Annotated in this window: 56 protein-coding genes (1 of these 56 running past the window's edge); 47 read left to right on the top strand and 9 right to left on the bottom strand. The window is 70.0% G+C overall.

Annotated features, from left to right (window positions below; genetic code table 11):
- Positions 1–181 carry the start of an elongation factor G-like protein EF-G2 gene (locus tag AB0I51_RS06305; RefSeq protein ID WP_362971998.1) on the bottom strand. 2,015 nt of this gene lie to the left of the window's left edge, so only the first 181 of its 2,196 coding nucleotides appear in the window; its start codon is at positions 179–181; the stop codon falls past the left edge of the window.
- 218 nt (positions 182–399) lie between these two features.
- Between AB0I51_RS06305 and pgsA the strand changes: the two genes are divergently transcribed.
- From pgsA to AB0I51_RS06225, 16 genes are all read left to right on the top strand, one after another.
- Positions 400–1,137, top strand: a complete 738-nt coding sequence (pgsA, locus tag AB0I51_RS06300; protein WP_362972519.1) for a phosphatidylinositol phosphate synthase — start codon at positions 400–402, stop codon at positions 1,135–1,137.
- Positions 1,134–2,045, top strand: coding sequence for a phosphatidylinositol mannoside acyltransferase (locus tag AB0I51_RS06295; RefSeq protein ID WP_362971996.1), 912 nt, complete (start codon positions 1,134–1,136; stop codon positions 2,043–2,045). Before pgsA ends, AB0I51_RS06295 begins: the two co-directional genes overlap by 4 nt.
- Entirely contained in the window at positions 2,042–3,202 is a 1,161-nt protein-coding gene (locus tag AB0I51_RS06290; RefSeq protein WP_362971994.1) for a glycosyltransferase family 4 protein, read from the top strand. Before AB0I51_RS06295 ends, AB0I51_RS06290 begins: the two co-directional genes overlap by 4 nt.
- 76 nt (positions 3,203–3,278) lie before the next feature.
- Positions 3,279–4,112, top strand: coding sequence for a formylglycine-generating enzyme family protein (locus AB0I51_RS06285; protein ID WP_362971992.1), 834 nt, complete (start codon positions 3,279–3,281; stop codon positions 4,110–4,112).
- A 25-nt stretch (positions 4,113–4,137) separates the two neighbouring features.
- Complete coding sequence (locus AB0I51_RS06280; protein WP_362971990.1) at positions 4,138–4,680, top strand: hypothetical protein; 543 nt, start codon at positions 4,138–4,140, stop codon at positions 4,678–4,680.
- A 127-nt stretch (positions 4,681–4,807) separates the two neighbouring features.
- Positions 4,808–5,719, top strand: a complete 912-nt coding sequence (gene pdxS, locus AB0I51_RS06275; RefSeq protein ID WP_093624535.1) for a pyridoxal 5'-phosphate synthase lyase subunit PdxS — start codon at positions 4,808–4,810, stop codon at positions 5,717–5,719.
- Positions 5,719–6,321: a pyridoxal 5'-phosphate synthase glutaminase subunit PdxT gene (gene pdxT, locus AB0I51_RS06270; RefSeq protein WP_362971987.1), complete on the top strand. Its 603-nt coding sequence runs from the start codon at positions 5,719–5,721 to the stop codon at positions 6,319–6,321. Before pdxS ends, pdxT begins: the two co-directional genes overlap by 1 nt.
- Positions 6,322–6,372: 51 nt before the next feature.
- Positions 6,373–7,125: a YebC/PmpR family DNA-binding transcriptional regulator gene (locus AB0I51_RS06265; RefSeq protein WP_019066362.1), complete on the top strand. Its 753-nt coding sequence runs from the start codon at positions 6,373–6,375 to the stop codon at positions 7,123–7,125.
- Between the two features lie 108 nt (positions 7,126–7,233).
- Positions 7,234–7,809: a crossover junction endodeoxyribonuclease RuvC gene (gene ruvC / locus AB0I51_RS06260; protein WP_362971985.1), complete on the top strand. Its 576-nt coding sequence runs from the start codon at positions 7,234–7,236 to the stop codon at positions 7,807–7,809.
- Entirely contained in the window at positions 7,806–8,414 is a 609-nt protein-coding gene (ruvA, locus tag AB0I51_RS06255) for a Holliday junction branch migration protein RuvA (RefSeq protein WP_362971983.1), read from the top strand. Before ruvC ends, ruvA begins: the two co-directional genes overlap by 4 nt.
- A gap of 9 nt (positions 8,415–8,423) precedes the next feature.
- Entirely contained in the window at positions 8,424–9,494 is a 1,071-nt protein-coding gene (ruvB, locus tag AB0I51_RS06250) for a Holliday junction branch migration DNA helicase RuvB (protein WP_093624529.1), read from the top strand.
- Between the two features lie 165 nt (positions 9,495–9,659).
- Positions 9,660–10,166 (top strand): preprotein translocase subunit YajC, encoded by a 507-nt coding sequence (gene yajC / locus AB0I51_RS06245; protein WP_019066366.1) that lies wholly within the window; start codon positions 9,660–9,662, stop codon positions 10,164–10,166.
- 142 nt (positions 10,167–10,308) lie between these two features.
- Positions 10,309–12,078, top strand: coding sequence for a protein translocase subunit SecD (gene secD / locus AB0I51_RS06240; protein WP_362971980.1), 1,770 nt, complete (start codon positions 10,309–10,311; stop codon positions 12,076–12,078).
- A gap of 1 nt (position 12,079) precedes the next feature.
- Positions 12,080–13,201: a protein translocase subunit SecF gene (gene secF / locus AB0I51_RS06235; protein ID WP_362971978.1), complete on the top strand. Its 1,122-nt coding sequence runs from the start codon at positions 12,080–12,082 to the stop codon at positions 13,199–13,201.
- Positions 13,198–13,737: an adenine phosphoribosyltransferase gene (locus AB0I51_RS06230; protein WP_362971976.1), complete on the top strand. Its 540-nt coding sequence runs from the start codon at positions 13,198–13,200 to the stop codon at positions 13,735–13,737. Before secF ends, AB0I51_RS06230 begins: the two co-directional genes overlap by 4 nt.
- Before the next feature lie 216 nt (positions 13,738–13,953).
- Positions 13,954–16,494: a RelA/SpoT family protein gene (locus AB0I51_RS06225; RefSeq protein ID WP_362971974.1), complete on the top strand. Its 2,541-nt coding sequence runs from the start codon at positions 13,954–13,956 to the stop codon at positions 16,492–16,494.
- 74 nt (positions 16,495–16,568) lie between these two features.
- Here the strand turns inward: AB0I51_RS06225 and AB0I51_RS06220 are convergent, their stop codons facing one another.
- Positions 16,569–17,798 (bottom strand): DUF349 domain-containing protein, encoded by a 1,230-nt coding sequence (locus AB0I51_RS06220; RefSeq protein ID WP_362971972.1) that lies wholly within the window; start codon positions 17,796–17,798, stop codon positions 16,569–16,571.
- A 135-nt stretch (positions 17,799–17,933) separates the two neighbouring features.
- Positions 17,934–18,752, bottom strand: a complete 819-nt coding sequence (locus tag AB0I51_RS06215) for a peptidylprolyl isomerase (RefSeq protein WP_362971970.1) — start codon at positions 18,750–18,752, stop codon at positions 17,934–17,936.
- A 179-nt stretch (positions 18,753–18,931) separates the two neighbouring features.
- On the opposite strand from AB0I51_RS06215, the gene AB0I51_RS06210 reads away from it, so the two are divergent.
- The gene (locus AB0I51_RS06210; protein WP_362971968.1) at positions 18,932–19,639 is read left to right on the top strand and encodes an MBL fold metallo-hydrolase; all 708 of its coding nucleotides are present in this window, start codon (positions 18,932–18,934) and stop codon (positions 19,637–19,639) included.
- A 13-nt stretch (positions 19,640–19,652) separates the two neighbouring features.
- Entirely contained in the window at positions 19,653–20,915 is a 1,263-nt protein-coding gene (hisS, locus tag AB0I51_RS06205; RefSeq protein ID WP_362971966.1) for a histidine--tRNA ligase, read from the top strand.
- Positions 20,916–21,071: 156 nt separating this feature from the next.
- Here the strand turns inward: hisS and AB0I51_RS06200 are convergent, their stop codons facing one another.
- Genes AB0I51_RS06200 through AB0I51_RS06185 form a run of 4 tightly spaced genes read right to left on the bottom strand, consistent with a single transcriptional unit; the run spans position 21,072 to position 24,632 of the window.
- Entirely contained in the window at positions 21,072–21,695 is a 624-nt protein-coding gene (locus AB0I51_RS06200; protein WP_362971964.1) for a response regulator transcription factor, read from the bottom strand.
- Positions 21,692–22,927, bottom strand: coding sequence for a sensor histidine kinase (locus AB0I51_RS06195; protein WP_362971962.1), 1,236 nt, complete (start codon positions 22,925–22,927; stop codon positions 21,692–21,694). Before AB0I51_RS06195 ends, AB0I51_RS06200 begins: the two co-directional genes overlap by 4 nt.
- Positions 22,924–23,769 carry an ABC transporter permease gene (locus AB0I51_RS06190; RefSeq protein ID WP_362971960.1) on the bottom strand — a complete coding sequence of 282 codons (846 nt, stop codon included), beginning with the start codon at positions 23,767–23,769 and terminating at the stop codon, positions 22,924–22,926. The genes AB0I51_RS06195 and AB0I51_RS06190 overlap by 4 nt, the downstream gene beginning before the upstream one ends.
- Positions 23,766–24,632: an ABC transporter ATP-binding protein gene (locus tag AB0I51_RS06185; protein ID WP_362971958.1), complete on the bottom strand. Its 867-nt coding sequence runs from the start codon at positions 24,630–24,632 to the stop codon at positions 23,766–23,768. The genes AB0I51_RS06190 and AB0I51_RS06185 overlap by 4 nt, the downstream gene beginning before the upstream one ends.
- A 142-nt stretch (positions 24,633–24,774) precedes the next feature.
- Here AB0I51_RS06185 and AB0I51_RS06180 point away from each other — a divergent pair, with 142 nt between their 5' ends.
- The 3 genes from AB0I51_RS06180 (at position 24,775) to rpsD (ending at position 27,762) form a co-directional block, all read left to right on the top strand.
- Complete coding sequence (locus AB0I51_RS06180) at positions 24,775–25,431, top strand: vitamin K epoxide reductase family protein (protein WP_362971956.1); 657 nt, start codon at positions 24,775–24,777, stop codon at positions 25,429–25,431.
- Positions 25,432–25,478: 47 nt separating this feature from the next.
- Complete coding sequence (locus tag AB0I51_RS06175) at positions 25,479–26,834, top strand: replication-associated recombination protein A (RefSeq protein ID WP_362971954.1); 1,356 nt, start codon at positions 25,479–25,481, stop codon at positions 26,832–26,834.
- Positions 26,835–27,147: 313 nt separating this feature from the next.
- The gene (gene rpsD / locus AB0I51_RS06170; RefSeq protein ID WP_362660023.1) at positions 27,148–27,762 is read left to right on the top strand and encodes a 30S ribosomal protein S4; all 615 of its coding nucleotides are present in this window, start codon (positions 27,148–27,150) and stop codon (positions 27,760–27,762) included.
- A 31-nt stretch (positions 27,763–27,793) separates the two neighbouring features.
- Here the strand turns inward: rpsD and AB0I51_RS06165 are convergent, their stop codons facing one another.
- Positions 27,794–29,956 (bottom strand): AAA family ATPase, encoded by a 2,163-nt coding sequence (locus AB0I51_RS06165; protein ID WP_362971952.1) that lies wholly within the window; start codon positions 29,954–29,956, stop codon positions 27,794–27,796.
- A gap of 152 nt (positions 29,957–30,108) precedes the next feature.
- On the opposite strand from AB0I51_RS06165, the gene AB0I51_RS06160 reads away from it, so the two are divergent.
- From AB0I51_RS06160 to nusB, 13 genes are all read left to right on the top strand, one after another.
- Complete coding sequence (locus tag AB0I51_RS06160; protein WP_063739143.1) at positions 30,109–30,555, top strand: DUF948 domain-containing protein; 447 nt, start codon at positions 30,109–30,111, stop codon at positions 30,553–30,555.
- A 7-nt stretch (positions 30,556–30,562) separates the two neighbouring features.
- Complete coding sequence (locus AB0I51_RS06155; protein WP_362971949.1) at positions 30,563–30,922, top strand: hypothetical protein; 360 nt, start codon at positions 30,563–30,565, stop codon at positions 30,920–30,922.
- On the top strand, positions 30,922–33,594 hold the full coding sequence (gene alaS, locus AB0I51_RS06150; protein ID WP_362971948.1) for an alanine--tRNA ligase: 2,673 nt from the start codon (positions 30,922–30,924) through the stop codon (positions 33,592–33,594). Before AB0I51_RS06155 ends, alaS begins: the two co-directional genes overlap by 1 nt.
- A gap of 15 nt (positions 33,595–33,609) precedes the next feature.
- Positions 33,610–34,074, top strand: coding sequence for a Holliday junction resolvase RuvX (ruvX, locus tag AB0I51_RS06145; RefSeq protein WP_262062293.1), 465 nt, complete (start codon positions 33,610–33,612; stop codon positions 34,072–34,074).
- Between the two features lie 122 nt (positions 34,075–34,196).
- Entirely contained in the window at positions 34,197–35,972 is a 1,776-nt protein-coding gene (gene mltG, locus AB0I51_RS06140; protein ID WP_362971945.1) for an endolytic transglycosylase MltG, read from the top strand.
- Positions 35,953–36,792 (top strand): shikimate dehydrogenase, encoded by an 840-nt coding sequence (locus tag AB0I51_RS06135; RefSeq protein ID WP_362971943.1) that lies wholly within the window; start codon positions 35,953–35,955, stop codon positions 36,790–36,792. The genes mltG and AB0I51_RS06135 overlap by 20 nt, the downstream gene beginning before the upstream one ends.
- A gap of 196 nt (positions 36,793–36,988) precedes the next feature.
- Positions 36,989–38,173 (top strand): chorismate synthase, encoded by a 1,185-nt coding sequence (aroC, locus tag AB0I51_RS06130; protein WP_362971941.1) that lies wholly within the window; start codon positions 36,989–36,991, stop codon positions 38,171–38,173.
- A 32-nt stretch (positions 38,174–38,205) separates the two neighbouring features.
- The gene (locus AB0I51_RS06125; RefSeq protein ID WP_362972517.1) at positions 38,206–38,688 is read left to right on the top strand and encodes a shikimate kinase; all 483 of its coding nucleotides are present in this window, start codon (positions 38,206–38,208) and stop codon (positions 38,686–38,688) included.
- Positions 38,685–39,776, top strand: a complete 1,092-nt coding sequence (gene aroB, locus AB0I51_RS06120) for a 3-dehydroquinate synthase (RefSeq protein ID WP_362971939.1) — start codon at positions 38,685–38,687, stop codon at positions 39,774–39,776. Before AB0I51_RS06125 ends, aroB begins: the two co-directional genes overlap by 4 nt.
- Positions 39,777–40,016: 240 nt before the next feature.
- Entirely contained in the window at positions 40,017–40,835 is an 819-nt protein-coding gene (locus AB0I51_RS06115; protein WP_362971937.1) for a Pro-rich N-terminal domain-containing protein, read from the top strand.
- Between the two features lie 153 nt (positions 40,836–40,988).
- Complete coding sequence (locus AB0I51_RS06110; RefSeq protein WP_362971935.1) at positions 40,989–42,095, top strand: M24 family metallopeptidase; 1,107 nt, start codon at positions 40,989–40,991, stop codon at positions 42,093–42,095.
- 60 nt (positions 42,096–42,155) lie between these two features.
- Positions 42,156–42,722, top strand: coding sequence for an elongation factor P (gene efp, locus AB0I51_RS06105; protein ID WP_019066394.1), 567 nt, complete (start codon positions 42,156–42,158; stop codon positions 42,720–42,722).
- A 2-nt stretch (positions 42,723–42,724) separates the two neighbouring features.
- Positions 42,725–43,159: a transcription antitermination factor NusB gene (gene nusB / locus AB0I51_RS06100; protein ID WP_362971933.1), complete on the top strand. Its 435-nt coding sequence runs from the start codon at positions 42,725–42,727 to the stop codon at positions 43,157–43,159.
- A 162-nt stretch (positions 43,160–43,321) separates the two neighbouring features.
- On the opposite strand, the gene bldD is transcribed toward nusB, so the two are convergent.
- The gene (bldD, locus tag AB0I51_RS06095) at positions 43,322–43,822 is read right to left on the bottom strand and encodes a transcriptional regulator BldD (protein ID WP_019059743.1); all 501 of its coding nucleotides are present in this window, start codon (positions 43,820–43,822) and stop codon (positions 43,322–43,324) included.
- A gap of 252 nt (positions 43,823–44,074) precedes the next feature.
- On the opposite strand from bldD, the gene pyrR reads away from it, so the two are divergent.
- From pyrR to AB0I51_RS06030, 13 genes are all read left to right on the top strand, one after another.
- Entirely contained in the window at positions 44,075–44,638 is a 564-nt protein-coding gene (gene pyrR / locus AB0I51_RS06090; RefSeq protein WP_019066396.1) for a bifunctional pyr operon transcriptional regulator/uracil phosphoribosyltransferase PyrR, read from the top strand.
- Between the two features lie 87 nt (positions 44,639–44,725).
- A complete protein-coding gene (locus AB0I51_RS06085; protein ID WP_362971930.1) occupies positions 44,726–45,703 on the top strand; it encodes an aspartate carbamoyltransferase catalytic subunit in 978 nt (325 codons plus the stop codon).
- Positions 45,704–45,708: 5 nt separating this feature from the next.
- A complete protein-coding gene (locus AB0I51_RS06080) occupies positions 45,709–46,995 on the top strand; it encodes a dihydroorotase (protein ID WP_362971928.1) in 1,287 nt (428 codons plus the stop codon).
- Positions 46,992–47,576: a hypothetical protein gene (locus AB0I51_RS06075; RefSeq protein WP_362971926.1), complete on the top strand. Its 585-nt coding sequence runs from the start codon at positions 46,992–46,994 to the stop codon at positions 47,574–47,576. Before AB0I51_RS06080 ends, AB0I51_RS06075 begins: the two co-directional genes overlap by 4 nt.
- Complete coding sequence (gene carA / locus AB0I51_RS06070; RefSeq protein ID WP_362971924.1) at positions 47,573–48,715, top strand: glutamine-hydrolyzing carbamoyl-phosphate synthase small subunit; 1,143 nt, start codon at positions 47,573–47,575, stop codon at positions 48,713–48,715. Before AB0I51_RS06075 ends, carA begins: the two co-directional genes overlap by 4 nt.
- Entirely contained in the window at positions 48,708–52,016 is a 3,309-nt protein-coding gene (gene carB / locus AB0I51_RS06065; protein WP_362971922.1) for a carbamoyl-phosphate synthase large subunit, read from the top strand. Before carA ends, carB begins: the two co-directional genes overlap by 8 nt.
- A 52-nt stretch (positions 52,017–52,068) precedes the next feature.
- Positions 52,069–53,178 (top strand): quinone-dependent dihydroorotate dehydrogenase, encoded by a 1,110-nt coding sequence (locus tag AB0I51_RS06060; protein ID WP_362971920.1) that lies wholly within the window; start codon positions 52,069–52,071, stop codon positions 53,176–53,178.
- A complete protein-coding gene (gene pyrF / locus AB0I51_RS06055; protein ID WP_362971918.1) occupies positions 53,175–54,020 on the top strand; it encodes an orotidine-5'-phosphate decarboxylase in 846 nt (281 codons plus the stop codon). Before AB0I51_RS06060 ends, pyrF begins: the two co-directional genes overlap by 4 nt.
- A 289-nt stretch (positions 54,021–54,309) precedes the next feature.
- On the top strand, positions 54,310–54,633 hold the full coding sequence (locus AB0I51_RS06050; protein ID WP_019059734.1) for an integration host factor: 324 nt from the start codon (positions 54,310–54,312) through the stop codon (positions 54,631–54,633).
- 37 nt (positions 54,634–54,670) lie between these two features.
- Positions 54,671–55,228, top strand: a complete 558-nt coding sequence (gmk, locus tag AB0I51_RS06045; RefSeq protein ID WP_019066404.1) for a guanylate kinase — start codon at positions 54,671–54,673, stop codon at positions 55,226–55,228.
- Between the two features lie 40 nt (positions 55,229–55,268).
- Entirely contained in the window at positions 55,269–55,541 is a 273-nt protein-coding gene (gene rpoZ / locus AB0I51_RS06040) for a DNA-directed RNA polymerase subunit omega (protein WP_019059732.1), read from the top strand.
- A 91-nt stretch (positions 55,542–55,632) separates the two neighbouring features.
- A complete protein-coding gene (gene coaBC / locus AB0I51_RS06035; RefSeq protein ID WP_362971915.1) occupies positions 55,633–56,835 on the top strand; it encodes a bifunctional phosphopantothenoylcysteine decarboxylase/phosphopantothenate--cysteine ligase CoaBC in 1,203 nt (400 codons plus the stop codon).
- A 239-nt stretch (positions 56,836–57,074) separates the two neighbouring features.
- The coding region (locus AB0I51_RS06030; RefSeq protein WP_362971913.1) for an S-adenosylmethionine synthetase N-terminal domain-containing protein at positions 57,075–57,671 on the top strand (597 nt) is incomplete at its 3' end.

Below are 57,671 nucleotides of genomic sequence, written 5' to 3'. Positions count from 1 at the left end.
CGCCGTCCTCCACGCGGCCCGCCCGGTTCACTGCCCCTGCGGTCAGCGCGAGGGCCTCCACCAGAGTCGTCTTGCCCGATCCGGAGTGGCCGACCAGCACCACATTCCGTACGGACGCGGGGTGGTCGGCCGCTGTAGCCCTGCCGGCGGCTCCGGGGTGTGCGTTCGCCTTGTCGCCCATGGCCTTGCCTCCCGTGCACGGTGAGGTCACTGTGGGCGCGGACACACGGTGCCGCGTGCGGTGGCGGCTCCGATGACGCCCGCGGTGCTTCGAGCTTTCCACTCCCGTCACGGTGCGTCCATACAGCGGACGTGATCGTGCCCGTAGGTCCCGACGAACCGGGCCACAGGTCCCGTGTCCGAGTGCCCGTCCGCCGCCCGCACGCGCGCGTGGCTACGATGGGCCCGCCGGTGGCCAGCAGGGGCCGCGCGGCGACACCGACCCTCGGGAAGGCCATGCTGAACAAGTACGCGCGTGCATTCTTCACGCGTGTCCTCACGCCGTTCGCCGCGTTTCTGATCCGCCGGGGCGTCAGCCCCGACACGGTCACCCTCCTCGGCACCGCCGGAGTGGTCGCGGGCGCGCTGGTCTTCTATCCCGTGGGCGAGTTCTTCTGGGGCACGGTCGTGATCACGCTGTTCGTGTTCTCCGACCTCGTCGACGGCAACATGGCCCGCCAGCTGGGCCGCTCCAGCCGCTGGGGCGCCTTCCTCGACTCCACGCTCGACCGGGTCGCCGACGGCGCGATCTTCGGCGGCCTCGCCCTCTGGTACGCGGGCGGCGGCGACAACATCACCCTGTGCGCCGTCTCGATCTTCTGCCTGGCCAGCGGCCAGGTGGTGTCGTACACCAAGGCGCGCGGCGAGGCGATCGGGCTGCCCGTCGCCGTCAACGGCCTCGTCGAACGCGCCGAGCGGCTCGTGATCTCGCTGGTCGCGTGCGGTCTCGCCGGTCTGCACAAGTTCGGCGTCCCGGGTATCCAGTGGCTGCTGCCCGTCGCGCTGTGGATCGTCGCCGTCGGCAGCCTGGTCACGCTGATCCAGCGGGTCGTCACGGTCCGCCGGGAGGCCGCCGAGGCCGACGCCACGGCGGCCCAGGAGACCACGGAACAGCACAGCAGCGGGGCGACGCCGTGAGCAGCGCCCAGGAGCGGCTGACGGACGCGCTCTACGGCCTCGGCTGGAGCACGGTCAAGAAGCTCCCCGAGCCGGTCGCCGTCCGGCTCGGCCGCACCATCGCCGACCTCGCCTGGAAGCGCCGCGGCAAGGGCGTACGGCGGCTGGAGAGCAACTACGCGCGCGTGGTGCCCGACGCGAGCCCCGAGCGGCTCGCCGAGCTCTCGCGCGCGGGCATGCGGTCGTACCTCCGCTACTGGATGGAGTCGTTCCGGCTCCCCGCCTGGAGCCCCGAGCGCGTCAGGACGGGCTTCGACCCCAAGGACGTGCACTACCTGACCGACGGCATCGCCTCCGACCGGGGCGTGATCCTCGCGCTGCCGCACCTCGCCAACTGGGACCTGGCGGGCGCCTGGGTCACCACCGCCCTGGAGACCCCGTTCACCACGGTCGCCGAACGCCTCAGGCCGGAGACGCTCTACGACCGGTTCGTCGCCTACCGCGAGGGCCTCGGCATGGAGGTCCTGCCGCACAGCGGCGGCACCGCCTTCGGCACGCTGGCCCGGCGGCTGCGGGACGGCGGCCTGGTCTGCCTGGTCGCCGAGCGTGACCTGTCCTCCTCCGGGGTCGAGGTCGATTTCTTCGGCGAGGCCACCCGGATGCCCGCCGGACCGGCCCTCCTCGCCCAGCAGACGGGCGCGCTGCTGCTCCCGGTGACGCTCTGGTACGACGACTCGCCGGTCATGCGGGGGCTGGTCCATCCGCCCGTCGAGGTGCCCGAGTCAGGTGACCGCGCCGAGAAGACGTCTGTCATGACACAGGCGCTGGCAGACGCCTTCGCCACCGGCATCGCCGACCACCCGGAGGACTGGCACATGCTGCAGCGCTTGTGGCTCGCGGATCTCGATCCCACCAAGGGGCCCTCGTGAGGATCGGTATCGTCTGCCCCTACTCCTGGGACGTGCCGGGCGGCGTCCAGTTCCACATCAGAGACCTTGCCGAGTACTTCATCCGGCTCGGCCACGAGGTGTCCGTCCTGGCTCCGGCCGACGACGACACCCCGCTCCCGCCGTACGTCGTCTCGGCCGGCCGCGCGGTCCCGGTGCCGTACAACGGCTCGGTGGCCCGGCTGAACTTCGGCTTCCTGTCCGCCGCCCGGGTCCGGCGCTGGCTGCACGACGGCGAGTTCGACGTCATCCACATCCACGAGCCGACCTCGCCGTCGCTGGGCCTGCTGGCCTGCTGGGCGGCCTCGGGCCCGATCGTCGCCACCTTCCACACCTCCAACCCGCGCTCCCGGGCGATGATCGCCGCGTACGCGATCCTGCAGGCCGCGCTGGAGAAGATCAGCGCGCGGATCGCCGTGAGCGAGTACGCCCGCCGCACGCTCGTCGAACACCTCGGCGGGGACGCGGTCGTCATCCCGAACGGCGTCGACGTCGACTTCTTCGCCCGCGCAGAGCCCAAGCCGGAGTGGCAGGGGGAGACGATCGGCTTCATAGGGCGCATCGACGAGCCCCGCAAGGGCCTCCCGGTGCTGATGAAGGCCCTGCCGAGGATCCTCGCCGAGCGGCCGAACGCGAGGCTGCTGGTCGCCGGACGCGGCGACGAGGAGGAGGCCGTCGAGACGCTCCCCGAGGAACTGCGCTCACGTGTCGAGTTCCTCGGCATGATCAGCGACGACGACAAGGCCCGCTTCCTGCGCAGCATCGACCTCTATGTCGCCCCCAACACCGGCGGCGAGAGCTTCGGCATCATCCTCGTCGAGGCCATGTCGGCGGGCGCCCCGGTCCTCGCCTCCGACCTGCCCGCCTTCGCGCAGGTGCTCGACCAGGGCGCGGCCGGCGAGCTGTTCACCAACGAGGACGCGGACACCCTCGCCGAGGCGGCCGTACGGCTCCTGGGCGACCCCGAGCGGCTGGCGCAGCTGCGGCGGAGCGGGAGCGCCCATGTGCGGCGCTTCGACTGGTCGACGGTCGGGGCCGACATCCTGTCCGTGTACGAGACGGTGACCGCCGGCGCGGCGGCCGTCGCCACCGACGAACGCACCGGGCTGCGGGCGCGGCTCGGGCTGGCCCGGGACTGAGGTGCGGGACGGCGACCGCGCGGGGGCGTGCTGCTCTCCCGCGCGCGGGGAGGTCGGTCCGGGTTTCCAACTCGGGGTGCCCGTCGGCCGATCCGCCGACGACAGCCGCGCGATCGCCCTGCCCGGCGGTGAGTTCCGCATGGGCGACGCCTTCGACGAGGGCTACCCGGAGGACGCGGAGGGCCCCGTCCGTACGGTGACCGTCGAGCCGTTCCGCATCGACGCGACCGCCGTCACCAACGCGCGCTTCGCCCGCTTCGTGGACGACACCGGATACGTCACCGAGGCGGAGCGGTACGGCAGTTCGTTCGTGTTCCACCTGCTGCTGCACCCCCGCGCGCGGGACGCCGTGTCCGGCCGGGTCGAGGCGGCACCCTGGTGGCTCGGCGTGGAAGGCGCCTCCTGGAGAGCACCGGAGGGCCCCGGTTCCGAAGTCGTCGGCCGCGCGGACCATCCCGTGGTGCATGTCTCCCACCACGATGCCCTCGCCTACTGCGCCTGGGCGGGCGCCCGGCTGCCCACCGAGGCCGAGTGGGAGTACGCGGCACGGGGTGGCCTCGACGGTCGCCGTTACCCCTGGGGCGACGATTTCGCCCCCGAGCGGCTGAACACCTGGCAGGGCGACTTCCCCAGGACCAGCACCCGCACCGGCGGCGCGACGGGCACGGTCCCGGTGGACGCGTACGAGCCCAACGCCTTCAACCTGTTCAACACATCGGGCAACGTGTGGGAGTGGTGCGCCGACCGCTTCGTACCCGGCGGCGAGGAACGCGTGATCCGCGGCGGCTCATACCTCTGCCACGCCTCCTACTGCCACCGCTACCGGGTCGCCGCCCGCTCGAAGAACACCCCCGACTCCTCGACGGGGCACGGGAGTTTCCGTTGCGCGTGGGACCTGGCGGGACCGTGACCGCCGCCCGGTAGCCTTGCCGCCCGTGACACCAACCCTGATCTGGATCCTCGTCGCCCTGGTGGCGATCGGCCTGTACCTGAGCTGGACCGCTGGCCGGCTAGACCGGCTGCACGCCCGGATCGACGCGGCCCGCGCGGCGCTCGACGCCCAACTGCTGCGCCGCGCCTCGGTGACACAGGAGTTGGCCACCTCCGGCGTCCTCGACCCGGCCGCCTCGATCGTCCTCTACGAAGCCGCGCACGCCGCCCGGCAGGCCGAGGAGGAGCAACGGGAGTTCGCCGAGAGCGAGTTGAGCCAGGCCCTGCGCGCCGTCTTCGCCGAGCCCCCGCAGGTCGAGGGCGTCCGCGAGGCCCCCGGCGGAGAGGCGGCGGCCCGCGAACTCGCCGAGTCGGTACGACGCGTCCCGATGGCCCGGCGCTTCCACAACGACACCGTGGGCGCGGCCCGCCGCCTGCGCGAACACCGCAAGGTCCGCTGGTTCCGCCTGGCCGGACACGCCCCCTTCCCCATGGCCTTCGAAATGGACGACGAGCCACCGGCGGCACTGGTGGACCGGGCGGCGTAGCGGTTGCCCGCGGGGCACAGCGGTTCGAAAACGATCCACCGGGTGCTCATTGGCCCTTGCTGTGGCCTGCATCTCTCGCGTTTCCTCGGTACTGCAGCAGCCCTCTTTCACCGAGTGAGGTCACCCCGTGTCCAGCACCCCCAGCTCCGCCCAGACTCCCGAGACCGGCACCGCGCGCGTGAAGCGCGGGATGGCCGAGCAGCTCAAGGGCGGTGTGATCATGGACGTGGTCAACGCCGAGCAGGCGAAGATAGCCGAGGACGCCGGCGCCGTCGCCGTCATGGCCCTGGAGCGGGTCCCCGCCGACATCCGCAAGGACGGCGGCGTGGCCCGGATGTCCGACCCGAACATGATCGAGGAGATCATCGAGGCGGTCTCCATCCCCGTCATGGCCAAGTCCCGCATCGGCCACTTCGTCGAGGCCCAGGTCCTGCAGTCCCTCGGCGTCGACTACATCGACGAGTCCGAGGTCCTCACCCCGGCCGACGAGGTCAACCACAGCGACAAGTTCGCCTTCACCACCCCCTTCGTCTGCGGTGCCACCAACCTGGGCGAGGCCCTGCGCCGCATCGCCGAGGGTGCCGCGATGATCCGCTCCAAGGGCGAGGCCGGCACCGGCAACGTCGTCGAGGCGGTCCGCCACCTGCGCCAGATCAAGAACGAGATCGCCCGCCTGCGCGGCTTCGACAACAACGAGCTGTACGCCGCCGCCAAGGACCTGCGCGCCCCGTACGAGCTGGTCCGCGAGGTCGCCGAGCTCGGCAAGCTCCCGGTCGTGCTGTTCTCCGCCGGTGGCGTCGCCACCCCCGCCGACGCCGCGCTGATGCGCCAGCTCGGCGCCGAGGGCGTCTTCGTCGGCTCCGGCATCTTCAAGTCCGGCGACCCGGCCAAGCGCGCCGCCGCGATCGTCAAGGCGACCACGTTCTACGACGACCCGAAGATCATCGCGGACGCGTCCCGCAACCTCGGCGAGGCCATGGTCGGCATCAACTGCGACACCCTCCCCGAGGCCGAGCGTTACGCGAACCGGGGCTGGTGATGGCCACTCCCGTAGTCGGAGTGCTCGCGCTCCAGGGCGACGTACGGGAACACCTGATCGCCCTGGCCGCGGCCGACGCCGTGGCCAGGCAGGTCAGGCGCCCCGAGGAACTCGCCGAGGTGGACGCCCTCGTCATCCCCGGGGGTGAGTCCACCACCATCTCCAAGCTGGCCGTCCTCTTCGGCCTCATGGACCCCCTTCGCGCACGTGTGCGTGCCGGTATGCCCGTCTACGGCACCTGTGCCGGCCTGATCATGCTCGCCGACAAGATCCTCGACCCGCGCTCGGGCCAGGAGACGATCGGCGGTATCGACATGATCGTGCGCCGCAACGCCTTCGGACGTCAGAACGAGTCCTTCGAAGCAGCTGTCGACGTCCGGGGCATTGAGGGCGATCCTGTGGAGGGCGTCTTCATCCGCGCCCCCTGGGTCGAGTCCGTCGGTGCCGAGACGGAGGTCCTCGCCGAACACGAGGGCCACATCGTCGCGGTCCGCCAGGGCAACGCGCTCGCCACGTCGTTCCACCCGGAACTGACCGGCGACCACCGCGTGCACTCCCTGTTCGTCGACATGGTGCGCGCGAACCTGGCTCCGGGGTCCTAGTAGGATCTCTGGGGTTCGTAAAGAGTTGGGTTACGCGAAGGAGACAGGCAGATGTCCGGCCACTCTAAATGGGCTACGACGAAGCACAAGAAGGCCGTGATCGACGCCAAGCGCGGCAAGCTCTTCGCGAAGATGATCAAGAACATCGAGGTCGCGGCCCGTACCGGTGGTGCCGATGTGTCCGGCAACCCGACGCTGTTCGACGCCATCCAGAAGGCCAAGAAGAGCTCGGTCCCGAACAAGAACATCGACTCCGCCGTCAAGCGCGGCGCCGGTCTCGAAGCCGGTGGCGCCGACTACGAGACGATCATGTACGAAGGTTACGGCCCCAACGGTGTCGCGGTGCTCATCGAGTGCCTCACCGACAACCGCAACCGCGCCGCCTCGGACGTCCGCGTCGCCATGACCCGCAACGGCGGGAACATGGCCGACCCCGGCTCCGTGTCGTACCTCTTCAACCGCAAGGGCGTCGTCGTCGTCCCCAAGGGCGAGCTGACCGAGGACGACGTCCTGGGTGCCGTGCTCGACGCGGGCGCCGAGGAGGTCAACGACCTGGGTGAGTCCTTCGAGGTCATCTCCGAGGCCACCGACCTGGTCGCGGTCCGCACCGCGCTCCAGGACGCCGGGATCGACTACGACTCCGCCGACGCCAACTTCGTCCCGACCATGCAGGTCGAGCTCGACGAAGAGGGCGCCCGCAAGATCTTCAAGCTGATCGACGCCCTGGAGGACAGCGACGACGTGCAGAACGTCTTCGCCAACTTCGACGTCAGCGACGAAGTGATGGAGAAGGTCGACGCCTGAGCCGCCGACAAGCCGAACGGGCCGACGGGACACACCCCGTCGGCCCGTCGCTTTGTCAGTGACACCCGATAGCCTGCACAAACAGGCGATCGAACGAGGGGGGTTGGTGTGCGCGTACTCGGGGTGGACCCCGGTCTGACCCGCTGCGGCGTCGGTGTCGTCGAGGGCGTCGCCGGCCGGCCGCTCACGATGGTCGGTGTCGGTGTCGTAAGGACCCCGGCGGATGCCGAGTTGGGGCTGCGCCTGGTCGCCATCGAGCAGGGCATCGAAGCGTGGCTGGACGAGCACCGGCCCGAATGCGTCGCCGTGGAGCGGGTGTTCAGCCAGCACAACGTCCGTACGGTGATGGGCACCGCCCAGGCCAGCGCCGTGGCGATGCTGTGCGCCGCCCGCCGCGGCATCCCGGTCGCCCTGCACACCCCGAGCGAGGTCAAGGCCGCCGTCACCGGCAGCGGACGCGCCGACAAGGCCCAGGTCGGCGCCATGGTGACCCGGCTGCTACGGCTCGACGCGCCCCCCAAGCCCGCCGACGCGGCCGACGCCCTCGCCCTCGCGATCTGCCACATCTGGCGGGCCCCCGCGCAGAACCGCCTCCAACAGGCGGTCGCCCAGAACCGACTTCAGCAGGCCGTCGCCCTGCACGCAGCCAAGAACCCGAACGCATCGAAAGGCCGTACCGCATGATCGCCTTCGTCAGTGGCACGGTCGCCGCACTCGCTCCCGACGCCGCCGTGGTCGAGGTCGGCGGTGTCGGCATGGCGATCCAGTGCACGCCGAACACACTCTCCACGCTCCGCCTCGGCAAGCCGGCCAAGCTCGCCACCTCCCTCGTCGTACGCGAGGACTCGCTCACCCTGTACGGCTTCGTGGACGACGACGAGCGCCAGATCTTCGAGCTGCTGCAGACCGCGACCGGTGTCGGCCCCCGGCTCGCGCAGGCGATGCTGGCCGTGCACACCCCGGACGCCCTGCGCCGGGCGGTCGCCGCCGGTGACGAGAAGGCGCTGATGGCGGTGCCCGGCATCGGCAAGAAGGGCGCGCAGAAGCTGCTCCTCGAGTTCAAGGACCGGCTCGGCGCACCCGTGGGCGCCGCCCCGGCGATCGGCGCCCCGGTCACCAGCGGCTGGCGCGACCAGCTGCACGCGGCCCTCATCGGCCTCGGGTACGCCACCCGCGAGGCCGACGAGGCCGTGGCCGCCGTAGCACCGCAGGCCGAGGCCGCCGAAGGGGCGCCGCAGGTGGGGCAGTTGCTCAAGGCCGCCCTGCAGACCCTGAACCGCGCCCGCTAGGAGACGTCAGTGAACTGGGACGACACGACCGACGAGACCGCCGCCGAGCGGCTGGTGGGCTCGGTCGCCGACCGCGAGGACCAGGCCGTCGAGGCCGCCCTGCGCCCCAAGGACCTGGGCGAGTTCATCGGCCAGGAGAAGGTCCGCGAACAGCTCGACCTCGTCCTGCGCGCCGCACGCGCGCGTGGCGCCACCGCCGACCACGTGCTGCTCTCCGGCGCCCCCGGCCTCGGCAAGACCACCCTGTCGATGATCATCGCGGCCGAGATGGGCGCCCCCATCCGCATCACCAGCGGCCCCGCCATCCAGCACGCCGGCGACCTCGCCGCGATCCTCTCCTCCCTCCAGGAGGGCGAGGTCCTCTTCCTCGACGAGATCCACCGCATGTCCCGGCCCGCCGAAGAGATGCTCTACATGGCGATGGAGGACTTCCGCGTCGACGTCATCGTCGGCAAGGGCCCCGGCGCCACCGCGATCCCGCTCGAACTGCCGCCGTTCACCCTGGTCGGCGCCACCACGCGCGCGGGACTGCTGCCGCCCCCGCTGCGCGACCGCTTCGGCTTCACCGCGCACATGGAGTTCTACGAACCCGCCGAGCTGGAGCGCGTCATCCACCGCTCGGCCAACCTCCTCGACGTGGAGATCGACCCCGCCGGCGCCGCCGAGATCGCCGGCCGCTCCCGCGGCACCCCCCGTATCGCCAACCGGCTGCTGCGCCGCGTACGGGACTACGCGCAGGTCAAGGCCGACGGCTTCATCACCCGCGACATCGCCGGGGCGGCCCTCAAGGTGTACGAGGTCGACGGCCGCGGCCTCGACCGGCTCGACCGCGGTGTCCTCGAAGCGCTGCTCAAGCTGTTCGGCGGCGGACCGGTCGGCCTCTCCACGCTCGCGGTCGCGGTGGGGGAGGAGCGCGAGACCGTCGAAGAGGTCGCCGAACCCTTTCTCGTACGCGAAGGTCTGCTGGCCCGCACGCCCCGGGGACGCGTCGCCACTCCCGCCGCGTGGGCCCATCTCGGCCTCACCCCGCCCCGCTCGTCAACCGGGGGAAACGGACAAGGGGACCTGTTCGGGGCGTGACGGCGGGGGCACTGGCCGGGTCAGGAACCCCGGTGCCATGCTGTGCGTTGTTCCATCAGCGTGGACTCGCTTAGACTCCGCCGATGCCGCCTTTGTGGGCGGCGCCGACCACCCCCATCCACCAGGCCGCTCACCGCCGCGGTCGTGCGAAGGAAATTCCGTCCCGTGAATATCGTGACCCTCCTCCCGTTCATCGTGCTCATCGGGGCCATGTTCCTGATGACCCGCTCTGCCAAGCGCAAGCAGCAGGCGGCCGCGTCGATGCGTAATGACATGCAGCCCGGCACCGGCGTCCGCACGATCGGGGGCGTGTACGCGACGGTCAAGGAGGTCAACGAGGAGACGGTTCTCCTCGACGCCGGCCCCGGTGTCGAGCTCCTCTTCGCGAAGAACGCGATCGGCGCCGTCCTCACCGACGACGAGTACAACCGCATCGTCCACGGCATCGAGCACGACCTGAAGGACGACTCCGACGTCGTCCCGGACGACGCTTCCTCCCTCACCGAGACCGACGAGCCCGCCGCCGACTCTTCCGACGACAAGCCCATCGACCTCGGCAAGAAGGACGCGGCCGAAGAGCCCGCCGACGCCACCGAGGAGCCGGCTGAGGCCGCAGAGGCCAAGACGGACGAAGAGCCGAAGAAGACCGACGGCGACTCCGACGCGAAGTAGTCACGTCCCGGGAGCGCGGCGCGATCCGCTTGCGCCCCGCGCACCCCGGGTACGTGCGTGGCTCGCACGGGATCCCGACACCATGTCATGGCCGCAGGCGCGCTGACCCGGCGCGGAGCGGCCCGAGAGGGAGTACGAGAAGGTGGCAGCACCTAAGAGGGGCCGTAGCGCGAGCGCCCAGAGCAAGCCAGGGCGCTCGCTGGCCCTCATCCTGATCGCCATTGTGGCGCTCACCGGTGGCATGTTCGCATCCGGGCACACCACTCCGCGTCTCGGCATCGACCTGGCCGGCGGTACGAGCATCACTCTCCGGGCCGTCCCGGAGAAGGGCCAGGAGTCCGCGATCAACAAGGCCAACATGAACACCGCGGTCGACATCATGAACCGCCGTGTCAATGGTCTTGGTGTCTCGGAGGCCGAGGTCCAGACGCAGGGCACCAGGAACATCATCGTCAACATCCCCAAGGGCACGAACTCGGAGGAGGCGCGGCAGCAGGTCGGTACCACGGCCAAGCTGTACTTCCGCCCGGTCCTGGCCACGGAGGCGTCGGTCGGCGCCGCGGCGAGCCCGTCCCCGAGTGCTTCCGGCAGCGCCTCCAGCAGCCCGTCGAGCTCGGCCAGTCCCAAGACGACCGCCTCGTCGTCGAAGACCGGCTCCGCGACCCCGTCGGCCAGCGCCACCTCGCAGGGACGTGCGGCCAGCGACGCCCTGAAGGCTGGCTCCACCCCGTCCGCGAGCGCCAGCGCCTCGGCCTCGGCCAGCGCCTCCCCGTCGGCGTCCAGCAGCAGCGCCGCCAGCGCGGCGGCGGCCAAGCTGGAGGCCCAGTACACCGCGCTCGACTGCTCCAAGAAGTCGGTCCAGAACACCGCGGGCAAGGGCGCCAAGGCCACCGACGCGACCGTGGCCTGCGGCCAGGTCAGCGGCGTCTGGTACAAGTACCTGCTCGGTCCCGCCGCCGTAGACGGCACGGACGTCAAGAAGGCCTCGGCCGTCTACAACACGACGACCGCCGCCGGCTGGCAGGTCACCATGGACTTCACCGGCAAGGGCGGCGACAAGTTCGCCAAGGTCACCGGTGAGCTGGCGAAGAACACCACCCCGCAGAACGAGTTCGGCATCGTCCTCGACGGCCAGGTCGTCTCCAGCCCCTCCGTCAGCTCGTCGATCACCGGCGGCAGCGCGGAGATCTCCGGCAGCTTCACCCAGGAAGAGGCCCAGAGCCTCGCCAACATGCTGTCGTACGGCGCCCTGCCGCTGACCTTCAAGGAGGACAGCGTCACCACGGTGACCGCGGCCCTCGGCGGTGAGCAGCTGCACGCCGGTCTGATCGCGGGTGCGATCGGCCTCGCGCTGGTCGTCATCTACCTGCTGATCTTCTACCGCGGCCTGTCGGTCATCGCGATCCCGTCGCTGCTGGTCTCCGCGATCCTCACCTACGTGATCATGGCCCTGCTCGGCCCCGGTATCGGCTTCGCGCTGAACCTGCCGGCCGTCTGTGGCGCGATCGTCGCGATCGGTATCACCGCGGACTCGTTCATCGTGTTCTTCGAACGCATCAGGGACGAGATCCGCGAGGGCCGCTCGCTGCGCCCCGCCGTCGAGCGGGCCTGGCCCCGCGCCCGGCGCACCATCCTGGTCTCCGACTTCGTGTCGTTCCTCGCCGCCGCGGTGCTGTTCATCGTCACCGTCGGCAAGGTCCAGGGCTTCGCGTTCACGCTCGGTCTGACCACCGTGCTCGACGTCGTCGTGGTCTTCCTCTTCACCAAGCCGCTGATGACGATCCTCGCCCGCCGTAAGTTCTTCGCGACCGGCCACAAGTTCTCCGGCCTCGACCCGAAGGCCCTCGGCGCCAAGGCGCCCCTGCGCCGCACCCGCCGCCCCTCCGCCCCCGTCGACCCGAAGGAGGCGTGAGATGTCGAAGCTCGGCAACCTCGGCGCCCGACTGCACCGTGGCGAGGTCGGGTACGACTTCGTCGGCAATCGCAAGATCTGGTACGGCATCTCGATCCTGATCACCATCACGGCCATCCTCGGCCTGACGGTGCGCGGCCTGAACATGGGCATCGAGTTCCAGGGCGGCGCCGCCTTCACCACGCCGAAGCACATGAGCGCCTCGGTGACCCAGGCCGAGAAGTACGCCCAGGACGCCTCCGGCCACGAGGCGGTCGTCCAGAAGCTCGGCGACGGCAGCCTGCGCATCCAGATCGCGGGCATCGACACCGACAAGTCCGACACCATCAAGGCGCAGCTGGCCAAGGACCTGAACGTCAGCTCCGAGAACATCGCCGCCGACCTGGTCGGTCCCAGCTGGGGCGACCAGATCGCCAACAAGGCCTGGGAGGGCCTGGCGATCTTCATGGTGCTGGTCGTGATCTATCTGGCGATCGCCTTCGAGTGGCGCATGGCCCTGGCCGCGCTGGTCGCCCTGATCCACGACATCACCATCACCATCGGCATCTACGCCCTCGTCGGCTTCGAGGTCACGCCCGGCACGGTGATCGGTCTGCTGACCATCCTCGGTTACTCGCTCTACGACACGGTCGTCGTCTTCGACAGCCTCAAGGAGCAGACCAAGGACATCACCAAGCAGACCCGCTGGACCTACAGCGACATCGCCAACCGCTCGATCAACGGCACCCTGGTGCGTTCCATCAACACCACGGTCGTCGCGCTGCTGCCGGTCGCGGCCCTGCTGTTCATCGGCGGCGGTTTCCTCGGCGCGGGTGTCCTCAACGACATCTCGCTGTCGCTGTTCGTCGGTCTCGCGGCCGGTGCGTACTCCTCGATCTTCATCGCCACGCCGCTCGTCGCCGACCTCAAGGAGGCCGAGCCGCAGATGAAGGCGCTCAAGAAGCGCGTCCTCGCCAAGCGGGCCCAGGCCGCCGCGCAGGGCGAGCCGGTCGAGCCCGAGGTCACCGACCACTCGGACGACGACGACTACGACGACGAGGACGCGGCAGCGGTCGTAGGACCGCGCACCCAGCCGGCGTCCCGCAACCGCGGCCGTGGCCGCCCCTCGGGGAAGCGCCGATGACCGACGTCCAGGAGCTGCTGCTCAGCCGTATCCGCGATGTGGCCGACTACCCGGAGCCGGGCGTGATGTTCAAGGACATCACCCCGCTCCTGGCGGACCCGGCCGCGTTCACGGCCCTCACGGACGCGCTCGCCGAGATCGTCGTGACCACCGGAGCCACCAAGGTCGTCGGCCTGGAGGCCCGCGGGTTCATCCTCGGTGCCCCCGTGGCCGTCCGCGCGGGCGTCGGCTTCATCCCCGTGCGCAAGGCGGGCAAGCTCCCCGGAGCCACCCTCAGCCAGGCGTACGACCTGGAGTACGGCTCCGCCGAGATCGAGGTGCACGCCGAGGACCTGAGCGCCGTGGACCGCATCCTGGTCGTCGACGACGTCCTGGCCACCGGCGGTACCGCCGAGGCCTCCCTGCGGCTGATCCGCAGGGCGGGCGCCGAGGTCGCCGGTGTGGCCGTCCTGATGGAGCTCGGTTTCCTGGGCGGCCGGGCCCGGCTCGCGCCTGCCCTCGCCGGGGCTCCCCTGGAGGCCCTGCTCCAGATCTGAACACCGTCGGGAAAGCCACAGGAAGGCCTCAGAAAAGCCCTGTGACACCCGTAGGACACCGCGGAGGCGGGCCCGGAGGAATCCGGTGCCCGCCTCTCGTGTTTCACCGGTAGACGGCCCTCACATGGGCCTGAAGGCGATCCCCGAGCCCGGGATCGCTACCATGGGCACTCCGGAGCCTGACCGGGGGACCCGGATCGCGCACGAGGAGTCCTCTTGGCAGACGAGGCCCAGCCCCTGACCGCCGCCAAGCCCGAGCCCACCCCGGGCCCCGCGGCACAGCCCGCGCCCGGCGCGACGACCGCGGCCGGCGAGCCGAGCGGGACGGCGGAGCACGCCCAGACGGCGCCCGCCGACAAGGCGGCGGAGTCCTCGCGCCCCAAGCCGGACCAGCCCGAGCGCCCGGCACCGGCCCCCGCGCCCCGGCCCACGGCCGGTCAGCCCGCCCGCACCGGCGGCGGCTCCTCCAACCGCGTCCGCGCCCGCCTGGCCCGTCTCGGCGTGCAGCGCTCCAACCCGTACAACCCGGTCCTGGAGCCCCTGCTGCGGATAGTGCGCAGCAACGACCCGAAGATCGAGACGGCCACCCTCCGCCAGGTCGAGAACGCCTACCAGGTGGCCGAGCGCTGGCACCGCGGCCAGAAGCGCAAGAGCGGCGACCCGTACATCACGCACCCGCTCGCCGTCACCACGATCCTGGCCGAACTCGGCATGGACCCGGCGACGTTGATGGCCGGCCTGCTGCACGACACCGTCGAGGACACCGAGTACGGTCTCGACCAGCTCCGCCGCGACTTCGGCGACTCCGTGGCCCTCCTCGTCGACGGCGTCACCAAGCTCGACAAGGTCAAGTTCGGTGAGGCCGCGCAGGCCGAGACCGTGCGCAAGATGGTCGTCGCCATGGCCAAGGACCCGCGCGTCCTGGTCATCAAGCTCGCCGACCGCCTGCACAACATGCGCACCATGCGCTACCTCAAGCGCGAGAAGCAGGAGAAGAAGGCGCGCGAGACCCTGGAGATCTACGCGCCGCTCGCCCACCGCCTGGGCATGAACACCATCAAGTGGGAGCTGGAGGACCTCGCCTTCGCGATCCTCTACCCCAAGATGTACGACGAGATCGTCCGGCTGGTGGCCGAGCGGGCACCGAAGCGTGACGAGTACCTGGCCATAGTGACCGACGAGGTCCAGACCGACCTGCGCGCCGCCCGCATCAAGGCGACCGTCACCGGCCGACCGAAGCACTACTACAGCGTCTACCAGAAGATGATCGTCCGCGGTCGCGACTTCGCGGAGATCTACGACCTGGTGGGCATCCGCGTCCTCGTGGACACCGTCCGCGACTGCTACGCGGCTCTCGGCACCGTGCACGCGCGATGGAACCCGGTCCCCGGCCGGTTCAAGGACTACATCGCGATGCCCAAGTTCAACATGTACCAGTCGCTGCACACGACGGTGATCGGCCCCAACGGCAAGCCTGTTGAGCTCCAGATCCGCACCTTCGACATGCACCGCCGCGCCGAGTACGGCATCGCCGCGCACTGGAAGTACAAGCAGGAGGCCGTCGCCGGCACCTCAAAGGTCCGCTCGGACCAGCCGAGGACCACAGGCAAGGACGACCACCTCAACGACATGGCGTGGCTGCGCCAGTTGCTCGACTGGCAGAAGGAGACCGAGGATCCGGGCGAGTTCCTGGAGTCCCTGCGCTTCGACCTGTCCCGCAACGAGGTCTTCGTCTTCACGCCCAAGGGCGACGTGATAGCGCTGCCCGCCGGCGCCACCCCGGTGGACTTCTCCTACGCGGTGCACACCGAGGTCGGCCACCGGACCATAGGAGCACGGGTCAACGGTCGGCTCGTACCGCTCGAATCCACCCTGGACAACGGCGACCTGGTGGAGGTCTTCACCTCCAAGGCACCCGGCGCGGGCCCCTCCCGCGACTGGCTCGGCTTCGTCAAGTCGCCGCGCGCCCGCAACAAGATCAGAGCCTGGTTCTCCAAGGAGCGCCGCGACGAGGCGATCGAGCAGGGCAAGGACGCCATCGCCCGCGCGATGCGCAAGCAGAACCTGCCGATCCAGCGCATCCTTACCGGCGACTCCCTGGTCACGCTCGCGCACGAGATGCGCTACCCGGACATCTCCTCGCTGTACGCGGCGATCGGCGAGGGCCATGTCGCCGCGCAGAACGTCGTACAGAAGCTGGTGCAGGCGCTCGGTGGCGAGGAGGCGGCCACCGAGGAGATCGACGAGAGCGTGCCGCCGACGCCCGGCCGGGGCCGCAAGCGCCGGTCGAACGCCGACCCGGGTGTCGTCGTCAAGGGCGTCGACGACGTGTGGGTCAAACTGGCCCGCTGCTGTACGCCCGTTCCCGGCGACCCCATCATCGGTTTCGTCACACGGGGTAGCGGCGTATCGGTTCACCGCAGCGACTGCGTCAACGTGGAGTCACTGTCCCGCGAACCCGAGCGCATCCTCGAAGTCGAGTGGGCGCCCACCCAGTCCTCGGTCTTCCTGGTCGCCATCCAGGTGGAGGCCCTGGACCGCTCCCGGCTCCTCTCGGACGTCACCCGCGTCCTGTCCGACCAGCACGTCAACATCCTCTCCGCGGCCGTCCAGACCTCCCGCGACCGCGTCGCCACCTCCCGCTTCACCTTCGAGATGGGCGACCCCAAGCACCTGGGCCACGTCCTGAAGGCGGTCAGGGGAGTGGAGGGCGTCTACGACGTCTACCGCGTGACGTCGGCGCGCAACAAGTCGTAGCGGACAGGGCACATACGAAGAAGGGGCTCCCGTACGCGATGTACGGGGGCCCCTTCTCCATGCCTACGACCGTGTCAGCCGCCGAACTCCTGGAGGCCCTTCAGCGCCTGGTCCAGCAGGGCCTGGCGGCCCTCCAGCTCGCGCTCCAGCTTGTCGGCGCGGGAGTTGTTGCCCTGGGCGCGCGCCTGCTCGATCTGGCCCTTGAGCTTGTCCACCGCGGCCTGGAGCTGGCCGGTCAGACCCTCGGCACGCGCGCGTGCCTCCGGGTTGGTCCGGCGCCACTCGGTCTCCTCGGACTCCTGGAGGGCCCGCTCCACCGCGTGCATCCGGCCCTCGACCTTCGGACGGGAGTCACGCGGCACATGGCCGATGGCCTCCCAGCGCTCGTTGATCGAGCGGAAGGCCGCGCGGGCCGCCTTGAGGTCGCCGATCGGCAGCAGCTTCTCGGCCTCCTCGGCGAGCTCCTCCTTGAGCTTCAGGTTCTCCGTCTGCTCCGCGTCCCGCTCGGCGAAGACGGAGCTGCGGGCGGCGAAGAAGACGTCCTGGGCGCCGCGGAAGCGGTTCCACAGATCGTCCTCGTGCTCGCGCTGGGCGCGGCCCGCCGCCTTCCAGTCGGACATCAGCTCGCGGTACCGCGCGGCCGTGGGACCCCAGTCCGTCGAGGACGACAGGCCCTCGGCCTCGGCGACCAGCTTCTCCTTGGTCTTGCGGGCCTCCTCGCGCTGCGCGTCCAGCGACGCGAAGTGCGCCTTGCGGCGCTTGGAGAAGGCCGACCGGGCGTGCGAGAAGCGGTGCCACAGTTCGTCGTCCGACTTGCGGTCCAGGCGCGGCAGACCCTTCCAGGTGTCCACCAGGGCGCGCAGCCGCTCACCGGCGGCCCGCCACTGGTCGGACTGCGCCAGCTCCTCCGCCTCGACGACCAGCGCCTCCTTGGCGTGCCGGGCCTCGTCGGACTGCTTGGCGCGCTGCTGCTTGCGCTCCTCGCGGCGGGCCTCGACGGTCTCCACGAGCTTGTCGAGCCGGACCCGCAGTGCGGCGAGGTCGCCGACCGCGTGGTGGGCGTCGACCTGCTCGCGCAGATGGTCGACGGCGGCCTGCGCGTCCTTCGCCGACAGGTCGGTGGTCTTCACGCGCTTTTCGAGGAGGCCGATCTCGACAACCAGGCCCTCATACTTGCGTTCGAAGTAAGCCAGCGCCTCGTCAGGGGAGCCGGCCTGCCAGGAACCGACGACCTGCTCGCCGTCGGCCGTACGCACGTACACGGTCCCCGTCTCGTCGACGCGTCCCCACGGGTCGCTGCTCACAGCGCCTCCTCCACATGATGCCTGCACAGGGCCTCTGTGCCCCCGGGCATCGTCCACAGTTTCGTCACGGCCAACATAGGCGACCGGCGGGTTGCCTGTCCGCATCCCGCGCGACCGAAGTTTCCCTGTTGACGGTCAGGATTTGGTGACGGTCGCCTTGTTGATCACGACGGTCGCGTTCGGTGCGCCGTCGCCCTGCCCCGTGCTCTCACCGGCCGCCGCGATCTTGTTCAGAACCTTCATCCCGGAGGCCGAGATGGTACCGAACGGGGTGTAGCTCGCCGGGAGCGGACTGGCCTTGTAGACGAGGAAGAACTGGCTGCCGCCGGTGTGCTTCTGACCCGTGTTGGCCATCGCCACCGTGCCCGCCGGGTACGACCCGCCCTTGAGGCTGGTGTCCTTCAGGTTCTCGTCCGGGATCGTGTAGCCGGGACCGCCGCTGCCGGCGCCCGTCGGGTCGCCGCACTGCAGCACGTAGATGCCGTTGGTGGTGAGCCGGTGGCACTTCGTGTGGTCGAAGAAGCCCTTGCTCGCAAGGAAGTTGAACGAGTTCACGGTGTGCGGCGCGGCCGACGTCTTCAGCGCGATGTCGATGTCGCCGCAGGTCGTCGCCAGCTTCATCGTGTACTTCGCCGACTTGTCGATCGTGATCGCCGGCTCTTTCTTCCAGGTCTCCGTCTTGATCTTGCCCGCGGCCGGCTTCGCGCACGGGTCCGGCGCCTTGCTCGTCGCCGAGGCACTGGGCGTCACGTCCGCGCTCGCGTTGGACTTCTTGTCGTCCTTCATGACCCCGGTCGTGTACAGCACGACGCTGCCGATCACGATCACGCCGAGCACCGACGCGATCACCGAGTTGCGCGCCCGCGCCTTGCGCCGCGCGGCCGTGCGCCGCTGCTGCTGCCGCAAGAACTTCTCCCGCGCGAGCTGCCGCTTCCGCTGTTCCTGGGTGACCACCGGATTCTCTCCTCATGCGTCTCGTACGTCGACTGGGACGCGTGCGTCTTGTGAGCCGACCGCCTGCGTGTGCCCCGTACCGTATATGGGTTCGCTGAGGATTCGGCAGCGCCGGTAGGCTCTGACCACTGAGGCAGGGATCCTTATCCCCACCCGTATCGACACAACGAAGGACGATCGTGCTCATTGCCGGGTTCCCCGCCGGGGCCTGGGGGACGAACTGTTATCTCGTCGCCCCCGCCGCCGGTGAGGAGTGCGTGATCATCGACCCGGGCCATCAGGCCGCCCAGGGAGTCGAGGAAGCGCTGAAGAAGCATCGGCTCAAGCCCGTCGCGGTCGTCCTCACCCATGGCCACATCGACCATGTGGCCTCGGTCGTCCCGGTGTGCGGCGCGCACGACGTGCCGGCCTGGATCCACCCCGAGGACCGCTACATGCTGAGCGACCCGGAGAAGGCGCTCGGCCGCTCGATCGGGATGCCGCTGATGGGCGAGCTGACCGTGGGGGAGCCCGACGACGTCAAGGAGCTGACCGACGGCGCGCGGCTGGAGCTGGCGGGACTGGAGTTCTCGGTCGCGCACGCGCCGGGCCATACGAAGGGGTCGGTGACCTTCCGGATGCCCGAGAACCCGGAGATCCCCTCCGTGTTCTTCTCCGGGGATCTGCTCTTCGCCGGCTCCATCGGACGCACCGACCTGCCCGGCGGCTCCCACGCCGAGATCCTCGACTCGCTGGCCCGTGTGTGCCTGCCGCTCGACGACTCGACCGTGGTGCTGTCCGGCCACGGCCCCCAGACGACCATCGGCCAGGAGCGCGCCACCAACCCGTACTTGCGGGAGGTGGCCGCCGGCCTCGGGAGCTCGGAAGCTCCCCGACGAGGAATGTGACGAGAGACTTTTCGTGAGCACCTTTCAGGCCCCCAAGGGCACGTACGACCTGATTCCGCCGGAGTCGGCCAAGTACCTCGCCGTACGCGAGGCGATCGCCGCTCCGCTGCGCAACTCCGGCTACGGCTACATCGAGACGCCCGGCTTCGAGAACGTCGAGCTGTTCGCGCGCGGTGTCGGTGAGTCCACCGACATCGTGACCAAGGAGATGTACGCCTTCGAGACCAAGGGCGGCGACCGGCTCGCCCTGCGTCCCGAGGGCACGGCCTCCGTACTGCGCGCGGCACTCGAGGCCAACCTGCACAAGCTGGGCAACCTCCCGGTCAAGCTCTGGTACTCGGGCTCCTACTACCGCTACGAGCGCCCCCAGAAGGGCCGCTACCGCCACTTCTCCCAGGTGGGCGCCGAGGCGATCGGTGCCGAGGACCCGGCGCTGGACGCCGAGTTGATCATCCTGGCGGACCAGGCGTACCGCTCCCTGGGCCTCAGGAACTTCCGCATCCTCCTCAACAGCCTGGGCGACAAGGAATGCCGTCCGGTCTACCGCGCCGCGCTCCAGGACTTCCTGCGCGGCCTGGACCTCGACGAGGAGACGCTCCGCCGCGCGGACATCAACCCGCTCCGGGTCCTCGACGACAAACGCCCGGATGTCCAGAAGCAGTTGACGGACGCCCCGCTGCTGCGCGACTACCTGTGCGACGCCTGCAAGGCGTACCACGAGGAGGTCCGCGAACTGATCACCGCGGCGGGCGTGGGTTTTGAGGACGACCCGAAGCTGGTCCGTGGCCTGGACTACTACACCCGCACCACCTTCGAGTTCGTCCACGACGGTCTGGGTTCCCAGTCCGCGGTGGGCGGCGGCGGCCGCTACGACGGCCTGTCCGAGATGATCGGCGGCCCCGCACTGCCCTCCGTGGGCTGGGCGTTGGGCGTCGACCGCACGGTCCTGGCCCTGGAGGCGGAGGGCGTCGAACTCGAACTCCCCGCGTCCACGAGTGTGTTCGCGGTCCCGCTGGGCGAGGAGGCCCGCCGGGTCCTGTTCGCCAAGGTGACCGAACTCCGCAAGCTGGGCATCGCGGCCGACTTCTCCTACGGCTCCAAGGGCCTCAAGGGCGCCATGAAGAGCGCCAACCGCAGCGGCGCCCGCTACACGATCGTCGCGGGCGAACGGGACCTCGCCGAGGGCGTCGTACAGCTCAAGGACATGGAGTCCGGAGAGCAGTCGGCGGTCGCGGTGAACGAGATCGTGGCGGAGCTGGAGTCGAAGCTGGGCTGAGGTGGGGCGGGGCGGGGACTACGCCGGAGGGGCTGAGTTTCCTGGTCTTTCAGCCCGTCCGGCGTTTGAGGACGAGACCGTTCAGGCCGAAGCGGGGGTCTGGGGGCGGCAGCCCCCAGGTACGGGACGGGCAGGGGCGGCGGGGGCGAGGAATCGCTAGTCCAGCAACCCGTACCGCATCGCACTCGTCACCGCCGCCGTCCGGTCGTCCACCCCCAACTTCCCGAAGACCCGTAGCAGATGGGTCTTCACGGTCGACTCCCCGATGTACAACCGCCGCCCGATCTCCGCGTTCGTGCACCCCTCCGCCACCAACCGCAGTACGGCCGTCTCCCGCTCCGACAACCGCGGCCGCTCCGGCTTCGTCCGCAACTGGTCCACCAACCGCGCCGCCACCGAGGGCGCCAACACCGTTTCGCCCCGCGCGGCGGCCCGTACCGCGTCGGCCAGTTCACCCCGGGGCAGGTCCTTCAGCAGATAGCCCGCCGCCCCCGCCTCCACCGCGCGCAGAATGTCCCGGTCCGTGTCGTACGTCGTGAGGACGATCACCCGGCACGGCAGCCCGGCCTCGCTCATCCGCACGATGGAGTCGACACCTCCGCCGCCCGGCATCCGCAGGTCCATCAGCACGATGTCGGGCCGGAGTTCGGCCGCCAGCGCCTCCGCCTGCGGCCCGCTGGACGCGTCGGCGATCACGTCGAGATCCCGTTCGGCACTGAGCATGGCGCGCAGACCCTCCCGTACGACGGGATGGTCGTCGGCCAGCACGATCCGGATCATCGGGGACTCCTCAAGGGCGACGCAGGGGATGCGGGGGATGCGGCGGATGCGGGGGACACCGGCAGCCGGACCGTCACCGTCGTGCCGCCGCCCGGCACGCTGCGCACCCGAGCCGTCCCGCCCACCTCGGCGGCCCGGGTGCGCAGCCCCGCCAGGCCGTAGCCGCCGGCCACCGCGGCCGGGTCGAAGCCGCACCCGTCGTCCCGTACCGACACGGTGAGTTGATCGTCGGCGTACGCCAGCGTGAGGCTCACCTTCGCCGAACTCCCCGCGTGCTTGCGGGCGTTGGCAAGAGCCTCCTGGCAGGAACGCAGCGCGACCACCTCGGGCGCCGCAGGCAACGCCCTTACCGGGCCGGTGACTTGGAGCGCCGCGTCATGGCGGGCGGCGAGCCGGCGCAGGGCGTCCGGCAGTGAGGCGTCGGCGAGGTCGGCCGGGGTGCCGCCGGCGACCAGGGCACGGGCCTCGGCGAGGTTCTGCCGGGCGGTCTCGTCCATCAGGGCGAGGTGGCGACGGGCTTGCGGGAGGTCCTCGTCCAGCTCGGCCTCCACCGCCTGGATCAGCATCAGCAGGCTGGTGAAGCCCTGGGCGAGGGTGTCGTGGATCTCCCGGGCCATGCGCTCGCGTTCGGCCAGCGCGCCGTGCGCCGACGACAGCCGGGAAACCTCGTGGCGGCTCGCGTCCAGTTCGGCGATCAACTCGGCGCGCTCCTGGCTCTGTTCGATGATGCGGATGATCCAGCTACCCAGGGCCATCGAGAAGACCAGGGTGACCGCGGCGAACACCGAGTTGAAGAACACGTCGTGGGCGCCGGGCCACCACAGCAGCGCCCAGCCGATCACCGGCGCGATGTTGATCACGGTCACCGCGATCAGTGCCCAGCGCAGCCGGAGCATCATGAAGCAGGGCGGGACGAGGGCGAAGGCCATCAGCCGGGTCTCGCCGACCAGCACCGCCGACGGCAGGAACAGCGCCATCTGCGCCGCGAGGTAGGAGACGGCCCGCCGCTCGTCGGGCGGATCGCCCCGCAGGACAGGGCGCCCGAACCAGACGTACAGCGGAACCAGCGGGGCGAGCAGCCCGGCCGCCACCACGCGCACCGGCCACCCCGGCTTGTCCGTGCCGAGCACGAACACCAGGGTGGCCAGCCAGATCAGGGCGAAGTACGTGTCCCAGAGCCGGAAGGAGCGGTCCCAGGTGTACGAGCCCTTCACCGGGGCGGGAACGGTCATCCGTCGCGCCGGTTCTTCCACCGGAAGGTCAGCAGGCACAGCAGCAATCCTCCGACGCACCATGCCCCGAGCACCAGCGCGATCTTCCCGAACTCCCAGCTACCGGCCTGCTCCAGCACCTGCGCCGACGAGGGCAGGAACACCCCGCGGAGCCCCTGGCACATCCACTTCAGCGGGAACAGGGCACCGATGTTGAGCATCCAGTCCGGGATCGTGTCGATCGAGATGTACACCCCGGAGATGAACTGCAGGACCAGGAAGGGCAGTACGACCACGGAGGTCGCGCTCTTGCCGGACTTGGGGACTGAGCTGACCGCGATGCCGAGCAACGCGCATGCCGTGAGACCGAGCACGAAGATCCACCCGAAGTCCAGCCACTTGCCGGCGGACGAGGGCAGGTCCACGCCGTAGAAGCTGGTCCCGACGAACAGCAGGATCGCCGTCTCCAGCAGGCCCGTGACCAGAACCAGCCAGATCTTGCCGAGGAAGTACGCGGCCGGTGGCATCGGCGTGCCGCGCAGCCGGCGCAGCACCTTCTCGTCGCGTTCGATCGCGATCGAGATGCCGAGGGACTGGAAACTCGTCGACATGATGCCGGCGGCCATCATGGCCGGGACGTAGAGCTGGGAGGCGGTCACGCCCGCGCCTCGGACGTCGTCCTTGAAGATCGACGCGAAGAGGAAGAGGAAGACGACCGGGAAGGCGAAGGTGAAGACCACCTGGTCGCGCTGGCGGAAGAACTGTTTGAGCTCCAGCACCCCGCGCCGCAGCCCGAGCCCCCAGGCGCCGGGCAGCCGTCCCTCGGAGGTCCGGGACCGGGCCCGCACTGCCGTCGTGGTCATCGCACGTCCTCCTGTCCGGTCAGCCGGAGGTAGACGTCCTCCAGGGTGGGGCGGGTCACCAGCAGGCCGGGGATCTCGCCGTCGAAGCGGTGCATGAGCTCGGCCACGACCTTGGTGGGAGTGTCGGTGCGCTCCGCGCGCGGGGTGCCGTCCGGCTCGGTCCACTCGACGGTGGCTCCGGTGCCGTGGCGCTCGCGCAGGGCGGCCGGTTCGCCCTCGGCGACCACACGGCCCTTGGCGACTATGGCGAGGCGGTCGGCGAGGTTCTCCGCCTCCTCCAGGTAGTGGGTGGTGAGGAGGATGGTTGTGCCCTCGCCGGCGAGCTTGCGGATCAGGTCCCAGAACTGGCGCCGGGCCGCCGGATCGAAACCGGTCGTCGGCTCGTCCAGGAGCAGGAGTTCCGGATCGCCGATCACTCCGAGGGCCACGTCCAGACGCCTGCGCTGGCCGCCCGAGAGCGCCTTGATGCGGCTGTCCGCCTTGGCCTCCAGACCCACCAGGCCGATGACCTCCTCGGGGTCGCGCGGACGCGGGTAGTAGCGGGCGAAGTGCCGTACGGTCTCGCCGACCGTCAACTCCGCGGGTGCCGATTCGTCCTGCCAGACGATGCCGACCCGGGAACGCCACGCGCGCGTGCCCGTCGCCGGGTCCGACCCGAGTACCAGGACCTCGCCCGCGTCCCGTCCCCGGTTGCCCTGGAGGATCTCCACCGTGGTGCTCTTGCCCGCGCCGTTGGGCCCGAGCAGCCCGAACACCTCTCCCGTACGGATTTCGAGATCGATTCCGGCTACGGCGGTCACGTCCCCGTACTGCTTGCGCAGCCCCCGCACATCCACTGCGAGTTCGTTCGCCTGTGTTGTCATGCCATGAGCATCGTCCGGAATCGAGCGCTCAGGGACGACCGTGCGTACTTCCTTATGTCCACCGAACGGTGGACAGGCCCGTGCGTGCGGCACAATGGCCCTGCCCGAAGATGGTCCAACTCTCAAGTGACGGATCGGCGTGATGAGCAAGACGACAGTGAAGGACGTCTCCACCGACTCCGAGCCGGAGCACACGGCCGAGGAGCCGCGCACGGTCGGCAGCAGCCGGGCCTTCGCCGTGCTGCTGGTGATCACCGGTGCGGCCGGTCTGCTCGCCGCGTGGGTCATCACGATCGACAAGTTCAAGATCCTTGAGGGCAAGCTCGCGGGCAAGACGTTCACCCCGAGCTGCAGCATCAACCCGATCGTGTCCTGCGGCAGCGTCATGGAGAGCAAGCAGGCCGCCGCCTTCGGCTTCCCGAACCCGATGCTCGGCCTGGTCGCCTACGGCATCGTCATCTGCGTCGGCGTCAGCCTGCTCACCCGGGTGAAGTTCCCGCGCTGGTACTGGCTGACCTTCAACTTCGGCACGCTCTTCGGAGTGGGCTTCTGCACCTGGCTGCAGTTCCAGTCGCTGTACCGGATCAACGCGCTGTGCCTGTGGTGCTCGCTGGCCTGGGTCGCCACGATCACGATGTTCTGGTATGTCACGTCGTTCAACATGCGCAACGACTTCCTGAAGGTCCCGCGCCCGGTGAAGAACTTCCTGGGCGAGTTCACCTGGGTCCTCCCGGTCACCCACGTCGGCATCATCGCCATGCTGATCCTGACCCGCTGGGGCACCCAGCTCTGGGCCTGACCTCGGCCCCGACGGGATTGTCAGTGCGGTGACATAGGGTTTTGGACGTGGAGCCCGACCTTTTCACCGCCGCAGCCGAAGAACGCCAGGAGAAGGACCCGTCCAGCAGTCCCCTGGCGGTACGGATGCGCCCGCGCACCCTCGACGAGGTCGTGGGCCAGCAGCACCTGCTGAAGCCGGGCTCACCCCTGCGCAGGCTCGTCGGCGAGGGCTCGGGCGGCCCGGCCGGACCGTCCTCGGTGATCCTCTGGGGGCCGCCCGGCACCGGGAAGACGACCCTCGCCTACGTCGTCTCCAAGGCCACCAACAAGCGGTTCGTGGAGCTGTCCGCGATCACCGCAGGGGTCAAGGAGGTCCGCGCGGTCATCGACGGCGCCCGGCGCGCGACCGGCGGCTTCGGCAAGGAGACCGTCCTCTTCCTCGACGAGATCCACCGCTTCAGCAAGGCCCAGCAGGACTCCCTCCTCCCCGCCGTCGAGAACCGCTGGGTGACCCTGATCGCGGCGACCACGGAGAACCCGTACTTCTCGGTGATCTCCCCGCTCCTGTCCCGCTCCCTCCTCCTGACCCTCGAACCCCTCACGGACGACGACCTGCGCGCCCTGCTGCGCCGGGCCCTGTCCGACGAGCGCGGCCTCAAGGACGCGGTCACCCTCCCCGAGGACAGCGAGAACCATCTGCTGCGCATCGCCGGCGGCGACGCCCGCCGCGCGCTGACCGCACTGGAGGCCGCTGCCGGGGCCGCCCTCGACAAGGGCGAGCCGGACATCACCCTCCAGACCCTGGAGGAGACGGTCGACCGGGCCGCCGTGAAGTACGACCGCGACGGCGACCAGCACTACGACGTGGCCAGCGCCCTCATCAAGTCCATCCGCGGCTCCGACGTCGACGCGGCCCTGCACTACCTGGCCCGCATGATCGAGGCGGGCGAGGACCCCCGCTTCATCGCCCGCCGCCTGATGATCTCCGCGAGCGAGGACATCGGCCTCGCGGATCCCAACGCGCTGCCGATCGCGGTCGCCGCCGCCCAGGCCGTAGCGATGATCGGCTTCCCGGAGGCCGCGCTCACCCTCAGCCACGCCACCATCGCCCTCGCCCTCGCCCCCAAGTCGAACGCGGCGACCACGGCGATCGGCGCCGCCATGGAGGACGTACGCAAGGGGCACGCGGGCCCGGTGCCGATGCACCTGCGGGACGGGCACTACAAGGGCGCGGCCAAGCTCGGGCACGCCCAGGGGTACGTCTACCCGCACGACCTGCCCGAGGGGATCGCCGAGCAGCAGTACGCGCCGGAGGAGCTCAAGGACCGCGAGTACTACGAGCCGACCCGCCACGGAGCCGAGGCCCGGTACGCGGACGCCGTCGAGTGGACCCGCAAACACCTCGGTCGAAAGCGGTCCTGAACACCCTGTAGAATCCCCCGAAGTGCTGTGTCCCGTGCTGTCAGAACGGGACGGTCAGCCGGAGCCAGTCAAAGGGCCCAGTCCTGGGACCGGCTCCAGGAGCGTCGCGCACCGTTCGAATGGTGTCGCGGGCAGCCCACCACCATCCGTCGCAGGACGGCACCGGTCGGTGGGCCACTCGCGTGCTGCACGTAGTGCCCAGATCAGGGGAGCGGCTGCCCACCAGGTCCCGCAAGGGGCCCGACGGGTTTCCCCGGCTGCGGATGCGACCTCCCTCACCACCCTGACAAGCCGACAGACAGAGAGAGACATCGTGGCGAACCAGTCCCGCCCCAAGGTCAAGAAGTCGCGTGCCCTCGGCATCGCGCTGACCCCGAAGGCCGTCAAGTACTTCGAGGCCCGTCCCTACCCGCCGGGTGAGCACGGTCGTGGCCGCAAGCAGAACTCGGACTACAAGGTCCGTCTGCTGGAGAAGCAGCGTCTGCGCGCGCAGTACGACGTGTCCGAGCGCCAGCTCGTCCGCGCCTACGAGCGTGCCTCCAAGGTCCAGGGCAAGACCGGTGAGGCCCTGATCATCGAGCTGGAGCGTCGTCTCGACGCGCTGGTCCTGCGTTCGGGCATCGCCCGCACGATCTACCAGGCCCGCCAGATGGTCGTTCACGGCCACATCGAGGTCAACGGCCAGAAGGTCGACAAGCCGTCCTTCCGCGTCAAGCCGGACGACGTCGTCATGGTCCGCGAGCGCAGCCGCAGCAAGACCCTGTTCGAGGTCTCCCGCGCCGGTGGCTTCGCCCCCGACGGCGAGACCCCGCGCTACCTCCAGGTGAACCTCGCCGCCCTGGCCTTCCGCCTGGACCGCGAGCCGAACCGCAAGGAGATCCCGGTGATCTGCGACGAGCAGCTCGTCGTCGAGTACTACGCCCGCTGATCACCTCACGGACGTAGCACCACCTTTCGCGTCAGCCCGCCGTCTCTCCGCCCTTACGGGTGGGCGAGGCGGCGGGCTTTCGCATGTCCACGCCCACCGGCGCATGCCGTACCGGCCCATGCGGCACCGGTACGGCGTCGAGCGGCCGCCGCTGCCCCAGTGCCCGTGCCACGGCCGCCTCCCGGCCGAGCCGCGCACCCTCGCGTACGCGCTCCTCGTACGGTCCGTCGCCCAGCCGCTCCCGGGCCATCGCCTCGCACAGCTCGTGCGGCGCGTTGTAGTACGCCGAACCGAACAGCGGCAGACCCACCGACGGCCACATCCCGCCCGCCGCGCCCTGCAGCAGCGCGGCCTCGGCGGCATCACCCTCCGCCGCCGTGACGAGGGCCAGCAGCTCGACCGCCAGCACCGAGCCCAGCAGATCGCGGAAACCGTGCGCGCTGCCCAGACAGTCCGCCAACAGGTCGCGCGCGAGCGGGAGTTCGCCCTCGCTCCAGGCGACGTAGGCCAGGACGTACAGCGCGTACGCCCGGGTCCACCGCTCGCCGTGGTCCTCGCAGACCCGCCGTACGTCCTCGCACAGCTTCACCGCGTCCGCCAGATCGCCCTGGAAGGCCCGCGCCATCGCCAGCTCGACCTGGCCCATCAGCACGTTGCTGTTCAGCTCGCCGATCTGCTGATAGCGGTCGAGCGCCGAGCGCAGCAGGGTTTCCGCGCGCGGCATGTCGTCCGTGACCAACGCCAGGCAGCCGGTGCGGTGCTCGGCGTACGCGACGGCCGTGTGGTTCGCGGTCTGGTCCGCCTCCTCGCGGCACTCCTGGAGCGCGGCGAGCGCGGGCACGGTGTCGCCCTGGAGGATCGCCACATAGCCGAGCACCCACAGGGCCTTCAGGCGCGACTGGTCGTTGTCGGAATCGAGCTGCACGGCCTGCTCCAGCCAGTGCCGGCCCTCCGAGAGCCGCCCGCAGCCCGCCCAGTAGAACCACAGGGAGCCCGCCAGATACTGGCCCAGATGCGTCTCGTCCGGCTCGGTCAGGCAGTACTCCAGGGCCCCGCGCAGATTCGGCAGCTCCGCCTCGACCCGCGCGGCGACCTCGCCCTGGCGCGGCGAGAACCAGTCCAGCTCGCACCAAGTGGCCAGCCCCAGGTACCAGTCGCGGTGCCTGCGCCGCAGCCGCGCCACGTCCCCGGTCGCCTCCAGCCAGTCGGCGCCGTAGGCGCGGATCGTGTCGAGCATCCGGTAGCGCAGCCCCGCCGGTGTCTCCTCGCGGACGACCACGGACTGCGCGAGCAGTTCGGACAGCACGTCGAGGACGCCGTCCGAGGGCAGTCCGTCGCCACCGCAGACGTACTCGGCGGCCTCCAGGTCGAAGCGCCCGGCGAACACCGACAGCCGCGCCCAGAGCAACCGCTCCTCGGGCGTGCACAGTTCATGGCTCCAGCCGATCGCCGTCCGCAGTGTCTGGTGCCGGGGCAGCGCGTCCCTGCGCCCGCCGGCCAGCAGCCGGAACCGGTCGTCGAACCGCGCCAGCAACTCCCCGGGCGACAGGGCCCGCAGCCGCCCCGCCGCCAGTTCCACGGCGAGCGGAATCCCGTCCAGCCGCCGGCACAACTCCCGTACGTCAGCGTCCTCTTCGCCGAGGACGACCCCCTGCTGCGCGGCCCGCTCGGCCAACAGCTCCGTCGCCTCGCCCTGGCCCAACGGCGCCAGCGCCACCACGCGCTCGCCCGCCAGTTCCAACGGCCGCCGCCCCACCGCCAGCACCCGCAGCCCCGGCACCCGCCCCACCAACTCGGCGACCAGCGGGGCGCACACCTCCACCAGATGCTCGAACCCGTCCAGCACCAAGAGAAGTTGACGCTCTGTCAGATGGGCGAGGAGTGCCTCGCGCGGCAGCCGCGTGGTGTGATCCGTCAGCCCCAGCGCCTCCACGACCGCGAAGTCCACGAGTTCCGGATCGCGCACCGGCGCCAGCTCCACCCGCCACACGCCGTCCGGGGGAGCGGACCGGGCCGCGGCGTGGGCCGCGAGCCGGGACTTGCCGACCCCGCCAGGCCCGGTCACCGTGACCAGACGCGAGGCGTCGAGCGCCCGCGCCAGTTCGGTGAGTTCGGCCGTGCGGCCCACGAACCGGTCGGGTTCGAGGGGCAGATTGCCGTCCGCGGTGGCGTCGCCGTCATGGGAAGCTCGCATGGAACACGGAGCGTACTGAACCGTATTCAGTCCGTACAATCGCTTCGCTCAACTCCACTGCGCGCGGGGCGGGAATGCGGTACGGAGCGCCACGCCCGGCGCGATAGGCTCGGGGCCAGTTATCTACAGGTGTTTGCGAGAGAGGGTGTCAGGTGTCCGGTGGAGAGGTGGCCGGGATCCTGGTGGCCGTCTTCTGGGCAATCCTGGTCTCCTTCCTCGCCGTCGCACTGGTGAGGCTGGCCCAGACGCTCAAGGCGACCACCAAGCTCGTCGCGGACGTCACCGACCAGGCCGTCCCGCTCCTGGCGGACGCCTCCGCGGCGGTGCGCTCGGCGCAGACCCAGATCGACCGGGTCGACGCGATCGCCTCCGACGTCCAGGAAGTCACCTCGAACGCCTCCGCCCTGTCCACCACTGTCGCCTCCACCTTCGGTGGTCCCCTCGTCAAGGTCGCGGCCTTCGGCTACGGCGTCCGCCGGGCCCTGGGCGGCCGGCGCGAGGACGTGCCCGCGCCGTCGGGGGCGTCCCGTCGTACGGTGATCGTGGGCCGTACCGTCCCGGCCGGACGGCGGGGCAAACGCACCCGGAAGAAGGACTGACCGAGCGATGTTCCGCCGTACGTTCTGGTTCGGCACGGGCGTGGCCGCCGGTGTCTGGGCGACCACCAAGGTCAACCGCAAGCTGAAGCAGCTGACCCCCGAGCACCTCGCCGTCTCCGCGGCCAACAAGGCGCTCGAAGCCGGGCACCGGCTCAAGGACAGCGCGGTGGGCTTCGCGCTCGATGTCCGCGCGGGCATGGCCCAGCGGGAGGCCGAACTCGGCGACGCGCTGGGGATCAACGCCCCGGTCGACCCCGAACTCCCCGCCCCCAGGCAGCACATCGCCATCGAGAACCGCACGAACCCGATGTCCGTCGAAAGAAACGACAGGACGACGTACTCGTACAACCGGAATGAGGACCACTGATGGAGTCGGCTGAAATCCGCCGCCGCTGGCTGAGCTTCTACGAGGAGCGCGGCCACACCGTTGTCCCCTCGGCGTCGCTCATCGCGGACGACCCGACTCTGCTCCTGGTCCCCGCCGGCATGGTCCCCTTCAAGCCGTACTTCCTCGGCGAGGTCAAGCCGCCGTGGCCGCGCGCCACCAGCGTGCAGAAGTGCGTGCGTACGCCCGACATCGAAGAGGTCGGCAAGACCACCCGGCACGGCACGTTCTTCCAGATGTGCGGCAACTTCTCCTTCGGCGACTACTTCAAGGAAGGCGCCATCACCTACGCCTGGGAGCTGCTCACCTCGCCCCAGGACAAGGGTGGTTACGGCCTCGACCCCGAGCGCCTGTGGATCACGGTCTACCTCGACGACGACGAGGCCGAGACCATCTGGCGCGACAGGATCGGCGTCCCGGCCGAGCGCATCCAGCGCCTCGGCAAGAAGGACAACTACTGGTCGATGGGCGTTCCCGGCCCCTGCGGCCCGTGCTCCGAGATCAACTACGACCGCGGCCCCGAGTTCGGCGTCGAGGGCGGGCCGGCCGTCAACGACGAGCGGTACGTGGAGATCTGGAACCTCGTCTTCATGCAGTACGAGCGCGGCGAGGGCATCGGCAAGGAAGACTTCGAGATCCTCGGCGAGCTGCCCAGCAAGAACATCGACACGGGCCTAGGCCTGGAACGCCTCGCGATGATCCTGCAGGACGTGCAGAACATGTACGAGATCGACACCTCCATGGCCGTCATCAAGAAGGCCACCGAGCTGACCGGTGTCGAGTACGGCGACGCGCACGACTCGGACGTCTCCCTGCGCGTGGTCACCGACCACATGCGCACCTCCGTGATGCTCATCGGCGACGGCGTGACCCCCGGCAACGAGGGCCGCGGTTACGTCCTGCGCCGCATCATGCGCCGCGCCATCCGCAACATGCGTCTCCTCGGTGCCACGGGTCCGGTCGTCAAGGACCTCATCGACACGGTCATCGCGATGATGGGCCAGCAGTACCCGGAGCTCGTCACCGACCGCCAGCGCATCGAGACCGTGGCCCTCGCCGAGGAGGCCGCCTTCCTCAAGACGCTGAAGGCCGGCACCAACATCCTCGACACGGCCATCTCCGACACCAAGGAGTCGGGTGGCACGGTCCTCGCCGGCGACAAGGCGTTCCTGCTCCACGACACCTGGGGCTTCCCGATCGACCTCACCCTCGAAATGGCCGCCGAACAGGGCCTTTCCGTGGACGAGGACGGCTTCCGCCGCCTGATGAAGCAGCAGCGCGACCAGGCCAAGGCCGACGCCCAGGCCAAGAAGACCGGCCACGCCGGCGTCGGCGCCTACCGCGCCATCGCCGACCAGGCCGGCGAGACCGACTTCATCGGCTACTCGGACACCGTGGGCGAGTCCACCATCGTCGGCATCCTCGTCGACGGCGTCTCCTCCCCGGCCGCCACCGAGGGCGACGAGGTCGAGATCGTCCTCGACCGCACCCCGTTCTACGCCGAGGGCGGCGGCCAGATCGGCGACACCGGCCGCATCAAGGTCGAGTCCGGTGCCGTGATCGAGATCCGCGACTGCCAGAAGCCGGTACCGGGTGTCTACGTCCACAAGGGCGTCGTCCAGTTCGGCGAGGTCACCGTCGGCGCCAAGGCGGAAGCGGCGATCGACATCCGCCGCCGCACCGCCATCGCCCGCGCCCACTCGGCCACCCACCTCACCCACCAGGCGCTGCGTGACGCCCTCGGTCCGACGGCCGCGCAGGCCGGTTCGGAGAACCAGCCGGGCCGCTTCCGCTTCGACTTCGGTTCGCCGTCCGCGGTTCCCACCGCCGTGATGACCGACGTCGAGCAGAAGATCAACGAGGTGCTCGCCCGCGACCTGGACGTGCACGCCGAGATCCTCAGCCTCGACGAGGCCAAGAAGCAGGGCGCCATCGCCGAGTTCGGCGAGAAGTACGGCGAGCGGGTCCGCGTCGTGACCATCGGCGACTTCTCCAAGGAGCTGTGCGGCGGCACCCACGTCCACAACACCTCCCAGCTGGGCCTGGTCAAGCTGCTCGGCGAGTCGTCGATCGGCTCCGGAGTCCGTCGTATCGAAGCGCTCGTCGGTGTCGACGCCTACAACTTCCTCGCCCGTGAGCACACGGTCGTCGCCCAGCTCCAGGAGCTGATGAAGGGCCGCCCGGAGGAGCTTCCGGAGAAGGTCTCCGCCATGCTCGGCAAGCTGAAGGACGCCGAGAAGGAGATCGAGAAGTTCCGCGCGGAGAAGGTGCTCCAGGCCGCCGCCGGTCTCGTCGAGTCCGCCAAGGACGTGCACGGCATCGCCGTCGTCACCGGCCAGGTCCCGGACGGTACGACCCCCGACGACCTGCGCAAGCTGGTCCTCGACGTGCGCGGCCGTATCCAGGGCGGACGCGCCGCCGTGGTCGCCCTCTTCACGGTCAACAACGGCAAGCCGCTCACCGTCATCGCCACCAACGAGGCCGCCCGCGAGCGCGGTCTCAAGGCCGGTGACCTGGTGCGCGCCGCCGCCAAGACCCTCGGCGGCGGCGGTGGCGGCAAGCCGGACGTCGCCCAGGGCGGCGGCCAGAACCCGGCCGCCGTCGGCGAGGCCGTCGACGCCGTCGAGCGCCTCGTCGCCGACACGGCGAAGTAAGAAGCGGTCGAGAGTATGCGAAGAGGACGTCGACTCGCGCTCGACGTCGGGGACGCCCGCATCGGGGTCGCCTCGTGCGACCCCGACGGGATCCTCGCCACTCCCGTCGAGACGGTCCCCGGCCGGGACATCCCGGCGGCACACCGCCGGCTGAGGCAGCTCGTCGAGGAGTACGAACCGGTCGAAGTCGTCGTCGGCCTCCCGCGCTCCCTCAAGGGCGGCGAGGGACCGGCCGCCGTGAAGGTCCGGGCCTTCGCCCAGGAGCTGGCCAGGGGCATCGCCCCGGTACCGGTCAGGCTGTTGGACGAACGGATGACCACAGTGACGGCCAGTCAGGGACTGCGCGCCTCGGGTGTCACCTCCAAGAAGGGCCGCTCAGTCATCGACCAGGCAGCCGCCGTCATCATCCTTCAGCAGGCGTTGGAATCCGAACGGGTGTCAGGTAAACCACCCGGCGAGGGCGTCGAAGTGGTCATCTGATCGCGATACGGTAACGTTCCGCGCGATGCGATGGTGTTCGAACAGCCATGGCACAGCAAGAGGCGGGACGGGAGCCGGAGCCCCAAGCGCCGCGACCGCCGCCTCGCGGCTCTAGGGGATCGATGACTGAGTATGGCCGGGGCCCAGGCTCCGAACCGTGGCATCCGGAGGACCCGTTGTTCGGGGACATCGGATGGGAAGGCCAGCAGGCCCACGTGGGCCAGCAGTCTTCCTACGACGGCCAGCAGCAGCACTATCCGGAACAGCCGCAGCAGCCGCAGCAGTACGGCGACTGGGGTCACGGCCAGCAGGCCGACTACGGTCAGGCGCAGCAGCAGTACCAGGTCTACGACGAACAGGGCCGCCCGCAGTACCCCGATCAGCACCAGCAGTACAACGACCAGCACCAGCAGTACAACGACCAGCAGCAGTACGCCGATCAGAGTCATCAGCAGTACGCCGGTCAGCAGCAGCAGTACCAGCAGAACGGCTGGGACGGCACCCATACGCATGCCCAGGTCCCGTACGCCGCCGACCCTGGTGACCCGTACGGGCAGCAGGCCGCCGCCTATGGCGAACAGCAGCCCGATTTCTACGGCACGCCCGACGCGTTCCCGCCGCCGGAGCCGCCCGGCAAGCGCCGCACGGAACCCGAACCGGAGCAGACGGACTGGGACCCGGGTCCCGATGAAGGCGAACACGCGTTCTTCGCGGGTGGCGGCGACGACGATGACGAGGCCGACGACGAGCCTGAGGACGGCCGCCGACGCGGCAAGGGCAAGGGCGGCAAGGGCAAAGGTGGCAAAGGCGGCAAGGAGAAGAAGCGCCGCAACGGCTGCGCCTGCCTGGTCGTCGTCCTGGTGTTCGGCGGCGGTCTCGCCGGCGTCGGCTATTTCGGCTGGCACTTCTACCAGAACCGTTTCGGCTCGGCGCCCGACTACGCGGGCGACGGCACCGGTTCGGTCAGCGTCACCATCCCCAAGGGCGCCTTCGGCTCGGACATCGGGCAGAAGCTGAAAGAGGCGGGCGTCGTCAAGAGCGTCGACGCGTTCGTCGCCGCCCAGTCGCAGAATCCTGACGGGAAGAAGATCCAGGCGGGCGTCTTTCTGTTGAGGAAAGAGATGTCGGCCGCAGCCGCCGTCAAGCTGATGCTCGACCCCAAGAGCCAGGACAACCTGATCGTCGCCCCCGGCTGGCGAAACGCTCAGGTCTACGCGGCGATCGACAAGAAACTCCAGATTTCCAACGGCACCACCAAGGCCGTCGCCAAGAAGGAATTCAAGAGCCTCGGACTGCCCAGCTGGGCGAACGACAACGCGAACATCAAGGACCCGCTGGAGGGCTTCCTCTACCCGGGAACCTATGGCGCCGCCAAGGGCATGAAACCCGAAACGGTCCTCAAACAGATGGTCGCCCAGGCCAACGACAAATACGACTCGATCGACCTCTCGGCGAAGGCCAAGGCACTCAACCTGGACAGTCCGCTGCAGGTCATCACGGTCGCGAGCCTCGTCCAGGCCGAGGGCAAGACGCACGACGACTTCCGGAAGATGGCCGAAGTCGTCTACAACCGGCTCAAGACCACGAACACCGAGACCAACCGTTACCTGCAATTCGACTCGACCTTCAATTACCTGAAGGGTCAGAGCAACATCCGCATCAGCGAGTCCGAGATCAACAGCAACAAGGACCCGTACAACACCTACACCCAAAAGGGCCTGCCGCCCGGACCGATCGACAACCCCGGTGCCGAGGCTCTGGCGGCGGCACTGAATCCGACCCGCGACGGCTGGATCTACTTCGTGGCGACCGACGGCCAGAACAAGACCGAATTCGCCAAGACGTACGCCGAATTCCAGCGACTCAAGGAAGAGTTCAATGCCAGCACGGGCAACTGACGCCCGCCGGGCAGCCGTGCTCGGTTCACCCATCGCCCACTCCCTCTCCCCGGTACTGCATCGCGCGGCATACGGGGAACTGGGCCTCGACGGCTGGTCCTACGACCGCTTCGACGTCGACGAAGCCGGCTTGCCGGGGTTCTTCGAGAACCTCGGACCGGAGTGGGCGGGGCTGTCCCTGACGATGCCGCTGAAGCGCGCCGTCATACCCCTCCTCGACGAGATCAGCGAGACCGCGGCGTCCGTGGACACGGTCAACACGGTCGTGTTCACCGAGGACGGCCGCAGCGTCGGCGACAACACCGACATCCCCGGCATGGTCGCCGCCCTCCGCGAACACGGCATCGAACAGGTCGACTCGGCCGCGATCCTCGGCGCCGGCGCCACGGCCTCCTCCGCGCTCGCCGCCCTCTCCCGGATCTGCACCGGCGAGGTCGTCGCCTACGTCCGCAGCGAGGCCCGCGCCGCCGAGATGCGCCAATGGGGCGAGCGGCTCGGCCTGGAGGTCCGTACCGCGGACTGGGCCGACGCGGCGGAGGGTCTGCGCGCCCCCCTGGTCGTCGCGACCACCCCGGCCGGCACCACGGACGCCCTCTCCCCCGCCGTACCGGAGCGCCCCGCCACCCTCTTCGACGTCCTCTACGACCCCTGGCCCACCGACCTCGCTGCCCGCTGGTCCGGCTACGGCGGAGCCGTCGTCAGCGGCCTGGACCTGCTGGTGCACCAGGCCGTACTCCAGGTGGAGCAGATGACCGGCCACCGGCCCGCCCCGCTGGACGCGATGCGCAGAGCGGGCGAGAAGGCCCTGGCCGACCGCTGACACGGACCCCGCAGGGGCGCTGGCCGCTGACCTTGGTCGTTCGGCGTCCGCTCTCTGGACCGTCGGCCAGGTCCGTGTGCCGAACGTGGGAGGATCGGGGACGGCGGGCCAGGGCCGCGCACCCGGTCACGCCGACGCCGTACGCGAGGACGCGCGTACGCAGGGCAGTACCAGGGCGCGAGCATGAGGAGCACCGTTGAGCAGGTTGCGCTGGCTGACCGCGGGGGAGTCCCACGGTCCCGCACTCGTGGCGACGTTGGAGGGTCTTCCCGCCGGCGTGCCGATCACCACGGAGATGGTGGCGGACCACCTGGCCCGGCGTCGGCTCGGCTATGGGCGCGGTGCGCGAATGAAGTTCGAGCGCGACGAGGTCACCTTCCTCGGCGGTGTCCGCCACGGCCTCACCCTCGGTTCCCCGGTCGCGATCATGGTCGGCAACACGGAGTGGCCCAAGTGGGAGCAGGTCATGGCGGCCGACCCGGTCGACCCGGAGATCCTGGCCGGGCTGGCCCGCAACGCCCCGCTGACCCGCCCGCGCCCCGGCCACGCCGACCTGGCGGGTATGCAGAAGTACGGCTTCGACGAGGCCCGCCCGATTCTGGAGCGCGCCTCCGCGCGGGAGACCGCGGCGCGGGTCGCGCTGGGCGCGGTGGCCCGGTCGTACCTCAAGGAGACGGCCGGCATCGAGATCGTCTCGCACGTGGTCGAGCTGGCCTCCGCGAAGGCCCCGCAGGGCGTGTACCCCACGCCGGCGGACGTCGAGAGGCTGGACGCCGACCCGGTGCGCTGTCTGGACGCGGACGCGTCGAAGGCGATGGTCGCGGAGATCGACCAGGCCCACAAGGACGGCGACACGCTGGGTGGTGTGGTCGAGATCCTGGCCTACGGTGTCCCTGTCGGCCTGGGTTCCCACGTGCACTGGGACCGCAAGCTGGACGCCCGCCTCGCCGGTGCCCTCATGGGCATCCAGGCCATCAAGGGCGTCGAGATCGGCGACGGCTTCGAGCTGGCGCGGGTGCCGGGGTCCAAGGCGCACGACGAGATCGTGAAGACCGGCGAGGGCATTCGGCGCGTCTCCGGCCGTTCCGGCGGTACCGAGGGCGGGCTGTCCACCGGCGAACTGCTGCGGGTGCGCGCCGCGATGAAGCCCATCGCGACCGTGCCGCGTGCGCTGCAGACCGTGGACGTGGTCACCGGTGAGGCCACTCAGGCCCACCACCAGCGCTCCGACGTGTCAGCCGTCCCGGCCGCCGGGATCGTCGCCGAGGCGATGGTCGCCCTCGTCCTCGCGGACGCGGTGGCGGAGAAGTTCGGCGGCGACAGCGTGCCCGAGACCCGGCGCAACGTCCGCTCGTACCTCGAGAACCTGGCCATCCGGTGACCGCGGCCCCGCTGGTGGTCCTGGTCGGCCCGATGGGTGTGGGCAAGTCGACGGTCGGCCGGCAGCTGGCCGAGCGGCTCGGTGTCGGCTACCGGGACACCGACGACGACATCGTGGCCGCCGAGGGCCGCACCATCGCCGAGATCTTCGTCGACGAGGGCGAGCCGGTCTTCCGCGCGATCGAGAAGCGTGCAGTGGCCCGGGCCCTGGGCGAGCACGGCGGTGTCCTGGCCCTGGGCGGCGGCTCGATCCTCGACGAGGACACGCGCGCGCTGCTCGCCTCCCACCGGGTCGTCTACCTCTCCATGGACGTGGACGAAGCTGTCAAGCGCACCGGCCTCAACGCGGCACGCCCGCTGCTCACCATCAACCCGCGCAAGCAGTGGCGCGAACTGATGGAGGCCAGGCGCCACTTGTACGCCGAGGTCGCGCAGGCCGTCGTACCCACCGACGGCCGCAGCCCCGAAGAGGTCACCCAAGCCGTCCTGGACGCAGTGGAGTTGAAGGAAGCATGAGCGAGTCAGTGACGCGGATCCAGGTCGGCGGCACGGCGGGCAGCGACCCGTACGAGGTCCTTGTGGGCCGTCAACTCCTGGGCGAGCTGGGCGGGTTGATCGGTGAGAAGGCCAAGCGGGTCGCCGTCATCCACCCCGAGGCACTGGCCGAGACCGGTGACGCGCTCCGTGCCGATCTGGCGGGGCAGGGCTTCGAGGCCGTGGCCATTCAGGTGCCCAACGCGGAGGAGGCCAAGACCGCGGAGGTCGCCGCCTACTGCTGGAAGGCCCTGGGCCAGTCCGGGTTCACGCGCTCCGACGTCATCGTGGGCGTCGGCGGCGGGTCCACCACCGACCTGGCCGGTTTCGTCGCCGCGACCTGGCTGCGCGGGGTCCGCTGGATCGCCGTCCCGACCACCGTGCTCGCCATGGTGGACGCGGCCGTCGGCGGCAAGACCGGCATCAACACCGCCGAGGGCAAGAACCTGGTGGGCTCCTTCCACCCGCCGGCCGGCGTGCTCTGCGACCTCGCAGCGCTGGACTCCCTCCCGGTCAACGACTACGTCTCCGGGCTCGCCGAGATCATCAAGGCCGGCTTCATCGCCGACCCGGTGATCCTCGAACTCATCGAGTCCGACCCGCAGGCCGCCCGCACCCCGGCCGGACCGCACACCGCCGAGCTCATCGAACGCTCCATCAAGGTCAAGGCCGAGGTCGTCTCGGCCGACCTCAAGGAGTCGGGTCTGCGCGAGATCCTCAACTACGGCCACACTCTCGCGCACGCCATCGAGAAGAACGAGCGCTACAAGTGGCGCCACGGTGCCGCAGTGGCCGTGGGAATGTACTTCGCGGCCGAACTGGGCCGTCTCGCGGGCCGGTTGGACGACGCGACGGCCGACCGCCACCGCACGGTCCTCGAATCGGTGGGTCTCCCGCTCAGCTACCGCTACGACCAGTGGCCCAAGCTCCTGGAGACCATGAAGGTCGACAAGAAGTCCCGCGGCGACCTGCTCCGCTTCATCGTCCTCGACGGCCTGGCCAAACCCACCGTCCTGGAGGGCCCCGACCCGGCCGTCCTCCTCGCCGCGTACGGCGAAGTGGGCGAGTAAGTCCCACCGAGCCCCACCCACCCGATTTGCCTTGCGCGGATGGGCACTTCGGCCCCTCCCCGGCCGTTCACCAAATGGCGGCCGGGGAAGGTACCGTTCGGTAGGGAGCGGGGGTTCGGGCCCGCTGCCAGCGCCAATTGCCTGCTGCAAGCGAGCTGGAGGGGCGTGCCGGTGCCTCTGCGCCGGCTTCGGCGCCCCGGAGCTGAGCGAGCCAGAAAAGACGAGACGGAGTGGCACCGGATGCAGCACGCAGTGGGGTCTCCGCTGCCGCCGCCCCACCAGCCGGGGCAGGGACCGGCCGCCGGTTGGATGCCGACGGGACAGCACCCGGGCCCACAGCATCCGGGTTCGGTGCCCCCACCCCCACCGCCGCCGGCCCCGCCGATGCCGTACACGATCCCGCGCCACGCACCGGACACCACCGGCCATGTCCAACTGCCGCCCGGCGGCCCCGTGGCCATGCCGAGTGCGCCCCCCGCGCAGACCGCCCCCGACCCGACCTCCACCACCCTCGCGGTGCTGCTCATCGGCCCCGCCGGCGCGGGCAAGACGAGCGTCGCCAAGTACTGGGCGGACCACCGCCGGGTCCCCACCGCCCACATCAGCCTCGACGACGTCCGCGAATGGGTCCGCTCCGGTTTCGCCGACCCCCAGTCCGGCTGGAACGACCACTCCGAGGCGCAGTACCGCCTGGCCCGCCGCACCTGCGGCTTCGCCGCCCGCAACTTCCTCGCCAACGGCATCTCCTGCATCCTCGACGACGCGGTCTTCCCCGACCGCCCGGTCGTCGGCCTCGGCGGCTGGAAGCGCCACGTAGGCCCCGGCCTCCTCCCCGTCGTCCTTCTCCCGGGTCTGGAAATAGTCCTGGAGCGCAACGCCAAGCGCTCCGGCAACCGCCGCCTCACCGACGAAGAGGTCGCCCGCATCCACGGCCGCATGGCGGGGTGGTACGGCTCGGGCCTCCCGATCATCGACAACTCCCAGATGGACGTACAGCAGACGGCCCAGGTCCTGAACGACGTCCTGGCCCGCTCGATAGCGAGCCCGCCGAGCTGGTAATCACCGGGGAGCGGTCTCACCCAGGGGGCGCGGGGAACCGCGCGACCGGTCCCCACCGGCCCGCCCCCGGCGAACAACCGATTCCGCACCCCCGTCCCCCGAACGGCACCCTCCCGACCGGCATAATCCGGCCACCGCTCCTACGCTCGTCTCATGTCAGAGGTCTACGCAGCCCGCAGAGCCAGGCTCAGGGAACGCGCCCAAGCCGGCGGCAGCCAATCCGCGCTGGTGACCAGCCCGGCCAACGTGCGCTACCTGGCGGGCCCCGCTCCCCGGGACACCGTCCTGCTGCTGGGCAGGCGCGACGACATGCTGGTCTGCGCGAGCCCACTGGACGAGCGTCCCGCAGAGGGGCGCCCGGACGAGACCCTGCGCATCCACACCCTCCCCGGCCCCGGCGGCGACCCGGCCGTGGCCGCCGCCGACCTCGCGGCAGCGTACGGCGCGGAGTCCATGGCCGTAGAAGAACACCACCTCACTGTGACCCGCCACCGAGCCCTCCGCTCGGTCGCCCCCATGCTCCGCCTCACCGACATCGGCGGCGCGGCGGAACAGCTGCGGGTCGTCAAGGACGAGGAGGAGATCTCCTGTCTGAGAATCGCCGCCGAGATCGCCGACCAGGCCCTCGGTGAGCTGCTGGAGTCGATCCTCGTCGGCCGCACCGAACGCCATCTCGCCCTCGAACTGGAGCGACGGCTCGTCGACCACGGCGCGGACGGCCCCGCCTTCGCCACGTCCGTCGCGACCGGTCCGCACTCCGGCCGGCGCGGCCACCGGCCGACCGACCGCCGGGTGGAGGAAGGAGATTTCCTCTCCGTCTGCCTCGGCGCCACCTACCGCGGCTACCGCTGCGAGATCGGCCGTACGTTCGTCATCGGCACCTCGCCCGCCGACTGGCAGATCGAGCTGTACGACCTCGTCTTCGCCGCCCAGCGCGCCGCACGGGAGTCCCTGACCCCCGGCGCCGCCTACCGCGATGTGGACCGCGCGGCACGTCAGGTGCTGGACTCCGCGGGGTACTCGGAGGGCCTCGCACCCCTCACCGGCCACGGTGTCGGACTCGAAATCGACGAGGACCCGCAGCTGGCCCCCGCGGCCATGGGTAAACTGGACGCTTGCGTGCCGGTCACCGTCGAACCGGGGGTCCACCTCTCGGGCCGGGGCGGTGTCCGGATCGATGACACGCTCGTCGTACGCCCTGAGGCGGACGGCGGACCCGAGCTACTCACCATCACGACCAAGGAGCTGCTCGCGCTCTAGCTTTTCGAGCTGTGCGCGTGTCCCGTGGTCGTCCACGTCAGTCCAGGAGATTCCGCAACCGTGGCTTCCACGAACGACCTCAAGAACGGCCTGGTGCTCAAGCTCGAAGGCGGCCAGCTCTGGTCCGTCGTCGAGTTCCAGCACGTCAAGCCCGGCAAGGGCCCTGCCTTCGTGCGCACCAAGCTCAAGAACGTGCTCTCCGGCAAGGTCGTCGACAAGACGTTCAACGCCGGCGTCAAGGTCGAGACGGCCACTGTCGACAAGCGCGACATGCAGTTCTCGTACATGGACGGCGAGTACTTCGTCTTCATGGACATGGAGACCTACGACCAGCTCATGGTCGACCGCAAGGCCGTCGGCGACGCCGCCAACTTCCTGATCGAGGGCTTCACCGCCACGGTCGCGCAGCACGAGGGCGAGGTGCTCTTCGTCGAGCTGCCCGCCGCCGTCGAGCTGACGATCCAGGAGACCGAGCCCGGCGTCCAGGGCGACCGCTCCACCGGTGGCACCAAGCCCGCCACCCTGGAGACCGGCTACCAGATCCAGGTCCCGCTCTTCATCACCACCGGTGAGAAGATCAAGGTCGACACCCGTTCGAGCGACTACCTCGGCCGGGTGAACAGCTAACCGTGGCTGCCCGCAATACGGCCCGCAAGCGCGCCTTCCAGATCCTCTTCGAGGGCGACCAGCGCGGAGTCGGCGTCCAGACCGTTCTCGCGGACTGGATCCGGCTCTCCCGGGACGACACCCGGCAGCCGCCGGTCAGCGAGTACACGATGGAACTGGTCGAGGGGTACGCGCAGCACGCGCGCCGCATCGACGAGCTCATCGCGCAGTACTCGGTCGGCTGGACGCTGGACCGCATGCCCGTGGTGGACCGCAACATCCTGCGCCTCGGCGCCTACGAGCTGATCTGGGTCGACGAGACCCCGGACGCCGTCGTCCTCGACGAGATGGTGCAGCTGGCCAAGGAGTTCTCGACGGACGAGTCGCCCTCGTTCGTCAACGGCCTGCTGGGCCGCTTCAAGGACCTGAAGCCCTCGCTGCGCCGGGACGAGGCATAAGAGGTACGGCATCGCCAGGGGGCCCGCAGCGTGACTGCTGCGGGCCCCCTGGCGTATCGGTGCGTCCGCGACCCCTGAGGGCCGCAGAAAGCCGCCGGGGTGACCGGAACCGTGAAGTTCCGGTCACCCCGGCGGCACGTTTCTGCTGAGACGGGGAGGGGCTCAGTTCTCCTCGTGGGAAACCGCGCGACGCGCGTCCGCGTCCAGCACGCCCCAGCTGATCAGCTGCTCGGTGAGGACCGAGGGCGACTGGTCGTAGATGACGGCGAGTGTGCGCAGGTCGTCCTGGCGGATCGAGAGCACCTTGCCGTTGTAGTCGCCGCGCTGGGACTGGATCGTCGCCGCGTAGCGCTGCAGCGGGCCGGCCTTCTCGGCGGGCACGTGGGCCAGCCGCTCCAGGTCCAGCACCAGCTTCGGCGGCGGCTCGGCGGCCCCGCCCGGCGTGGTGCCCGGCAGCAGCTCCTGCACCGGAACCCCGTAGAAGTCCGCCAGCTCGGCAAGGCGCTGCACGGTGACGGCGCGGTCGCCGCGCTCGTACGACCCGACCACGACCGCCTTCCAGCGTCCCTGGGACTTCTCCTCGACACCGTGGAGGGAAAGGCCCTGCTGGGTGCGGATGGCCCGGAGCTTGGCCCCGAGCTGTTTGGCGTATTCGCTGGACATATAGCTCCCGGACACTGTGTCGACGCGGCTGCAGTGTCTCCGCGCCGCGCGGCTGGTAACTCACTGTGAGGTTACGCAGCGTTACGCTCCCGCGTCAAGCCGAATGGTCCGCACCGGCTCTTCCGTGGTGGCGGTGTCCGATTACTCCATAGGGGTGATCAGGGGTGTCGCCCCGGCCTGCTAACGTGGATGGCGCAAATCCGACGTCCTTTAAGGTCCGTCCCGTGAGGCGGAGAAGGAGGTCCGTTTCTTATGGACACTCAGCAGTACGAGTCCGATGCCCGGCCGGTTCTCGAAGCCCCCGACATCGCGCGGGTCCTGACCCGCATCGCCCACGAGATCGTCGAGCGCGCCAAGGGCGCCGACGACGTGGTTCTCCTCGGCATTCCGACCCGGGGCGTCTTCCTCGCCCAGCGGCTCGCCGTCAAGCTGGAGGAGATCACCGACCGCAAGATCCCGGTCGGCTCCCTCGACATCACCATGTACCGCGACGACCTGCGCATGCACCCCCCGCGCGCGCTGGCCCGCACCGACATCCCCGGTGACGGCATCGACGGCCGTCTCGTCGTCCTCGTCGACGACGTGCTCTTCTCCGGCCGCACCATCCGCGCCGCCCTCGACGCCCTGAACGACATCGGGCGCCCCCGCGCGGTGCAGCTCGCGGTCCTGGTCGACAGAGGCCACCGCGAACTGCCCATCCGCGCCGACTACGTCGGCAAGAACCTCCCCACGTCGCTGCGGGAGACGGTCAAGGTCCAGCTCGCCGAGGAGGACGGTCGCGACACCGTGCTGCTCGGCGCCAAGCAGACCCCGTAGCGGACGCACGCCGTGCCCCCGCGGCACGCCGCGCCTCCGCACGCCCGGATTCTCCTCATACCTGAACTGCCTTACGGAGCCTGACAGATGCAGCGTCATCTCATCTCGGCCGCCGACCTCTCCCGCGACGACGCCGTCCTGATCCTCGACACCGCCGAGGAGATGGCCCGGGTCGCCGACCGGCCGATCAAGAAACTGCCGACCCTGCGCGGCCGTACCGTCGTCAACCTCTTCTTCGAGGACTCCACGCGCACGCGGATCTCCTTCGAAGCCGCCGAGAAGCGCCTCTCCGCCGACGTCATCAACTTCACCGCCAAGGGGTCGAGCGTCTCCAAGGGCGAGTCCCTCAAGGACACCGCGCAGACCCTGGAGGCCATGGGTGTCGACGCGGTCGTCATCCGGCACGGCGCCTCCGGAGCGCCGTATCGGCTCGCCACCTCCGGGTGGATCGACGCGGCCGTCATCAACGCCGGCGACGGCACCCACCAGCACCCGACGCAGGCGCTGTTGGACGCGTTCACCATGCGCCGTCGGCTCGTCGGCCGGGACGCCGGGCTCGGGCAGGACCTGGCCGGCAAGCGGATCACGCTCGTCGGCGACATCCTGCACAGCCGCGTCGCCCGCTCGAACGTCGACCTGCTGCACACCCTCGGCGCCGAGGTCACCCTCGTCGCCCCGCCGACCCTGGTGCCGGTGGGCGTCGAGGCCTGGCCCTGCGAGGTGTCGTACGACCTCGACAGCACGCTCTCCAAGTCCGACGCGGTGATGCTGCTGCGCGTGCAGCGCGAGCGCATGAACGCGGCGTTCTTCCCGACCGAGCGCGAGTACTCGCGACGCTACGGCCTCGACGGCGACCGCATGGCGAAGATGCCCGAGCACGCGATCGTGATGCACCCGGGGCCGATGGTCCGGGGCATGGAGATCACCGCCGAGGTCGCCGACTCGGACCGCTGCACCGTCGTCGAGCAGGTCGCAAACGGAGTCTCCATCCGGATGGCCGTGCTCTATCTGCTTCTGGGCGGCAACGAACCCGCCGTCAGCCACGCCCGCCTCGAGGAGAAGTAGGTCACATGAGCAAGATCCTGATCCGTGGTGCGAAGATCCTCGGCGGCGAGCCGCAGGACGTGCTGATCGACGGGGACACGATCTCCGAGGTGGGCGTCGGCCTGAGCGCCGACGGCGCCGAGGTCGTGGAGGCCGGGGGCAAGGTCCTCCTCCCCGGCCTCGTCGACCTGCACACCCATCTCCGTGAGCCCGGCCGTGAGGACTCCGAGACCGTCCTGACCGGTACGCGGGCCGCCGCGAGCGGCGGCTACACGGCCGTGTTCGCCATGGCCAACACCTTCCCGGTCGCCGACACCGCCGGTGTCGTCGAGCAGGTCTACCGGCTCGGCCAGGAGCACGGGTACTGCGATGTGCAGCCCATCGGCGCCGTCACCGTCGGCCTGGAGGGCAAGAAGCTCGCCGAGCTGGGCGCCATGCACGAGTCGGCCGCCGGGGTCACCGTCTTCTCCGACGACGGCAAGTGCGTCGACGACGCGGTGATCATGCGCCGCGCGCTGGAGTACGTGAAGGCCTTCGGGGGAGTCGTCGCCCAGCACGCCCAGGAGCCGCGCCTCACCGAGGGCGCCCAGATGAACGAGGGCGTCGTCTCCGCCGAACTCGGGCTCGGGGGCTGGCCGGCGGTGGCCGAGGAATCGATCATCGCCCGGGACGTCCTGCTCGCCGAGCACGTCGGCTCCCGCGTCCACATCTGCCACCTCTCGACCGCCGGGTCCGTCGAGATCGTCCGCTGGGCCAAGTCCCGGGGCATCGACGTCACCGCCGAGGTCACCCCGCACCACCTCCTCCTCACGGATGAGCTGGTGCGCTCCTACAACCCGGTCTACAAGGTCAACCCGCCGCTGCGCACCGAGCGGGACGTCCTCGCCCTGCGCGAGGCGCTCGCCGACGGCACGATCGACATCGTCGCCACCGACCACGCCCCGCACCCGCACGAGGACAAGGACTGCGAGTGGGCCGCCGCCGCCATGGGGATGGTCGGCCTGGAGACCGCGTTGTCAGTGGTGCAGGAGACCATGGTGGACACCGGGCTCCTCACCTGGGCCGGGGTCGCCGAGCGCATGTCCGCCAAGCCCGCCGAGATCGGGCGGGCGGTGGGCCACGGCCGTCCCGTCTCGGCTGGTGAGCCCGCCAACCTCACGCTCGTCGACACGGAATACCGTGGGTCGGTGGACCCCGCGGGCTTCGCTTCGCGCAGTCGCAACACCCCGTACGAGGGGCGTGAGCTGCCGGGCCGTGTGACGCACACCTGGCTCCGGGGCAAGGCCACGCTCGTCGACGGGAAGCTCACGTGACACCACTGCAACTGACCCACCTCGCGGCCGGGGAGAAGTCCGCCCCGGTGACCGACTGGGCGGCCCGTATCGGCTGGCTCGTCGGCCTCGCCCTGTTCATCGCGCTCGTCTACTGGCTGATGCGCGAGGGCTGGAAGTGGCGCGGCACGCTCCAGGGTGATCTGCCCGAGCTGCCCACATCGCCGGAAGAGCCCGGCGAGGCGAGACTGACGATGAGCGGCCGCTACCACGGGTCCACCACCGCCGGGCAGTGGCTCGACCGCATCGTGGCGCACGGCCTGGGCACCCGCAGCCGGGTCGAGCTCACGCTGACGGACGCGGGACTGGATGTCGTACGGCCCGGAGCCACCGACTTCTTCATCCCGGCCGGGGCGCTGCGCGAGGCCCTGCTCGGCAAGGGCATCGCCGGGAAGGTGCTCAGCGAGGGCGGTCTGCTGGTCGTGACGTGGGCACACGGCGACCGGCTGATCGACTCCGGGTTCCGGTCCGACACCGCGGCCGAGCACGGCGAGTGGGTCGACACCTTGAACAGCATGATCAACAAGAGTCTCGAAACGACCGACACGGAAGGCGCACGATGACCACCTCCACCAGGGGAGCCGCCAAGGTTCCCGCCGTACTCGTCCTGGAGGACGGCCGGATCTTCCGCGGCCGTGCCTACGGGTCCGTGGGGGTGACCTTCGGCGAGGCCGTGTTCTCCACCGGCATGACCGGCTACCAGGAGACCCTGACCGACCCGTCGTACCACCGCCAGGTCGTCGTGATGACCGCCCCCCACGTGGGCAACACGGGTGTCAACGACGAGGACCCCGAGTCGGCCCGCATCTGGGTCGCCGGTTACGTGGTGCGCGACCCCGCGCGCGTGCCGTCCAACTGGCGCTCCCGCCGCTCCCTCGACGAGGAGCTGCGAAACCAGGGTGTCGTCGGCATCTCCGGCATCGACACGCGCGCGTTGACCCGTCATCTGCGCGAGCGCGGCGCGATGCGCGTCGGCATCTTCTCCGGCAACGCGCTGCCCGACGACGGGACCATGCTGGCCGAGGTGCGCCAGGCCCCCGAGATGGCGGGCGCGGATCTCTCCGCCGAGGTCGCCACCAAGGAGACGTACGTCGTTCCCGCGATCGGTGAGAAGAAGTACACCGTCGCCGCCGTCGACCTCGGTATCAAGGGCATGACCCCGCACCGCATGGCCGAGCGCGGCATCGAGGTGCACGTGCTCCCGGCCACCGCGACCGTCGAGGACGTGTACGCGGTCCAGCCCGACGGTGTGTTCTTCTCCAACGGTCCCGGCGACCCCGCCACCGCCGATCACCCGGTCGCCGTCATGCGGGCCGTCCTGGAGCGCGGCACCCCGCTCTTCGGCATCTGCTTCGGCAACCAGATCCTGGGCCGCGCGCTCGGCTTCGGCACCTACAAGCTGAAGTACGGCCACCGGGGCATCAACCAGCCCGTGCAGGACCGTACGACGGGCAAGGTCGAAGTCACCGCGCACAACCACGGCTTCGCCGTCGACGCGCCCCTCGACAAGGTCTCCGAGACCCCCTACGGCCGCGCCGAGGTCTCCCACGTCTGCCTGAACGACCAGGTCGTCGAGGGGCTGCGGCTGCTCGACCGGCCGGCGTTCAGCGTCCAGTACCACCCGGAAGCGGCAGCGGGCCCGCACGACGCCGCCTACCTGTTCGACCGCTTCGTATCCCTGATGGAGGGCCAGCGTGCCTAAGCGCTCCGATATCCAGTCCGTCCTGGTCATCGGCTCCGGCCCGATCGTCATCGGCCAGGCCGCCGAGTTCGACTACTCCGGCACCCAGGCCTGCCGCATCCTGCGCGCCGAGGGCCTCCGGGTCATCCTGGTCAACTCCAACCCGGCGACGATCATGACCGACCCGGAGATCGCCGACGCCACCTACGTCGAGCCGATCACCCCGGACTTCGTCGAGAAGATCATCGCCAAGGAGCGCCCGGACGCCCTGCTGCCCACTCTCGGTGGTCAGACGGCGCTCAACACCGCGATCTCGCTGCACGAGGCGGGCACGCTGGAGAAGTACGGCGTCGAGCTGATCGGCGCCAACGTCGAGGCCATCAACAAGGGCGAGGACCGCGACCTCTTCAAGGGTGTCGTCGAGGCCGTCCGCCAGAAGATCGGGTACGGCGAGTCCGCCCGCTCGGTGATCTGCCACTCCATGGACGACGTGATCGCGGGCGTCGAGACGCTCGGCGGGTACCCGGTCGTCGTCCGCCCCTCCTTCACCATGGGCGGCGCGGGCTCCGGCTTCGCGCACGACGAGGAGGAGCTGCGCCGCATCGCCGGCCAGGGCCTCACCCTGTCTCCCACGACCGAGGTCCTCCTGGAGGAGTCCATCCTCGGCTGGAAGGAGTACGAGCTGGAGTTGATGCGCGACAAGAACGACAACGTCGTGGTCGTCTGCTCCATCGAGAACTTCGACCCGATGGGCGTGCACACCGGCGACTCGATCACCGTCGCCCCGGCGATGACGCTGACCGACCGCGAGTACCAGGTGCTGCGCGACGTGGGTATCGCGATCATCCGCGAGGTCGGCGTCGACACCGGCGGCTGCAACATCCAGTTCGCGATCGACCCGGTCGACGGCCGCGTCATCGTCATCGAGATGAACCCGCGGGTGTCCCGCTCCTCGGCGCTGGCCTCCAAGGCGACGGGCTTCCCGATCGCCAAGATCGCCGCGAAGCTGGCCGTCGGCTACACCCTCGACGAGATCCCCAACGACATCACGCGCGAGACCCCGGCCTCCTTCGAGCCGACCCTCGACTACGTCGTCGTGAAGGCCCCGCGCTTCGCCTTCGAGAAGTTCCCGTCCGCGGACTCGACCCTGACGACCACCATGAAGTCGGTGGGCGAGGCCATGGCCATCGGCCGCAACTTCACCGAGGCCTTCCAGAAGGCGCTGCGCTCCCTGGAGAAGAAGGGCAGCCAGTTCACCTTCGTGGGCGAGCCCGGCGACAGGACCCAGCTCCTGGAGGAGGCCGTACGGCCCACCGACGGCCGGATCAACACCGTCATGCAGGCCATCCGCGCGGGCGCCACCCAGGAGGAGGTCTTCGAGTACACGAAGATCGACCCCTGGTTCGTCGACCAGCTCTTCCTCATCAAGGAGACCGCCGACGAGCTGGCCGCCGCCGACAAGCTGGACCCGGAGCTGCTCGCCGAGGCCAAGCGGCACGGCTTCTCCGACCAGCAGATCGGCGAGATCCGCGGCCTGCGCGAGGACGTCGTCCGCGAGGTGAGGCACGCGCTGGGCATCCGCCCGGTCTACAAGACGGTCGACACCTGCGCCGCCGAGTTCGCCGCCAAGACCCCGTACTTCTACTCGTCCTACGACGAGGAGAACGAGGTCGCCCCGCGCGAGAAGCCCGCCGTCATCATCCTGGGGTCGGGCCCCAACCGCATCGGCCAGGGCATCGAGTTCGACTACTCCTGCGTCCACGCCTCCTTCGCGCTCAGCGACGCGGGCTACGAGACCGTGATGGTCAACTGCAACCCCGAGACCGTCTCCACGGACTACGACACCTCCGACCGCCTGTACTTCGAGCCGCTGACGCTCGAAGACGTGCTGGAGATCGTCCACGCCGAGCAGCAGGCGGGCCCGGTCGCGGGCGTGATCGTGCAGCTCGGCGGCCAGACCCCGCTGGGCCTGGCGCAGGCCCTGAAGGACAACGGCGTACCGATCGTCGGCACGTCCCCCGAGGCGATCCACGCCGCCGAGGACCGCGGCGCCTTCGGCCAGGTCCTCGCGGAGGCGGGTCTCCCGGCCCCCAAGCACGGCACGGCGACCACCTTCGTCGGCGCCAAGGCCATCGCCGACGAGATCGGCTACCCGGTCCTGGTCCGCCCCTCGTACGTCCTCGGCGGACGCGGCATGGAGATCGTCTACGACGAGACCCGCCTGGAGTCGTACATCGCCGAGTCCACCGAGATCAGCCCCTCGCGGCCGGTCCTGGTCGACCGCTTCCTGGACGACGCCATCGAGATCGACGTCGACGCGCTCTACGACGGCCACGAGCTGTACCTCGGCGGTGTCATGGAGCACATTGAGGAGGCCGGCATCCACTCCGGCGACTCGGCCTGCGCCCTGCCGCCGATCACCCTGGGCGGCTTCGACATCAAGCGCCTGCGGGCGTCAACGGAAGCCATCGCCAAGGGTGTCGGCGTGCGCGGACTGATCAACATCCAGTTCGCGCTGGCCGGCGACATCCTCTACGTCCTGGAGGCCAACCCGCGCGCGTCCCGCACGGTCCCCTTCACCTCGAAGGCGACCGCGGTTCCGCTCGCGAAGGCCGCCGCCCGGATCTCGCTGGGCGCGACGGTCGCCGAGCTGCGGGCCGAGGGTCTGCTGCCGGCCAACGGCGACGGCGGCACGCTGCCGCTGGACGCGCCGATCTCCGTCAAGGAGGCCGTCATGCCGTGGTCGCGCTTCCGCGACATCCACGGCAGGGGCGTCGACACGGTGCTGGGCCCGGAGATGCGTTCCACCGGCGAGGTCATGGGCATCGACTCCGTCTTCGGCACGGCGTACGCCAAGTCCCAGGCGGGCGCCTACGGTCCGCTGCCCACCAAGGGGCGCGCGTTCATCTCGGTCGCCAACCGCGACAAGCGCTCGATGATCTTCCCGGCGCGCGAACTGGTCGCCCACGGCTTCGAGTTGCTCGCCACCTCCGGCACCGCCGAGGTCCTCAAGCGCAACGGCCTGAACGCGACGGTCGTCCGCAAGCAGTCCGAGGGCACCGGCCCGAACGGCGAGAAGACCATCGTCCAGCTCATCCACGACGGCGAGGTCGACCTCATCGTCAACACCCCGTACGGCACCGGAGGCCGCCTCGACGGCTACGAGATCCGTACGGCGGCCGTGGCCCGGTCGGTCCCGTGCCTGACGACGGTCCAGGCGCTCGCCGCCGCCGTCCAGGGCATCGACGCCCTCAACCACGGTGACGTGGGCGTGCGTTCACTCCAGGAACACGCGCAGCACCTGACCGCGGCCCGCGACTAGCAGCCGAAGAGGGGGACACCGGAAACGGTGTCCCCCTCTTCGTGAGGACACCATGTACAAGATCTTCTTCAATCTCGTCTTCAAGCGCATGGACCCGGAGCAGGCCCATCACCTCGCCTTCCGCTGGATCCGGCTCGCCGTCCGCATCCCCGTGCTGCGGACGCTCGTCGCCGCCGCGCTCGCGCCCCGGTTCGAGGAGCTGCGCACGGAGGCCTTCGGGCTGCGCATGCACGGTCCGTTCGGGCTCGCGGCGGGCTTCGACAAGAACGCGGTCGCCATCGACGGCATGTCGATGCTCGGCTTCGACCACGTCGAGATCGGCACGGTGACCGGGGAGCCGCAACCCGGCAACCCCAAGAAGCGGCTGTTCCGCCTCGTGCCGGACCGGGCGCTGATCAACCGCATGGGCTTCAACAACGAGGGCGCCGCGGCCGTGGCGGCCCGCCTGGCGGCTCGTGAGGCGGTCTTCAGGACCGTCGTGGGCGTCAACATCGGCAAGACCAAGGTCGTGCCCGAGGAGGAGGCCGTCGGCGACTACGTGAAGTCGACCGAGCGACTCGCCCGGCACGCCGACTACCTCGTCGTCAACGTCTCGTCGCCCAACACGCCCGGGTTGCGCAACCTTCAGGCGACCGAGGCGCTGCGCCCGCTGCTCACGGCGGTCCGCGAGGCAGCCGGCCGCGCGGTGACCGACCGCCGTGTCCCGCTCCTGGTGAAGATTGCCCCCGACCTCGCCGACGAGGACGTGGACGCGGTCGCCGACCTCGCCGTGGAACTCGGCCTGGACGGCATCATCGCCACGAACACCACCATCGCGCGCGAGGGCCTCGGTCTGACATCCGCCCCCGAGCTCGTCAAGGAGACCGGCGGACTGTCCGGGGCGCCCCTGAAGGCTCGCTCCCTGGAGGTACTGCGCCGCCTCTACGCGCGCGTGGGCGACCGCATCACCCTGGTGGGCGTCGGCGGCATCGAGAACGCCGAGGACGCCTGGCAGCGCATCCTCGCCGGTGCCACGCTCGTGCAGGGCTACAGCGCCTTCGTCTACGAAGGGCCCTTCTGGGGCCGCGCCATCCACAAGGGCCTCGCCGCGCGCCTGCGCACGAGCCCGTACGCCACCCTCGCCGACGCGGTCGGCGCCGACGTAAGGAAGCAGCCGGTATGAGCCCCCTCGAACCCTTCGGCGCACGTCTCCGCTCGGCGATGGACGAGCGCGGTCCGCTCTGCGTCGGCATCGACCCGCACGCGTCGCTGCTCACCGAATGGGGCCTGAACGACGACATCGCCGGACTGGAGCGGTTCAGCCGCACGGTCGTCGAGGCGCTCGCCGACCGGGTCGCCGTCCTCAAGCCGCAGAGCGCCTTCTTCGAACGCTTCGGCTCGCGCGGGATCGCCGTCCTGGAGAAGTCCGTCGAGGAGGCGCGGGCGGCCGGCGCGCTGGTCGTGATGGACGCCAAGCGCGGCGACATCGGCTCGACCATGGCCGCGTACGCCGAGTCCTTCCTCCGGAAGGACTCCCCGCTGTTCTCCGACGCGCTGACCGTCTCGCCGTATCTCGGCTACGGCTCGCTCGCCCCGGCCATCGCACTCGCCCGCGAGAGCGGCGCCGGGCTCTTCGTGCTCGCGCTGACCTCCAACCCGGAGGGCGGCGAGGTGCAGCACGCGGTCCGCGCGGACGGCCGGAACGTCGGAGCGACCATGCTGGCCCACCTGGCCGCCGAGAACGCGGGGGAGGAGCCGCTGGGTTCCTTCGGGGCCGTCGTCGGCGCCACCCTGGGCGACCTGTCGTCGTACGACCTCGCGGTCAACGGCCCGATCCTCGCGCCCGGCATCGGCGCCCAGGGGGCCACTCCGGCCGATCTTCCCGGGGTTTTCGGGACGGTGCTGCGCAATGTCGTCCCGAACGTGAGCCGGGGTGTTCTACGTCACGGTCCCGATGCGGGAGCGCTTCGAGCGGCCTCGGATCGCTTCGCGGAGGAGATCCGCGTCGCCTTTGCGACCGTCTGAGGTGTTCGAACGGGTCGATCGAGTCCTCCGATGAGTGACTCGACGGGCGGCTCCGGAGTGACTTGAGTCTGAATACATCCTCAAATCTGGGGCGATATGTCGGAAATGTCCGGCCTGGCGCAGGCTGACCAGGACTTTTCCTCTGTTCTCGCTGACTCTGGCGTCCCTGGCCGCTAGTCTCCGAGCAGAGTCAACGGGCAAGCGTGTTGCTCGTAGCTCCCCAGGTGTGGGGCGACTAGGTTCCTCACCGGTCCGTATCCGACAGTTCGACATCCGAGGTGACGTAGGCGTGGCTCTTCCGCCCCTTACCCCTGAACAGCGCGCAGCCGCGCTCGAAAAGGCCGCCGCGGCTCGCCGGGAGCGGGCCGAGGTCAAGAATCGACTCAAGCACTCCGGCGCCTCCCTGCATGACGTCATCAAGCAGGGCCAGGAGAACGACGTCATCGGCAAGATGAAGGTCTCCGCCCTGCTTGAGTCCCTGCCCGGCGTGGGCAAGGTCCGCGCCAAGCAGATCATGGAGCGACTCGGCATCTCCGAGAGCCGCCGTGTCCGTGGCCTTGGTTCCAACCAGATCGCCTCCCTGGAGCGTGAGTTCGGCAGCACCGGCTCGTGAGTCCCGGGCACCCCGGGATTGCTGGAATAATCGCTGCATGAGTGAACGTCCGCGGCTGACCGTGCTCTCCGGCCCCTCAGGGGTCGGTAAGAGCACGGTCGTCGCTCATATGCGCAAGGAACACCCCGAGGTCTGGCTCTCGGTGTCGGCGACGACCCGCAAGCCCCGCCCCGGTGAGAAGCACGGGGTCCACTACTTCTTCGTCAGCGACGAGGAGATGGACAAGCTGATCGCCAACGGCGAGCTGCTGGAGTGGGCCGAGTTCGCCGGCAACCGCTACGGCACGCCCCGTACGGCCGTGCTGGAGCACCTGGAGTCCGGTGTGCCGGTGCTGCTGGAGATCGACCTCCAGGGCGCCCGGCAGGTCCGCGAGTCCATGTCCGAGGCCCACTCGGTGTTCCTGGCTCCCCCTTCCTGGGAGGAGCTGGTGCGCAGGCTCACCGGGCGGGGCACCGAACCGCCCGAGGTGATCGAGCGCCGCCTGGACGCGGCGAAGGTCGAACTGGCGGCGGAGCCCGAGTTCGACGCGACCCTGGTCAACACCTCCGTCGAGGACGTAGCGCGCGAGCTGCTAGCCTTGATGGAAGTTGTGTGATCGTTTTTCCGATCTCATCCCATCTTTCGGAAGGCAGAGCGTGTCCTCTTCCATCACCGCTCCCGAGGGCATCATCAACCCTCCGATCGACGAGCTCCTCGAGGCCACCGACTCGAAGTACAGCCTCGTGATCTACGCCGCCAAGCGCGCCCGTCAGATCAACGCGTACTACTCGCAGCTCGGCGAGGGCCTGCTGGAGTACGTCGGTCCGCTCGTCGACACCCACGTCCACGAGAAGCCGCTCTCCATCGCCCTGCGCGAGATCAACGCGGGTCTGCTGACCTCCGAGGCCGTCGAGGGCCCCGCGACCTGAGTCGCAGCAGTTCTCTTCACAGGCCCGGCAGCGCGACTGCCGGGCCTGTGGTGTGTCATGGATACGTACGTTTCCGAACTCGGGGAGAGACGTGGACAAGCCGAAGGTCGTTCTGGGAGTCAGTGGTGGCATCGCCGCGTACAAGGCGTGCGAACTGCTGCGCAGACTGACGGAGTCGGGGCACGACGTCCGCGTCGTCCCCACCGCGTCCGCCCTGCACTTCGTCGGCGCCGCCACCTGGTCCGCGCTCTCCGGGCACCCCGTCTCGACCGAGGTGTGGGACGACGTCCAGGAGGTCCCGCACGTGCGCATCGGCCAGAGCGCCGACCTGGTGGTCGTGGCCCCCGCCACGGCGGACATGCTGGCGAAGGCGGCCCACGGCCTCGCCGACGACCTCCTCACCAACACCCTCCTCACCGCCCGATGCCCCGTCGTCCTCGCGCCCGCCATGCACACGGAGATGTGGGAACACCCGGCCACCCAGGAGAACGTGGCGACCCTGCGCCGCCGCGGCGCAGTGGTGATCGAACCGGCCGTCGGCAGACTCACGGGCGTCGACACCGGCAAGGGCCGGCTGCCCGACCCCGCCGAGATCTTCGAGGTCTGTCGCCGGGTGCTCGCGCGGGGCATCACCGAACCCGATCTCAAGGGCCGGCACGTCGTCGTCAGCGCGGGCGGCACCCGCGAGCCCCTCGACCCGGTCCGCTTCCTCGGCAACCGCTCCTCCGGCAAGCAGGGCTACGCCCTCGCACGCACCGCCGCCGCCCGGGGCGCCCGGGTCACCCTGCTCGCGGCGAACACGGGACTGCCGGACCCGGCGGGCGTCGACGTCGTCCAGGTCGGGACCGCCGTACAGCTGCGGGAGGCGGTGCTGAAGGCCGCCGCAGACGCCGACGCGGTCGTCATGGCCGCGGCGGTCGCGGACTTCCGTCCGGCCGAGTACGCGACCGGGAAGATCAAGAAGAAGGACGACAAGGACCCGGAGCCCGTCGTCCTGGTGCGGAATCCGGACATCCTCGCGGAGATCTCCGCCGACCGGGCCCGCCCCGGACAGGTGGTCGTCGGGTTCGCCGCCGAGACGGACGACGTCCTCGCCAACGGTCGTACCAAACTGGCACGCAAGGGATGCGATTTGCTGGTGGTGAACGAGGTGGGCGAGCGCAAGACCTTCGGTTCCGAGGAGAACGAGGCGGTCGTGCTGGGCACCGACGGCAGCGAGACCGCGGTGCCCCACGGCCCGAAGGAAGCCCTGGCCGAGACCGTGTGGGACCTGGTCGCACAGCGTCTCGCCTGATTTGTTTCAGCCGTCCGACAGTTCGCTGAAACCTGACATTCGTGCGTGGCGGCTCTGGCCAACGGCCCTCGGCATTCGGCAAAATGCGCGTGCCGCAGGTCACAGCGCTTCCCGAGAGACGAGACGGGGGGACCGTCTGTCGACCGCGACCGATAAACTGTTCTCGGACGACGTCGGGCGCAGCTCCCGTCCCGTCCGCCAATGATCAGCCAGCAGCCGCTGCAACCTCAGGGAGCGTTGTGTCCCGTCGTCTTTTCACCTCGGAGTCCGTGACCGAAGGTCACCCCGACAAGATCGCTGACCAGATCAGCGACACCATTCTCGATGCGCTTCTGCGGGAGGACCCGACCTCCCGGGTCGCCGTCGAGACGCTGATCACGACCGGCCTGGTGCACGTGGCCGGTGAGGTCACCACCAAGACCTACGCGCCCATCGCGCAGCTCGTCCGCGACAAGATCCTGGAGATCGGCTACGACTCCTCCAAGAAGGGCTTCGACGGCGCCTCCTGCGGCGTCTCGGTGTCCATCGGCGCGCAGTCCCCGGACATCGCGCAGGGTGTCGACTCGGCGTACGAGAAGCGGGTCGAGGGCGATGACGACGAGCTCGACAAGCAGGGCGCCGGCGACCAGGGCCTGATGTTCGGCTACGCGACGGACGAGACGCCGACGCTGATGCCGCTCCCGATCTTCCTGGCGCACCGCCTCGCCAAGCGCCTCTCGGAGGTCCGCAAGAACGGGACCATCCCGTACCTGCGCCCGGACGGCAAGACCCAGGTCACCATCGAGTACGACGGCGACAAGGCCGTCCGCCTCGACACGGTCGTCGTCTCCTCGCAG

The sequence above is a fragment of the Streptomyces sp. NPDC050549 genome (assembly GCF_040655035.1).
Taxonomy (GTDB): domain Bacteria; phylum Actinomycetota; class Actinomycetes; order Streptomycetales; family Streptomycetaceae; genus Streptomyces.
The sequence above is the reverse complement of the archived record's forward strand: the minus strand, read 5'-3'. Positions and strand labels throughout refer to the sequence as shown.

Excerpts from the sequence above, each read along its gene's own strand:
- pgsA (WP_362972519.1), top strand. The coding sequence starts at position 400 with ATGGGCCCGCCGGTGGCCAGCAGGGGCCGCGCGGCGACACCGACCCTC.
- pdxT (WP_362971987.1), top strand. The coding sequence starts at position 5,719 with ATGGCCACTCCCGTAGTCGGAGTGCTCGCGCTCCAGGGCGACGTACGG.
- AB0I51_RS06265 (WP_019066362.1), top strand. The coding sequence starts at position 6,373 with ATGTCCGGCCACTCTAAATGGGCTACGACGAAGCACAAGAAGGCCGTG.
- ruvA (WP_362971983.1), top strand. The coding sequence starts at position 7,806 with ATGATCGCCTTCGTCAGTGGCACGGTCGCCGCACTCGCTCCCGACGCC.
- secF (WP_362971978.1), top strand. The coding sequence starts at position 12,080 with ATGTCGAAGCTCGGCAACCTCGGCGCCCGACTGCACCGTGGCGAGGTC.
- AB0I51_RS06230 (WP_362971976.1), top strand. The coding sequence starts at position 13,198 with ATGACCGACGTCCAGGAGCTGCTGCTCAGCCGTATCCGCGATGTGGCC.
- AB0I51_RS06200 (WP_362971964.1), bottom strand. The coding sequence starts at position 21,695 with ATGATCCGGATCGTGCTGGCCGACGACCATCCCGTCGTACGGGAGGGT.
- AB0I51_RS06195 (WP_362971962.1), bottom strand. The coding sequence starts at position 22,927 with ATGACCGTTCCCGCCCCGGTGAAGGGCTCGTACACCTGGGACCGCTCC.
- AB0I51_RS06190 (WP_362971960.1), bottom strand. The coding sequence starts at position 23,769 with ATGACCACGACGGCAGTGCGGGCCCGGTCCCGGACCTCCGAGGGACGG.
- AB0I51_RS06185 (WP_362971958.1), bottom strand. The coding sequence starts at position 24,632 with ATGACAACACAGGCGAACGAACTCGCAGTGGATGTGCGGGGGCTGCGC.
- AB0I51_RS06180 (WP_362971956.1), top strand. The coding sequence starts at position 24,775 with ATGAGCAAGACGACAGTGAAGGACGTCTCCACCGACTCCGAGCCGGAG.
- AB0I51_RS06165 (WP_362971952.1), bottom strand. The coding sequence starts at position 29,956 with ATGCGAGCTTCCCATGACGGCGACGCCACCGCGGACGGCAATCTGCCC.
- AB0I51_RS06155 (WP_362971949.1), top strand. The coding sequence starts at position 30,563 with ATGTTCCGCCGTACGTTCTGGTTCGGCACGGGCGTGGCCGCCGGTGTC.
- alaS (WP_362971948.1), top strand. The coding sequence starts at position 30,922 with ATGGAGTCGGCTGAAATCCGCCGCCGCTGGCTGAGCTTCTACGAGGAG.
- ruvX (WP_262062293.1), top strand. The coding sequence starts at position 33,610 with ATGCGAAGAGGACGTCGACTCGCGCTCGACGTCGGGGACGCCCGCATC.
- mltG (WP_362971945.1), top strand. The coding sequence starts at position 34,197 with ATGACTGAGTATGGCCGGGGCCCAGGCTCCGAACCGTGGCATCCGGAG.
- AB0I51_RS06135 (WP_362971943.1), top strand. The coding sequence starts at position 35,953 with ATGCCAGCACGGGCAACTGACGCCCGCCGGGCAGCCGTGCTCGGTTCA.
- AB0I51_RS06125 (WP_362972517.1), top strand. The coding sequence starts at position 38,206 with ATGGGTGTGGGCAAGTCGACGGTCGGCCGGCAGCTGGCCGAGCGGCTC.
- aroB (WP_362971939.1), top strand. The coding sequence starts at position 38,685 with ATGAGCGAGTCAGTGACGCGGATCCAGGTCGGCGGCACGGCGGGCAGC.
- AB0I51_RS06115 (WP_362971937.1), top strand. The coding sequence starts at position 40,017 with ATGCAGCACGCAGTGGGGTCTCCGCTGCCGCCGCCCCACCAGCCGGGG.
- AB0I51_RS06110 (WP_362971935.1), top strand. The coding sequence starts at position 40,989 with ATGTCAGAGGTCTACGCAGCCCGCAGAGCCAGGCTCAGGGAACGCGCC.
- bldD (WP_019059743.1), bottom strand. The coding sequence starts at position 43,822 with ATGTCCAGCGAATACGCCAAACAGCTCGGGGCCAAGCTCCGGGCCATC.
- pyrR (WP_019066396.1), top strand. The coding sequence starts at position 44,075 with ATGGACACTCAGCAGTACGAGTCCGATGCCCGGCCGGTTCTCGAAGCC.
- AB0I51_RS06085 (WP_362971930.1), top strand. The coding sequence starts at position 44,726 with ATGCAGCGTCATCTCATCTCGGCCGCCGACCTCTCCCGCGACGACGCC.
- AB0I51_RS06080 (WP_362971928.1), top strand. The coding sequence starts at position 45,709 with ATGAGCAAGATCCTGATCCGTGGTGCGAAGATCCTCGGCGGCGAGCCG.
- carA (WP_362971924.1), top strand. The coding sequence starts at position 47,573 with ATGACCACCTCCACCAGGGGAGCCGCCAAGGTTCCCGCCGTACTCGTC.
- AB0I51_RS06060 (WP_362971920.1), top strand. The coding sequence starts at position 52,069 with ATGTACAAGATCTTCTTCAATCTCGTCTTCAAGCGCATGGACCCGGAG.
- pyrF (WP_362971918.1), top strand. The coding sequence starts at position 53,175 with ATGAGCCCCCTCGAACCCTTCGGCGCACGTCTCCGCTCGGCGATGGAC.
- gmk (WP_019066404.1), top strand. The coding sequence starts at position 54,671 with ATGAGTGAACGTCCGCGGCTGACCGTGCTCTCCGGCCCCTCAGGGGTC.